The organism is Mesorhizobium sp. M0800 (assembly GCF_040320095.1).
Taxonomy (GTDB): domain Bacteria; phylum Pseudomonadota; class Alphaproteobacteria; order Rhizobiales; family Rhizobiaceae; genus Mesorhizobium.
This window is the reverse complement of sequence record NZ_JAMYOZ010000022.1, coordinates 1-57,671: the sequence shown is the minus strand read 5'-3', so window position 1 is coordinate 57,671 and position 57,671 is coordinate 1. Positions and strand designations below refer to the sequence as shown.

49 protein-coding genes (1 of these 49 running past the window's edge) are annotated in these 57,671 nt (G+C 60.2%); 21 read left to right on the top strand and 28 right to left on the bottom strand.

Annotation, left to right across the window (positions count from 1 at the left end):
- Positions 1–171: the 3' portion of a hypothetical protein gene (locus tag NKI18_RS22875; protein ID WP_023678407.1), read on the top strand. The gene continues 96 nt to the left of window position 1, outside the view; 171 of the gene's 267 nt are visible here — the last part of the coding sequence; its start codon lies beyond the left edge, outside the window; the stop codon is at positions 169–171.
- Complete coding sequence (locus NKI18_RS22870) at positions 168–413, top strand: hypothetical protein (protein ID WP_023678408.1); 246 nt, start codon at positions 168–170, stop codon at positions 411–413. The genes NKI18_RS22875 and NKI18_RS22870 overlap by 4 nt, the downstream gene beginning before the upstream one ends.
- 138 nt (positions 414–551) lie before the next feature.
- Here the strand turns inward: NKI18_RS22870 and NKI18_RS22865 are convergent, their stop codons facing one another.
- On the bottom strand, positions 552–953 hold the full coding sequence (locus NKI18_RS22865) for a Kazal-type serine protease inhibitor family protein (protein ID WP_023678409.1): 402 nt from the start codon (positions 951–953) through the stop codon (positions 552–554).
- Positions 954–1,443: 490 nt separating this feature from the next.
- On the opposite strand from NKI18_RS22865, the gene NKI18_RS22860 reads away from it, so the two are divergent.
- The 3 genes from NKI18_RS22860 to NKI18_RS22850 all read left to right on the top strand — a co-directional run bounded on the left by NKI18_RS22860 (position 1,444) and on the right by NKI18_RS22850 (position 2,699).
- Positions 1,444–1,656 (top strand): cold-shock protein, encoded by a 213-nt coding sequence (locus tag NKI18_RS22860; RefSeq protein WP_006202520.1) that lies wholly within the window; start codon positions 1,444–1,446, stop codon positions 1,654–1,656.
- A gap of 227 nt (positions 1,657–1,883) precedes the next feature.
- Complete coding sequence (locus NKI18_RS22855) at positions 1,884–2,096, top strand: cold-shock protein (protein WP_006202521.1); 213 nt, start codon at positions 1,884–1,886, stop codon at positions 2,094–2,096.
- Positions 2,097–2,288: 192 nt separating this feature from the next.
- Complete coding sequence (locus tag NKI18_RS22850; protein ID WP_023678410.1) at positions 2,289–2,699, top strand: BA14K family protein; 411 nt, start codon at positions 2,289–2,291, stop codon at positions 2,697–2,699.
- A gap of 69 nt (positions 2,700–2,768) precedes the next feature.
- Here NKI18_RS22850 and NKI18_RS22845 read toward each other — a convergent pair whose 3' ends face one another.
- From NKI18_RS22845 to NKI18_RS22835, 3 genes are all read right to left on the bottom strand, one after another.
- Positions 2,769–3,410, bottom strand: coding sequence for an MBL fold metallo-hydrolase (locus tag NKI18_RS22845; protein WP_023678411.1), 642 nt, complete (start codon positions 3,408–3,410; stop codon positions 2,769–2,771).
- Between the two features lie 194 nt (positions 3,411–3,604).
- On the bottom strand, positions 3,605–3,916 hold the full coding sequence (locus NKI18_RS22840) for a hypothetical protein (RefSeq protein ID WP_352615707.1): 312 nt from the start codon (positions 3,914–3,916) through the stop codon (positions 3,605–3,607).
- Positions 3,917–4,061: 145 nt separating this feature from the next.
- A complete protein-coding gene (locus tag NKI18_RS22835; RefSeq protein ID WP_352615574.1) occupies positions 4,062–4,955 on the bottom strand; it encodes a branched-chain amino acid aminotransferase in 894 nt (297 codons plus the stop codon).
- A gap of 250 nt (positions 4,956–5,205) precedes the next feature.
- On the opposite strand from NKI18_RS22835, the gene NKI18_RS22830 reads away from it, so the two are divergent.
- Positions 5,206–5,733: a MarR family winged helix-turn-helix transcriptional regulator gene (locus NKI18_RS22830; protein WP_352615571.1), complete on the top strand. Its 528-nt coding sequence runs from the start codon at positions 5,206–5,208 to the stop codon at positions 5,731–5,733.
- Positions 5,720–6,439 (top strand): response regulator, encoded by a 720-nt coding sequence (locus NKI18_RS22825; RefSeq protein ID WP_352615569.1) that lies wholly within the window; start codon positions 5,720–5,722, stop codon positions 6,437–6,439. The genes NKI18_RS22830 and NKI18_RS22825 overlap by 14 nt, the downstream gene beginning before the upstream one ends.
- Positions 6,440–6,483: 44 nt before the next feature.
- Here the strand turns inward: NKI18_RS22825 and NKI18_RS22820 are convergent, their stop codons facing one another.
- Both NKI18_RS22820 and NKI18_RS22815 read right to left on the bottom strand, forming a co-directional pair.
- Positions 6,484–7,578, bottom strand: coding sequence for a tyrosine-type recombinase/integrase (locus tag NKI18_RS22820; protein ID WP_353020603.1), 1,095 nt, complete (start codon positions 7,576–7,578; stop codon positions 6,484–6,486).
- A complete protein-coding gene (locus tag NKI18_RS22815; RefSeq protein ID WP_353020600.1) occupies positions 7,575–7,838 on the bottom strand; it encodes an XRE family transcriptional regulator in 264 nt (87 codons plus the stop codon). Before NKI18_RS22815 ends, NKI18_RS22820 begins: the two co-directional genes overlap by 4 nt.
- A gap of 362 nt (positions 7,839–8,200) precedes the next feature.
- Between NKI18_RS22815 and NKI18_RS22810 the strand changes: the two genes are divergently transcribed.
- On the top strand, positions 8,201–9,739 hold the full coding sequence (locus NKI18_RS22810) for a winged helix-turn-helix domain-containing tetratricopeptide repeat protein (protein WP_353020599.1): 1,539 nt from the start codon (positions 8,201–8,203) through the stop codon (positions 9,737–9,739).
- On the opposite strand, the gene NKI18_RS22805 is transcribed toward NKI18_RS22810, so the two are convergent.
- The 10 genes from NKI18_RS22805 to NKI18_RS22760 form a co-directional block, all read right to left on the bottom strand.
- Positions 9,718–10,233, bottom strand: coding sequence for a hypothetical protein (locus tag NKI18_RS22805; protein WP_353020596.1), 516 nt, complete (start codon positions 10,231–10,233; stop codon positions 9,718–9,720). The genes NKI18_RS22810 and NKI18_RS22805 overlap by 22 nt on opposite strands.
- Positions 10,234–10,321: 88 nt before the next feature.
- The gene (locus NKI18_RS22800; RefSeq protein WP_353020594.1) at positions 10,322–13,423 is read right to left on the bottom strand and encodes an efflux RND transporter permease subunit; all 3,102 of its coding nucleotides are present in this window, start codon (positions 13,421–13,423) and stop codon (positions 10,322–10,324) included.
- A 73-nt stretch (positions 13,424–13,496) separates the two neighbouring features.
- Entirely contained in the window at positions 13,497–15,068 is a 1,572-nt protein-coding gene (locus NKI18_RS22795; protein WP_353020593.1) for an FAD-dependent monooxygenase, read from the bottom strand.
- Positions 15,065–16,207, bottom strand: a complete 1,143-nt coding sequence (locus tag NKI18_RS22790; RefSeq protein WP_353020590.1) for an efflux RND transporter periplasmic adaptor subunit — start codon at positions 16,205–16,207, stop codon at positions 15,065–15,067. Before NKI18_RS22790 ends, NKI18_RS22795 begins: the two co-directional genes overlap by 4 nt.
- 515 nt (positions 16,208–16,722) lie before the next feature.
- The gene (locus NKI18_RS22785; RefSeq protein ID WP_353020587.1) at positions 16,723–18,393 is read right to left on the bottom strand and encodes an ABC transporter ATP-binding protein; all 1,671 of its coding nucleotides are present in this window, start codon (positions 18,391–18,393) and stop codon (positions 16,723–16,725) included.
- Entirely contained in the window at positions 18,390–19,217 is an 828-nt protein-coding gene (locus NKI18_RS22780; RefSeq protein WP_353020585.1) for an ABC transporter permease, read from the bottom strand. Before NKI18_RS22780 ends, NKI18_RS22785 begins: the two co-directional genes overlap by 4 nt.
- Before the next feature lie 8 nt (positions 19,218–19,225).
- Positions 19,226–20,182 (bottom strand): ABC transporter permease, encoded by a 957-nt coding sequence (locus NKI18_RS22775; protein ID WP_353020582.1) that lies wholly within the window; start codon positions 20,180–20,182, stop codon positions 19,226–19,228.
- 9 nt (positions 20,183–20,191) lie between these two features.
- Positions 20,192–21,322, bottom strand: coding sequence for a sialidase family protein (locus NKI18_RS22770; RefSeq protein WP_353020579.1), 1,131 nt, complete (start codon positions 21,320–21,322; stop codon positions 20,192–20,194).
- A 136-nt stretch (positions 21,323–21,458) separates the two neighbouring features.
- Entirely contained in the window at positions 21,459–23,057 is a 1,599-nt protein-coding gene (locus NKI18_RS22765) for an ABC transporter substrate-binding protein (protein WP_353020576.1), read from the bottom strand.
- A gap of 46 nt (positions 23,058–23,103) precedes the next feature.
- Positions 23,104–24,066: a dihydrodipicolinate synthase family protein gene (locus NKI18_RS22760; protein ID WP_353020573.1), complete on the bottom strand. Its 963-nt coding sequence runs from the start codon at positions 24,064–24,066 to the stop codon at positions 23,104–23,106.
- Between the two features lie 171 nt (positions 24,067–24,237).
- Here NKI18_RS22760 and NKI18_RS22755 point away from each other — a divergent pair, with 171 nt between their 5' ends.
- The 4 genes from NKI18_RS22755 (at position 24,238) to NKI18_RS22740 (ending at position 28,637) form a co-directional block, all read left to right on the top strand.
- Positions 24,238–25,296 (top strand): GlxA family transcriptional regulator, encoded by a 1,059-nt coding sequence (locus NKI18_RS22755; protein WP_353020571.1) that lies wholly within the window; start codon positions 24,238–24,240, stop codon positions 25,294–25,296.
- Positions 25,297–25,564: 268 nt separating this feature from the next.
- Positions 25,565–25,702: a hypothetical protein gene (locus NKI18_RS22750; protein ID WP_353020568.1), complete on the top strand. Its 138-nt coding sequence runs from the start codon at positions 25,565–25,567 to the stop codon at positions 25,700–25,702.
- A 66-nt stretch (positions 25,703–25,768) separates the two neighbouring features.
- A complete protein-coding gene (locus NKI18_RS22745) occupies positions 25,769–27,157 on the top strand; it encodes a cytochrome P450 (protein ID WP_353020565.1) in 1,389 nt (462 codons plus the stop codon).
- Between the two features lie 877 nt (positions 27,158–28,034).
- Complete coding sequence (locus NKI18_RS22740; RefSeq protein ID WP_353020562.1) at positions 28,035–28,637, top strand: 2-hydroxychromene-2-carboxylate isomerase; 603 nt, start codon at positions 28,035–28,037, stop codon at positions 28,635–28,637.
- 416 nt (positions 28,638–29,053) lie between these two features.
- Here NKI18_RS22740 and NKI18_RS22735 read toward each other — a convergent pair whose 3' ends face one another.
- Complete coding sequence (locus NKI18_RS22735; RefSeq protein ID WP_353020559.1) at positions 29,054–29,341, bottom strand: hypothetical protein; 288 nt, start codon at positions 29,339–29,341, stop codon at positions 29,054–29,056.
- A gap of 117 nt (positions 29,342–29,458) precedes the next feature.
- Here NKI18_RS22735 and NKI18_RS22730 point away from each other — a divergent pair, with 117 nt between their 5' ends.
- The gene (locus NKI18_RS22730) at positions 29,459–29,959 is read left to right on the top strand and encodes a hypothetical protein (protein ID WP_353020556.1); all 501 of its coding nucleotides are present in this window, start codon (positions 29,459–29,461) and stop codon (positions 29,957–29,959) included.
- Positions 29,960–30,154: 195 nt separating this feature from the next.
- Here the strand turns inward: NKI18_RS22730 and NKI18_RS22725 are convergent, their stop codons facing one another.
- Positions 30,155–30,727: a hypothetical protein gene (locus tag NKI18_RS22725; protein WP_353020553.1), complete on the bottom strand. Its 573-nt coding sequence runs from the start codon at positions 30,725–30,727 to the stop codon at positions 30,155–30,157.
- A gap of 31 nt (positions 30,728–30,758) precedes the next feature.
- Positions 30,759–31,763 carry a YihY/virulence factor BrkB family protein gene (locus NKI18_RS22720; RefSeq protein ID WP_353020550.1) on the bottom strand — a complete coding sequence of 335 codons (1,005 nt, stop codon included), beginning with the start codon at positions 31,761–31,763 and terminating at the stop codon, positions 30,759–30,761.
- 277 nt (positions 31,764–32,040) lie between these two features.
- On the opposite strand from NKI18_RS22720, the gene NKI18_RS22715 reads away from it, so the two are divergent.
- The 7 genes from NKI18_RS22715 to NKI18_RS22685 all read left to right on the top strand — a co-directional run bounded on the left by NKI18_RS22715 (position 32,041) and on the right by NKI18_RS22685 (position 50,587).
- The gene (locus tag NKI18_RS22715; protein ID WP_502900735.1) at positions 32,041–33,297 is read left to right on the top strand and encodes a PAN domain-containing protein; all 1,257 of its coding nucleotides are present in this window, start codon (positions 32,041–32,043) and stop codon (positions 33,295–33,297) included.
- A 249-nt stretch (positions 33,298–33,546) separates the two neighbouring features.
- Positions 33,547–37,035 (top strand): STY4851/ECs_5259 family protein, encoded by a 3,489-nt coding sequence (locus NKI18_RS22710; protein ID WP_353020545.1) that lies wholly within the window; start codon positions 33,547–33,549, stop codon positions 37,033–37,035.
- A 143-nt stretch (positions 37,036–37,178) separates the two neighbouring features.
- Positions 37,179–43,202 carry a DEAD/DEAH box helicase gene (locus NKI18_RS22705; protein WP_353020542.1) on the top strand — a complete coding sequence of 2,008 codons (6,024 nt, stop codon included), beginning with the start codon at positions 37,179–37,181 and terminating at the stop codon, positions 43,200–43,202.
- 174 nt (positions 43,203–43,376) lie between these two features.
- On the top strand, positions 43,377–45,161 hold the full coding sequence (locus NKI18_RS22700) for a class I SAM-dependent DNA methyltransferase (RefSeq protein ID WP_353020539.1): 1,785 nt from the start codon (positions 43,377–43,379) through the stop codon (positions 45,159–45,161).
- Positions 45,161–46,570, top strand: a complete 1,410-nt coding sequence (locus tag NKI18_RS22695; protein ID WP_353020536.1) for a restriction endonuclease subunit S — start codon at positions 45,161–45,163, stop codon at positions 46,568–46,570. The genes NKI18_RS22700 and NKI18_RS22695 overlap by 1 nt, the downstream gene beginning before the upstream one ends.
- A 121-nt stretch (positions 46,571–46,691) precedes the next feature.
- The gene (locus tag NKI18_RS22690) at positions 46,692–47,447 is read left to right on the top strand and encodes an abortive infection family protein (RefSeq protein ID WP_353020533.1); all 756 of its coding nucleotides are present in this window, start codon (positions 46,692–46,694) and stop codon (positions 47,445–47,447) included.
- Complete coding sequence (locus NKI18_RS22685; RefSeq protein WP_353020530.1) at positions 47,447–50,587, top strand: type I restriction endonuclease subunit R; 3,141 nt, start codon at positions 47,447–47,449, stop codon at positions 50,585–50,587. The genes NKI18_RS22690 and NKI18_RS22685 overlap by 1 nt, the downstream gene beginning before the upstream one ends.
- A 72-nt stretch (positions 50,588–50,659) precedes the next feature.
- Here the strand turns inward: NKI18_RS22685 and NKI18_RS22680 are convergent, their stop codons facing one another.
- The 5 genes from NKI18_RS22680 to NKI18_RS22660 form a co-directional block, all read right to left on the bottom strand.
- Positions 50,660–51,634, bottom strand: coding sequence for a hypothetical protein (locus tag NKI18_RS22680; RefSeq protein WP_353020527.1), 975 nt, complete (start codon positions 51,632–51,634; stop codon positions 50,660–50,662).
- 176 nt (positions 51,635–51,810) lie between these two features.
- Entirely contained in the window at positions 51,811–52,131 is a 321-nt protein-coding gene (locus tag NKI18_RS22675) for a hypothetical protein (protein WP_353020524.1), read from the bottom strand.
- Positions 52,128–52,718 (bottom strand): DUF3102 domain-containing protein, encoded by a 591-nt coding sequence (locus tag NKI18_RS22670; RefSeq protein WP_353020522.1) that lies wholly within the window; start codon positions 52,716–52,718, stop codon positions 52,128–52,130. Before NKI18_RS22670 ends, NKI18_RS22675 begins: the two co-directional genes overlap by 4 nt.
- Position 52,719: 1 nt before the next feature.
- Positions 52,720–53,211: a hypothetical protein gene (locus NKI18_RS22665; protein ID WP_353020520.1), complete on the bottom strand. Its 492-nt coding sequence runs from the start codon at positions 53,209–53,211 to the stop codon at positions 52,720–52,722.
- Positions 53,212–53,489: 278 nt separating this feature from the next.
- A complete protein-coding gene (locus tag NKI18_RS22660; RefSeq protein ID WP_353020518.1) occupies positions 53,490–54,419 on the bottom strand; it encodes a hypothetical protein in 930 nt (309 codons plus the stop codon).
- 295 nt (positions 54,420–54,714) lie between these two features.
- Between NKI18_RS22660 and NKI18_RS22655 the strand changes: the two genes are divergently transcribed.
- Positions 54,715–54,903, top strand: coding sequence for a hypothetical protein (locus NKI18_RS22655; RefSeq protein ID WP_353020516.1), 189 nt, complete (start codon positions 54,715–54,717; stop codon positions 54,901–54,903).
- Between the two features lie 55 nt (positions 54,904–54,958).
- On the opposite strand, the gene NKI18_RS22650 is transcribed toward NKI18_RS22655, so the two are convergent.
- The 4 genes from NKI18_RS22650 to NKI18_RS22635 form a co-directional block, all read right to left on the bottom strand.
- Positions 54,959–55,198: a hypothetical protein gene (locus NKI18_RS22650; protein WP_353020514.1), complete on the bottom strand. Its 240-nt coding sequence runs from the start codon at positions 55,196–55,198 to the stop codon at positions 54,959–54,961.
- Positions 55,199–56,221: 1,023 nt separating this feature from the next.
- On the bottom strand, positions 56,222–56,491 hold the full coding sequence (locus NKI18_RS22645) for a hypothetical protein (RefSeq protein WP_353020511.1): 270 nt from the start codon (positions 56,489–56,491) through the stop codon (positions 56,222–56,224).
- A gap of 374 nt (positions 56,492–56,865) precedes the next feature.
- Positions 56,866–57,120, bottom strand: coding sequence for a hypothetical protein (locus NKI18_RS22640; protein WP_353020508.1), 255 nt, complete (start codon positions 57,118–57,120; stop codon positions 56,866–56,868).
- Positions 57,117–57,356, bottom strand: a complete 240-nt coding sequence (locus NKI18_RS22635; RefSeq protein WP_353020507.1) for a hypothetical protein — start codon at positions 57,354–57,356, stop codon at positions 57,117–57,119. The genes NKI18_RS22640 and NKI18_RS22635 overlap by 4 nt, the downstream gene beginning before the upstream one ends.
- Positions 57,357–57,671 lie beyond the last annotated feature (315 nt).

Sequence of the window (57,671 nt, the reverse complement as noted above, 5' to 3'; positions counted from 1 at the left end):
GACCACGACGAAGAACTGATCGACGGCATGTCCTGGCCTGCCTGGCGCCGCGTCGCCACTTTCATCCATCTGCCGGCAAGGACAGTGAAAAGCGCGACCAGCCAGCTTGTCGCCATTGACCATGCCGAGCTCGACGCAGCGCTTCGGCACGACCAGGAGAATGTCACATGATCCGCTTCCAGCAGAATGCGCGGCGCACGGACACGCCGGCGCATATCTTCACCGTCGGCCAGACCGTCCGCATGAAGAGCCGCACCGGCCTTGCCCAAAAGACCGCGGAGCTGTTCCAGATCAAGAGCCGGCTGCCGGTCAAGGACGGCTCGCCGCAATATCGCATCCGCAGCGATCAGGAGACCTATGAGCGGGTCACCACGGAAGACAATCTCGAACCGGTCGACAACCCGGCCAACTGAGCCGACGCGCCGCAACGCTGCTTCACACGCTGATGATGCCGCAGATCCGCGTCGCCTGCGCATCTCCAACGGGAACGGCGCTGAGCTCTACGCCGGCCCCCAGATGGTGCCTATCCGGCCAGGCTGTAGGTCGGTGCGCTAGCAGGGCCCGTCATCGACGACGCGATAATCCGCCGCGCGGGCTTCGCATTCGTTGGGGAATGTGCGCAGTTCGCCATGGCGACGGGCACAGACTGGGCGGTATTCGCGGGTGCAGAATGTCTGCTCCTCACCGCCACCACCACCGCCGCGGCACTCGCCCTCGCGAATGATGCGGTATCCGGCCCGTTCGGCAAGGCAGGCATTGGCGAAGGTCTGGCGGTCGCCGCCGCGCCGGGCACAGACCGGGTCATATTGCCTAGTGCAGAATTGCGGCCCCGGCCGTGGCGGGCGCGGCCCCGGCCCCTCATCATCCACCACGACGGTGCAGGCTGCGAGAATTGCCGACAGGAACAGGATGGAAAAAACCTGCCGCGGAAAGATTGCCGCAAGAAACCGCATGAATGTTCCCTCCCTCGAAACTCCTGCCTGCACAAATGGTGCCTGGGTCAGGCCGATCCTCGTCATTCCGCTGCCAGATGCAACCCCTGTTTGCAACTGGCGAGCCAGGGCGGTATGCCGGCGCAACCCAAGACAGCACCTGCCCCGCTTGCTGGACCATGCCTGGGTGAAGTCTGGCCGATGACCGCGCAGAGAACCGGGACTATCGGTGCGATGCGTCGGGATGCGCCTGTTGGGGCCGCCCGCGGCTGTGTCTTGCAAGCATCACGTTTCCGTGCGATAAATTTTGTGTTCGGGCATTTGCGACCCGGAGAGCGGAACGTTTTGGACGACCTTTCCCCGATACTGTGAATCTCTGACAGCCCCGTTTTCGGCGGGGGGTTTTACCATGCGCCAATGCATGACTGCCGAAGCAACCACCGGGACTTGCCCACGGCGCCAGGCGGCGGGCGGAACCACCAAGACTGACACGGGTGAAGGAGTTTCCCCAATGGCCCAGACCGGCACCGTTAAATTCTTCAACGCTACCAAAGGCTTCGGCTTCATCACGCCCGATGGCGGCGCCAAGGATGTGTTCGTCCACATCTCGGCGATCGAGGCTTCCGGGCTGCGCACGCTCGTCGACGGTCAGAAGGTCACCTTCGATGTCGAGCCCGACCGTATGGGCAAGGGTCCGAAAGCGGTCAATCTCCGCGCTGCCTGAAACCACAGCGTGCCGCGCGTCCTTTCGGGGTGAGGATGCTGCAAGGCTTTTGGAGTGAACTTGAATTCTGTAAAGGCGCGGCGGTTTTCGTCGCGCCTTTTGTGTTCCGGGATGCTTGCCCGCACCCGCAAAACTTTCTCTTGCCGATGGCACTAAAATAAAGGACAAATTTCCGTCCGGGCATTTGCCGGCCCGAGACTGGACTTGTGGGATCAAAGGAGCTTCCCATGCCGCAGACCGGCACCGTCAAATTCTTCAATCACGCCAAGGGCTTCGGCTTCATCACGCCGGACGACGGGGCAAAGGATGTCTTCGTCCATATTTCGGCCGTGCAGGCGTCGGGTCTTCCCGGTCTTGAGGATGGGCAGAAAGTGACATTCGACACCGAGCCGGACAAGCGCGGCAAGGGTCCGAAAGCCGTCAACCTGTCGATCGGCTGAACCACCCCCGGACAGAATGGACGTGGGCCGGTCTGGCCTGCGGTGTTTGCCGCACGCTTGAACCGCCCAGTTAGATGAACCGCCTGGTCAAATTTCGTTCAGCCCCCGTTCAGCCACGGTCGCATATTAATCTTCGTTAAAGCCGAACCGCATCCCCCGAAAACGACCCGGGCCGGCACGAAGGAGACCGACATGAACCGAATTTTCAAGACTGCCATCCTGTCCGCCGCGGTCGTTGCGACCACGCTTGCGACCTTGCCCGCGGCCAATGCCGACGAATGGCGCCATCACCGCCGCCACCACGGCCACGGCGACGCCGTTGCGGCCGGCGTGCTCGGCCTTGCGGCCGGTGCCCTGATCGGCGGTGCGCTCGCCAGCCCGCAGCCCCGCTATTACGACCCGGCCTATGATGATGAATACTACAGGCCTGCCCCGGTGCGCCGTTATTACGTGCAGCCGCGAGTGGCCTATGCCGAAAGCTATGCGGAGCCGTGGACCCGCGGCTGGTACGAATACTGCTCGGACCGCTACCGGAGCTTCAACGCCCGTACCGGCACGTTCACCGGCTATGACGGCGAACAGCATTTCTGCACCGCCAATTAGCGGAGGCAGTTTCCCGTCGGAAAAAAGCGCGGTTGCACAGGCCGAGCTTTTTGTTTCCGGCAAGCGGTTTCAGACCAGAAAAGGATTGCTCCGCCGCTCCTCACCAAAACGGCCGCCGGGACCATGGCCGCAGATAAAGCCGATGTCGTCGCCCAACGGCAAAAGCTTCTCCTTGATCGAGGCGATCAGCGCGGCGTGGTTGCCGCCCGGCAGATCGGTGCGGCCGACCGAACCGCGGAACAGCACGTCGCCGACATGGGCGAACTTCGCAGCCCGGCTATAGTAGACGACGTGGCCGGGTGCATGGCCCGGACAATGGAGCACCTCGAACTCGTGTGAGCCGAACGAAACGGTCTCGCCTTCGGCAAGGAACCGGTCGGGGACACAGTTGCGCACGGGATCGGTGATGCCGTAGCGCTTTGCCTGGTTCTCGAGATTGGCGAGCAGCGGCCGGTCGGCGGCATGCGGACCGATGATCTCGATACCGAGCGCCTCCTTCAGTTCCATGGCCCCGCCGGCATGGTCGATATGGCCATGCGTAATCCAGATCGCGCCGGCAGTGATCGCATTGTCCTCGAGCGCCGCCAGCACCTTGTCGATGTCACCGCCCGGATCGACGACAACGCCTTGTCTGTCGTCCATGTCGAAGAGGATGGTGCAGTTCTGCTGGAACGGCGTGACCGGCACGATGCCGGCGTTGAGCTGACCCATATTCGTCCTTTCACGCTGTCGGAGCGCTGCGCGCCCCCTCGAACGCGTCAGGAAGCCCTAACCTTCAACCATACCTGATGTAGAGACACACGCGAACGGCGTCCACCGCTCCACAAACGGCAAACGGCAAACGGCAAACGGCAAACGAAATGGGCGGCCGAAGCCGCCCATTTGAAAACCTGAAACGTCGAAGCTTATTTTTTCATCGCGTTCATGACCGCACCGATGATGCCGGTCAGGATGGCGCCGCCGCCGGCACCGCCAACGATATTTGAAATGTTCAACGCGCTGCCGGCCCCTGCCGCCGTGGCGGCTGCTGCCGGATCGACCGCGCCACCCAGCAGACTGTTGAGGATGGCCGCACCGCCGACGCCGCCGACAGCGCCTCCCAGGATTTTGGTAAGCTGCCCCATCGCCGCAGTCTTGATAGCCGCACCCACCGCCTGGCCACCGATGATGCCCGTAATCACCTGAATAATGATCGGAAGAAGCGTGTTCATATCCATATTTCCAGTCCCTCCATAGCTGCCAGCCTCCCAGGCCGACGCCATCATGAGACGCCGAATTGAATGAAAGTCAAATGCGCAAACGCTTAAATAAAAGGGGCGGCCCGAAAACCGCCCCTACTTGATAAAAAACCTGTGACTTTCGTTATTCTGCAGCAATCGCGTGGTTGGGTTGAACCGCCGCAGAATAGTCGTTCATCAATGTCTTGGCGATATCGCCGACCTCGAATCGGTACGGACCGATCTCCGAAACCGGCGTCACCTCGGCTGCCGTCCCGGTGAGGAAGCACTGGTGGAAGCCTTCAAGCTCCTCTGGCATGATGGCGCGTTCGATCACCTCCAAACCGCGGTCCTTGGCAAGGTCGATGACCGTGCGGCGGGTGATGCCGTCGAGGAAGCAATCAGGCATGGGCGTATGGATCTTGCCGTCCTTGACGAAGAAGATGTTGGCGCCTGTCGCTTCCGCCACCTGGCCACGCCAGTCGAGCATCATGGCATCGGCATAGCCCTTGGCCTCGGCGGCATGCTTGGACATGGTGCAGATCATGTAGAGGCCGGCCGCCTTCGATTTCGACGGTGCGGTGCGCGGGTCGGGGCGGCGCCATTCGGCCATGTCGAGCCGGATGCCCTTGAGCTTCTGCGCCGGGTCGAAATAGCTCGGCCACTGCCAGATGGCGATGGCGCAGTTGATCCGGCTGTTCTGTGCGGAAACGCCCATCTGTTCGCTGCCGCGCCACGCGATCGGCCGGACATAGGCGTCCTGGAAACCTTGCTTCTTCAACAGCGTGCGGCAGGCGTCGTCAATCTCGGCGACCGAGTAGGGTATCTTGAAGCCAAGCAGGCGCGCCGATTCATGCAGGCGTTCGGTGTGGTCGGTCAGCTTGAAAATTTCGCCGCCATAAGCGCGCTCGCCCTCGAATACCGCGCTGGCGTAGTGCAGCCCGTGGGTCAAGACGTGGATCTTGGCGTCGGCCCATTTGACGAATTCGCCGTTCATCCAGATAAAGCCGTCCAGTTGGTCGAAGGGAACGGATGCCATGGTAACCTCCCGCGGGCGGCAGCCCGCACATCATTGTGTCGTTGCGTGTTTCGCTTCGGCCGCTGCGGGCGGCCATTGTCTCAAAGCGTAGGCGGATATTTAAGGTCTGGCAAACTCAGGAAGTTCCGGAAAAAAACGGCTTCGCTTGCCTTTTCGTTCGCAATCCGCCGAAAAGCTTGCCAAAAATTACCATCGCGCGGAAAATACGTCAATAGTGCTGACATAATTTCCTGCTTCACACGGAGAAAAGATGACGAGCCACGCAGCCGCAGAACCGATCAGGACGGCGATCACCGACGAGGACGGCATCGATTTCGCCATCATCGAGTTGTTCTTCTTCGCCTATCGCGACTTTACCTCCGATCCGGACCAGATCCTGGCCGATTACGGTTTTGGCCGTGCCCATCACCGGGTGTTGCATTTCGTCAATCGCCGGCCCGGGCTGACGGTCGCCGAACTCCTCGACGTGCTCAAGATCACCAAGCAGAGCCTGGCGCGCGTGCTCAAGCAACTGATCGACACCGACCATATCGTGCAATTGCAGGGCCCTCGCGACCGCCGCCAGCGCGAACTCTACCCGACGGCCAAGGGCCGTGCCCTGGCGCTGGCGCTGGCGCGGCCACAGTCGCGCCGCATCCATGCTGCATTGGAAGATTTCGGAGCCACCGAACGCGCCGTTATCGAACGGTTCCTTGAAGCGATGGTAAATCCGGAACTAAGGGCGCAGATCGACATTGTGCCCGCAAAGATGTCAGGGAAAAACCATGGAGACCATTGAGAGGGTTGATCATCCGACAGCACCGGAAGACGACGCGCCGCATCTGCTGGTGATCGACGACGACACCCGTATCCGCAATCTTCTGAAACAGTATCTGACCGAAAACGGCTTTCGCGTCACCGTCGCCGGAAATTCCGGCGAGGCGCGGCGCAAGCTCGCCGGCCTCGACTTCGATCTGATCGTGCTCGACGTCATGATGCCGGGTGAAAGTGGCGTCGACCTCACCAAGGCGCTGCGGGCGGAGAAAAACGTGCCGATCCTGATGCTCACCGCACTGTCCGAAACCGACAGCCGGATCACCGGGCTCGAGGCCGGCGCCGACGACTATCTGCCTAAACCGTTCGACCCGCGCGAGCTGATCCTGCGTATCAACAATATCCTGCGCCGCGGCGGCCCCGCGACAACGCCCAAGGTCGAACAGCTGGTCTTTGGCCCCTATACGTTCCAGATCGCCAGGCGTGAGCTGAAGCGCGGCGGCGAGGCGCTCAAGCTGACTGACCGCGAGCAGGAAATCCTGGCGATCTTCGCTGCCCGTGCCGGCGAGACGATACCGCGGCATGAGCTTGTCGGCGATGAATCCGAGGTCGGCGAGCGCACGATCGACGTCCAGATCAACCGGCTGCGCCGCAAGATCGAACGCGATCCGTCCAATCCGGTCTGGCTGCAGACCGTGCGCGGTATTGGGTATCGGCTCAGTGTAGAATAGCCGTTTCTCAACCAAGCGCTTTCAATGACTTACGGGTAAAACTGTCAAACCGACCTGTTTGGTTTGACAGTTTTCGTTCCCGCTCCGTGCTCGACAATAGCGTTCATCGCCTGGTGCGCCAGGCGCATCTGATCGACCGCCTCGGTGTAGCGAACGATCTCATCAAGCTTTTTGTGGCCGGTGATCGCCCTGATCTGATGAGGTGTGCAGCCTGCTTGGGCGAGGCGTCGGCTGCATGCCTTACGCAGACCGTGCGGAGAAAGCCCCATGGCGCCGCTTGCCAGATCCTCGCGCAGACCCGCTTCGCGGACGCAGACCCTGAACCAGTTCGTGAACGATTCCGGCTGGAACGGTTTTTCGTATTGCGTCAGGAGGTAGGTGAGGTTGTCATGAGGTCGGGCATCGAGGATGCCTTTGAGATATGGATGAAGCGGTATCGAGACAGCCGTGCCTGTCTTTTGCTGCCGAATTGACAGGACGTCGTTCCTGACGTGCTGCCGACCCATGCCGATCACATCCGAGCGTCGCTGGCCCGTGAACAGCAAAAGGTCGAGAGCTAGTCGGGCACGAGTGCCTTCTTCATGCGCCTCATAGAACGCGATGATGTCCTCCTCCTCCCAGGTGATGAATCCACCCGACTTGATTTTCATGCGCCGTATCCGCAGCGTCGGATCGTCCTTTCGCATCCCCATATCGATGGCGCGCCCCATCAGTAGCTTCGTCATCTTCAGCAGCTCGTTGGCGGCGCCCGGGTGCTCAGCCTTCTTGTCCATCATCTTGAGGACGTGCTTGCGCTCGAGCTTGACGACCGAGCCAGTGCCATAGTCAACACGGAGGCGCTCGAGTGCGTTGCGATATGTCTTCTGGCTCGCCTTTGCTAGATTTCTGAAATCTGCGCTGCCGTAGTAGGAGAGGATCAATGCCGCAATTGTGCCCGGCTGTATCCGATTGGCACCGATCATGGTCGTTGGCGCCGCCCTTCCCGCTTCCCACGCCTTCAATGCCGCGCTGTAAACGTCCATGAACTCTGTCGAGTATGGAAGACCTGGCAACGTGATGTTCGTGTGTCTGAAGTAGTGCCGCGGCCGGCCGGTTCGATCAATGAAGGCTTTGACGTGCTTCGGCAGCTTACGCTTCATTGGACGAGCCGATCCCACTCGTTGTCGGAATCTTGAGAGTCGGAAATCCCGCTCAAGCCGTCAAGCGCCCTGTCAAGCGCGCGGACATCCCAACGCTTGACGCCAGGAAGTGGCAGCGGCTGCGGCATGATGCCGGCACGCACCAGCTTGTCGAAATAACCGACGCTAGCCCCCACGAAGCTGGCGGCTTCGGAACGACTAAAGACGCGGCGGTCCGATGGCGGCAGGGCGTGTATAAGCTCGCAGGTGATCATCGTCATGACAGATTGCTCCTTCTGCTGACGTTATAGCGCTTTCGTCTCCGGTAACTGAATTTTGAAAAAAAAAGCTCGACCCGCAGAAGGCGGCGCCGCGGAAATGGTCGTCAGAGGCCTTAGCCCTAGTGGCGCAGAATCGCAGAAGTCACGGGACCCGCCCGCGAATTCATTCACGGGGCCGGCCTGTTCTCGCCGTCAGCGCCAGAACCCGGGCCGTCCCCTACTCGCCGAGATTATTGTTAGCACCGTGGCGCTAACCCAAGGACACTGAGCCCGAGGTTGGACATTGACTTTAACCAAGCTGTGCGCGGCGGAAAGATGTAGTATTCTTCAAGCGGCCAGGAGGCTTTTTTTCGAGCGCACCGATGTCAGTCGTGCTTGACGAGCAGGTCTTTAAATTCGGCGGCTGCACGTTGGACCTCCGAAAGGGCACGCTGCGCCATGCGAACGGGCCAGCTTACCTCAGGCCGAAAGCCTACGCACTGTTGACCCATCTCGCCCAGCACATGGGCCGCGTCGTGCCAAAATCGGAAATCATGGATGCGGTGTGGCCCGACGTCTTTGTCACCGAGGATTCGCTGACGCAGTCGATCCGCGAGATCCGCAAGCTGCTGGGCAACGATCTTGTGCGGACGGTATCGAAGCGCGGATATATGCTGGCGGCGGAGGTCGAGGCCGCCCCCGAAATCGGTTCGCAGCCAATCGTGGCGGTGCTGCGCTTTCGCAACGAAAGCGGCGACCCGACTGACGACCCAATCGTCGACGGCTTTGCCGAAGATATCATCAACGGCCTGGCACGCTTCGGCACGGTGACGGTGCTGGCCCGCAATTCCAGCTTCTTCTTCGCCTCCTATGCACGATCGGAGTGGCAGCTGATCCGCTCGCGTATCGGGGCGGACTATCTCGTTGAGGGCTCGGTGCGCCGCCACGAAGACCGCATAACGGCCGCCGTCAACCTTGTCGACGCGGCCAATGCCAGCCAGCTCTGGGGCGATCGATACCAAGCCGCCGGCAGCGGTTTCTCTGCCATCCAGCAAGACATTGTCGAGGAGATTGTCGGGCGGTTGGCAAGGCGGGTTACCAATGCCGGCCTGCAGCAGGCGACGCGCAAACCGATCACCAGCCTTGCCGCTTACGAGCTGGTGCTGCGCGGCGTCGCCTTAGTGCGCGACCCCGCCCAGACTGACATCGAAGGCGCGAAGGCGTTTTTCGAGGCGGCCGTGGCCAAGGACCCGGCCTACGGGCTGGCCCATATCTATCTCGGCCTGTCCTGCGCCCTCAAGGGCGAATTCGAACAGGCCAGTCATGCGGTTCTGGTCCAGGCGCGTGACCTCGTCGCTAACGGCCTGGCGCTGTCGCCCGACCAGGCGACCGGACATCGCATCCAGTCGCTGGTGCGTCTCTACATGCGCGAGCATGAGGCGGCCGAACACCACCTCAGGACTGCGCTGGACCTCAATCCCTACGATGCCGATTGCATCGAGCAGATGGGCCTGTTGCTGACCATGCGCGGGCGGCCGTTCGAGGCGCTGGGCTGGCTGGCGCGCGCCATCCGCATCGATCCGATGATCCCGCACTGGTATCAGTTCGACCGCTCGCTGGCGCTCTACATGATGGGCGACTACCGGCCGGCGGCCGAGGCGCTGGAACTTGCGACGCGGCCGACGCCCTGGATCAGGACGCGGCTTGCTGCCTGCTACGCCCAGCTTGGCGAAATGGACCAAGCGCGCCGGCAGGCCGCCCTCATCAATGAGGGCGACCCCGATTTCTCGCCGATCGACTATGCCACCAAGGCGATGCCGTTCGAGAGCCCGGGCGACGCCGCGCATCTGGCGGACGGGATCCGGCTGGCACTTGGCGCGCGGTCTGCGTCTGGGGCGGGTCAATCGACGACGACGATATAGCGCCCCTGATAGGCCCGATAGTAGGTGCCGCCACAACGCCCGACGGCGAAGCCGTTGACGGTGGTGCGGACGCAGCCAGCTGGCAAGGCGGGGACCCAGGCCGTGGTGTGCCTGAGCACGCGCCATGTGGTTCGCCGCGTAACCCCGGCGGCGCTGCGGGGCGTCCAAGGTTGGCCGACACGGGCCTGCGCCTGGCCGACCAGCGACAGCGTTGGCACAGTGCTGCCGATGATTTCGACGGCCGCGAGGCTGATTGCGACCGCGGTGGCGATCGCTCCGATTTTCTTCATGGATTTCGTGGCCATGTTTCTTTCTCCTGATGTTGATGCAAGTCTTGTGGGACGATTGCCCGTGCCGGGTGCATTGCCGAGCAGTGCGGCTTCGGCGCCGCGCCCAAAAACCGAACCGGCGATATCGGTGATCAGGCCGCCTGCCGACGCAAGTATCAGAAAGCCGGCGTCGAAGCGGATGAGAACGTGTCCGAAGGGGATCATGTTCAATTCCTTTCAGATATTGAATGGTTGCAGATCGGTTGCCAGGGCGGCCTCTCCGCCATGGCTCCTGTTGGGATGCTGGTGCCGCTCAGGCCGCCATTGGTTCTGGTTCAGCGATTGGCTCGATCGGCTCCAACGCGGGGACGGTTTCTGCCGGCGCCTTGATGCGGAACCAGGTGACATAGAGCGTCGGCAGGAAGACCAGCGTCAGCACCGTCGCCACCACCAGCCCGCCCATCACCGCATAGGCCATCGGGCCCCAGAACACGGTCGGCGCGATCGGGATCATGCCGAGGATGGCGGCGGCCGCGGTGAGCAGGATCGGCCGCAGCCGATGCTCGGTGGCGCTGATCACCGCGGCCCACGGCTCCTCGCCACCAGCGATGTGTTGGTCGATCTGCGAGATCAGGATGACCGAGTTGCGGATGACCATGCCGATCAGCGACATCACCCCGAGGATGGCGACGAAGCCCATCGGCGAGCCCGAGATCAGCAAGGCACCGGCCACACCGATCAGGGCCAGCGGCGCCGTCAGCAGCACCAGGACGAGGCGCTGGATGCTCATCAGCTGCACCATCAGCACCGTCATCATGATGAACAGCATCAGCGGAAACACGACGAAGATGCTGGCCCGCGCCTTGGCGCTGTCCTCGATGACACCGCCAAGAGCGACATTGTATCCGGCAGGCAGGCTGGCCTGGAAGCGGGCGAGCGGCCCGTCGAGCTGCCGCACCACCGCCGTGGCATCGCTCCCAGGCGTCACATCGGCCTGGACGGTGACGGTCGGCAGGCGGCCGCGGCGCCAGATCAGCGGCGGCTCGGTCTGGTAGGTTAGCGACGCCACCTGCTCGAGCGGCACCCGGCGACCGCCGGAGGCGCTGATCGTCAACGTGCGCAGCGAGTCGATATTGGCACGCTCATCAGGGACAGCCCGCGCCACGACGTCGACCAACCAGGTCCGATCGCGCATTTGCGTGATCTTGGAGCCTGACAGGATCGAGTTGATGGTATCAGCAAGCTGCTGCGAGGAGATGCCAAGCGCACGCGCCCTGTCCTGGTCGACCTCGACCTTGATAACCTTGGCCGGCTCGTTCCAGTCGTAGTTGATATTGCGGATGCTGGCGTTGCCGCCGAGCACCTGGGCAAAGCGCTGCGCGATGGCGCGGGTCTGCTCCGCGTCGGGTCCGCTGACGCGGAACTTCAGCGGCCAACCGACCGGCGGTCCGAGCTCGAGCGGGGTGACGCGGCTCATGACATCGTCGAAACCGGTCGACAGCGCCTTGTCCAGCCGGTCGATGACCGCCTGCCTGACCGCATGGCCCTTGGTGACGACCACCGCCTGGGCAAAGTAATCATTGGCGAGCTGGGCATCGAGCGGCAGGTAGAAGCGCACGGCGCCCTGCCCGACATAGAAGCTCCAGTGGTCGATGCCGGGATCGGCCTTGAGCAGCTTCTCAACACGCTCGACGGTTGCCTGCGTCGCTTGCAGCGAGGCGGCGCGCGGCAGCGTCAGATCGACCATCACTTCTGGCCGGTCGGACTTGGGGAAGAACTCCTGCGGCACCAGGCCCATGGCGACGACGGACAGCGCGAACAGCCCCGCCGTCCCGCCCAGCACCAACCACTTCATGCGCATCCCGAGGTCGAGCACGGCGCGGAAGCCCCGCGAGAAGCGCGAACTGCCGTGGCCGCCGTGGCGCTTGAGGCGCTCTGGCAGGATCGCCACGCCGGTGAGCGGCGTGAACAGCACGGCGACGACCCACGAGACGACCAGCGCGATGCCGACCACCGCAAACAGCGAGAAACAATATTCGCCGGCGCCACTCTTGGCGAAGCCGACCGGCACGAAGCCGGCGATGGTGACCAGCGTTCCGGTCAGCATCGGAAAGGCTGTCGAGGTGTAGGCATATGTGGCGGCGCTGATCTTGTCATGCCCCTCTTCCATCTTCGAGATCATTATCTCGACGGCGATCATGGCGTCGTCGACCACAAGGCCGAGCGCGATGATCAGCGCGCCAAGCGAGATGCGCTGCAGGGAAATGCCGAAATACTGCATCGCCACGAAGGTGATGGCGAGCACCAGCGGGATGGCGATAGCCACCACGATGCCGGGCCGCCAGCCGAGCGCCAGGAAGGAGACGGCGAGCATGATAGCGATCGCTTCGCCGAGGCTCTTGGTGAATTCGCCGACGGATTCCTCCACCACATGCGACTGGTCTGCGACCAGGCGCAGGTCCACACCGGCCGGCAACGCGCGCACCATCTCGGCGACCTTGTCCTTGACGTGCTCACCAAGCGCCAGCGCGTCGCCACCTGCGGTCATCGATATGGCGATGCCGATCGCCGGCTCGTCGTTGAAGCGGAACTGCGGCTGCGCCGGGTCGGAATAGGTGCGCTTGACCTCGGCGACATCGCCCAGGCGGAAGTAATGGCCATTGGCATAGAGGTTGATCGCCTTCAGGCCGTCCTCGGAGGTGAATTCGCCACTGACGCGGATGGCGATGCGCTCCGGACCGGCATCGACCGTGCCGCTCGGCGTGAGCGCGTTCTGCGCCTCCAGCGCCTGCGACAGCGAGCCGACGTCGAGGCCGAGCGCGGCAACCTTCTGCGTCGAGAATTCCAGATAAATCTTCTCGTCCTGCTGGCCGACCAGATCGACCTTGGCGACATCGGACACGCGCAGGAAATCGGCGCGCAGCCCGCTCGCCAGATCCTTCAACTGGCGATGGCTCAAACCGTCCGAGGTGAGCGCAAAGATCAGCGAATAGGTGTCGCCGAACTCGTCATTGTATAACGGGCCCTGGACGCCCGAGGGCATGGTCGACTTGATGTCGTCCATCTTCTTACGCACCTGATACCAGAGCGGCTGCACGTCGGCGGCGCCGACCGTGTCCTTCAGATTGACAAACACCACCGACTCGCCCGGCTTGGTGTAGCTCTTGACGTAGTCAAGGTTGGGAAGCTCCTCGAGCTTCTTCTCGATGCGGTCGGTCACCTGCTCGACGGTGTCGTTGGTGTCGGCGCCCGGCCACATTGTCTTGATGACCATGGTCTTGATGGTGAAGGGCGGATCTTCCTCCCGCCCCAGCGAGGAGTAGGCCCAAAGCCCGGCAATCGCCGCCGCCACCATCAGGTAGACGACGAAGCTGCGGTGCCGGATTGCCCAGTCGGAAAGGTTGAAAGAGGTCATGGCTCTGCTCCCTCAGCCGCAGCGCCTCCGCGCTATTGGCTGTCCAAAATGGTTGCTCGATGAGATCTCGGCCCTAGGCGGCCGATAGCATTTTCTGGTTTTCCGCCCGGCTGACGGCCGGGCGCCGCGGCTTGATCGCCAGGGCGTCGATATAGCTTTCGAAGGCGTGCGGGTCCTGCTCCGCGGTCGCCAGCGCGACATGGCCGTCCGGTCTGACGAGGTAGGCGCCGTTTAAGACCAGCCCCGCCTTTTCAGCTTGCCCGGTCCACGAAAACTCATAAACCGGGATGCCGGTGCGCTCGATCGCCCAGACGAATGCCGGGCTTGCCTCGCCATAGACATGGACCTGCCAGTCCAAAGCCGTGAGCGGCGCAAAATTGTCGCCCAACGCATCTTCAACATAGGGAAGCCGGTCGCCGCCGCTGAGCTTGCCGGCCGATCCGGTGCTAATCGCGCTGCCGCGATAGTTGATTGCCGTCTGCGAGATCAGGCCGAAGAATGCACGCGAGCCGACATTAGTGCCAAGCAACCGTGCCATGAGGCGCGGCATCAAGTATTGACGGAACATCCCAACCAGGCGCGACCGGCTGGTCGCGAAGCGGAACACTTTGTCTGTGCTGTCGATCAGCTTCCTGGCGAACGCAATGCGCTCCGGCTCGTAGCTGTCGAGCAGGCGGGCATCGGCCCTGCCCTGCAGCACGGCCGCCAGCTTCCATGACAGATTGATCGCATCGCCCATTCCCGTGTTCATGCCTTGGCCGCCGGCAGGGCTATGGATATGCCCGGCATCGCCGGCCAGAAACACGCGGCCGACCCGGAAGCGTTCGGCGACGCGGTGATGGACGCGGTAGGTCGAGAACCAGTTGACCGTGTCGACCTTGATGCAGGTGTCGCGTTCTACGGCGGCGCGAATGGCCTCGAAGGTGATCGCCTCGTCGGCCTCATGCGCCTTCGGCACGACGCCGATCAGCCTGAGCGAACCGGACTGCCTGACCGGCATGACGATGGCGAAGCCGTAGGTGCTGACCGTGACGTCCATTCCGTTGCGGGTCGCCGCGCCAGTGCCCTCGACGTCGGCGACATAGAACAACTGTTCGTATGTGCCGCCGGGAAAGCCAATGTCGAGGCCATGGCGGACAGCGCTGCGGGCGCCGTCGGCGCCGCAGAGATAGGCAGCCCGCACCGTCTCGGAAACACCGTTGCGGTGGAGCGTGGCGGTGACGCCGCCGGCATCCTGCCGAAAGCCGGCCAGTTCAGTGCGCCGTTCGACGGTCACGCCGGCTCTCTCGAGATGCTCGATCAGAATGCGCTCGTGAATGTCTTGCGGCAGCGCGAAAGCGAACGAATACGGGCTGACGCCGCGGCCGAAGTCGCTGAGGCGGAGCTTGGCGGCGATGCCGGCGGGCGTGCGCACCGTGAGCTGCTCGACCCGCACGCCGGCGGCAAGCACGTCGTCGACGATGCCGATCTGGCGGTGAAATTCCAGCGTGCGCGCCTGCACGGCCAGCGCCCGTGAGGTTTCCCCCGGCTCGGAATCCTTGTCGATGATGCGGACATCGACACCTAGGCGCTTCAGCCACAGCGCTAGTGTCAACCCGGTCGGCCCTGCGCCGACGATCATAACCTGGGTGTTTGAGGCCGTCATTTCATGTCTCCTTTCTCGACGCGGACCTTCTGGTTTTCACGCAGGCGGTTGACGCCGGCGGTGACGACGATGTCGCCCTTGGCCAGGCCGCCCCCCACGATGACGCGGTCGGTCTCATAGCGGGCGACGATTATGGACTTGAGCGCCAGCTGCGACTGCCGGTCGACGACCCAGACCGCAGGCTGGCCATCCTTGTCGAACAGCGCGCTGCCCGGCAGGACGACGACGGGGGCGCTGGTGCTGTCCAGCCTGCCGGCGACGCTGGCGCCGAAGCGCATCTCGGCCGGCGCGTCCTCGAGCGAAACCTTGACCTGGTAGGTGCGCGTTGCGGTATCGGCCATTGGTGCGATCTCGCGGACCACGCCGACCGCGGTGACAGCTGGATTGCTGAGCAGCGAGACGACGATTCTTGGTTTCTTGCCGGCGTTGCTGGCCTTGCCGAACGCGGCTTCCGCGATCGAGAAGACGGCATCCCTGGCGCCGGGTCCGGCCAGCCGCACGACCATCTGGCCGACATTGACGATCTGGCCATTCTCGGCTGCGGTCGCCGTGACAATCCCATCGAAATCGGCACGCAACTCGGTGTAGTCGAGCTGGTCGCTCGCCATGTCGAGAGAGGCATTGGCGGATTCGAGCTTGGCTTGCGCTGAGCGCAGGTGCTTCAGCGTCGCGTCGTAGTTGGCGTGCGTCGTGTAGCCCTTTTCAAGCAGGCGACGAATGCGCTCCTCAGCGCCTTTCGCCTCGACCAGCACCGCCTCGGCGGCGACCTGGTCGGCCTTGGCGCTGCGCAGCCGGTTGCGGTAGTCCTCGTCCTCGATGCGGGCAAGCACCTGTCCCTTTGTCACAGCTTCGCCGACATCCACCGCCCTTGAGATGAGCTTGCCGGAGACGCGGAAGCCAAGATCGCTTTCGCGACGCGGGCGGATCTCGCCGACGGCGCGGCGGTCGTCTTCTATCGAGCGCGGTTTGACCGTCGTCGCCTGGACGCGCCTGACTTCGGGCGCGGCCGGGGCTGCGGCATTACGCACACCAGCGCCGGCGTTCAGCGCCGCAAAGCCGAGGCAGGCGGCGATCAGAGCCAGCGAGGAGACACCGACGAGCGCGCGCCTGTGCTTCAAATTCCTGAAAGATATGACCATATGTTCCTCCTGCGCGGCCCGGGACCGAAGGCCTCCGACTGCTCGACCAATTCTTGGCCGGTTTCATCTTGAATGGGGTAAGCGCCTCGGGCGCCGTCGACCACCACGGCCGACAAGCATCTTTTGCGCGATACGAGAGGACAAATCCCGATCGGTTTCTGAGAAAAATCTGAAAATCGTGGCGCAAACGGGAGCCGAGGGTTCTCGACTGTGCTTGGCGACGTGGGGTGGCGATGCTTTCCGACGCGGCAAGGGCAGCTACGGGTCAGGGAGCGTCGCTTTGCGAGCCGATGCGGTGGCCGTTATGGCCTAGACAGCTTGGCCGCACCCGCGACGTCCTGAAGTTGCCCATAAGGACGGCGCGGAGCTTCGGTGGATATAGCGCCTGAGCCCAAGACGGCCGATTCTGATGGCAAGTTCGGTCGCCTCGAATTGGTCGGGAAGCAGGGGCTTTGCAACATGCGGACGAGGAAGGACACAATCGGTAAATCAGGTCTCGAAATCGGCGCACACCGTTAGTTCGACAATCGGCCCGTTCCCATCGAAGAAGAAGTTCTCCGGTCGATGACTGTCGTTAACCAATCCGGATCCATCTCTGGAACGGACGAGAGCAGCGATTCAGTGTAGGAATCGTAGGGAGGCCGCAAGACCTGCTCTTTCTCGCCTTGCCTGACTACTTCACCACGATGCATGACGACGACGTCATCCGCGATCGCGCGAACCGTCGCCAGGTCGTGGGTGATGAACATGTAGGAGAGGCCGAACTCATGTTGCAGTTGGATCAGCAGCCTCAGAATGCCTTCCGCGACAATCTGGTCGAGCGCAGAAGTCACCTCGTCACAAATGATGAAATCGGGTTCGGCGGCAAGAGCCCGCGCGATACAGATACGTTGCTTTTGCCCGCCCGAGAGCTCGCTGGGCAGGCGGTTGATGAATTCGTCCGGATCAAGCTCGATTTTGTTCAGAAGCGCACGGATGCGCACTTCTCTCTCTGCACCGCGCAGGCCGAGATAGAATTCGAGCGGTCTACCGAGGACATCGCGCACCTTCTGGCGCGGATTGAGGGCCGTGTCGGGCATCTGCGAGATCAGCTGCACACGCCGCAACTGGTCACGACTGCGGTCACGAAAGTCGCGCGGCAAGACGGCCCCGTTGAACGCGCTTGAGCCTGCCAGTGGAGGCAACAGGCCGGTTATCACCCGCGCGAGCGTCGACTTGCCGGATCCGGACTCGCCGACGATGGCCACGGTGCGCCTGACGTGAATGTCGAACGAGACATTCTTCAGCACGATCGCGCTGCCATAGGCTGCAGTGATGTTGTCGATCCGGATGATCGGTGTCTCTGAGAATGCCGCAGGCGGCTTCGGCTCGGTCCTGAAGCTACGCACCGCCCAAAGCGCTCTGGTGTAAGCCTGCTTCGGCTCGGACATCATTGTGCGGGTGTCTGCCTCCTCCACAACATCGCCGTAGCGCAGCACCATGATGCGGTCGGCCATTTGCGCAACGACGGCGAGATCGTGGCTGATATAGATCGCTGCGGTGCCGAACTGCCTGACCGCATTGCGCATCGCGGCAAGAACCTCGATCTGCGTGGTGACGTCCAGCGCGGTCGTCGGTTCATCGAAGATGATGAGGTCTGGCCGGCAGGCCATCGCCATGGCGGTCATCGCGCGTTGAAGCTGGCCGCCCGAGACCTGGTGGGGGTAGCGGAACCCGATCTCCTCCGGGTTGGGAAGCTGCAGCCGGCGATAGATTTCCACCGCGTCTTTTTGAGCTTCAGCACGGCGCTTCACGCCGTGCACGACGGGGACTTCGCAGTATTGATCGATCAATCGGTGCGCGGGATTGAAACTTGCCGCCGCTGACTGCGCCACATACGCAATGCGCGAGCCGCGTAGTCGGCGGTTATCCTCTTCGGACGCGCTGACGAGATCCTGCCCCAAGAATTCGACTGTGCCGCCGGAGATGCGGCACCCGTCTCGCGCGTAGCCCATTGCCGCCAGCCCGATCGTCGATTTTCCGGCGCCCGACTCCCCGATCAACCCCAGCACCTCGCCGCGCCGCAGCTCGAAGCCGATCCCATGGACGATTTCCTTCCAGGCCTCGTCGGCCTTGGCTTCGATGCGCAGGCCGCGGACCTTCAGAAGAGGCATGTTCGCAACCCTGCTCTCGCGTTCGGAGATCATTCTTTCAATCCGCTGGTGACATGCAGCATCCAGTCAACGACAAAATTGACGCCCACTGTCAAAAGGGCGATCGCGGCCGCCGCAAACAAGGGCGTGACGTCGCCGAACGAGATCAGCGTCGCGTTCTCCCGCACCATGGAGCCCCAATCGGCTGTCGGCGGCTGGATGCCGAGTCCGAGGAAGGACAGCGCCGATATGAACAGGAACACGAAGCAGAACCGCAGGCCAAGCTCGGCCAGCAGCGGCGCGGTGGCGTTTGGCACGATCTCACGGGTGATCAGCCACCACATGCCTTCGCCCCTCAAACGGGCGGTCATCACGTAATCCATGACAACGATGTTCATGGCAACTGCACGCGCCACCCGGAAGATGCGCGTTGAGTCCAGTATCGCGATCACGGCCACGAGGGCCGGGATCGACGTGCCGACGATGGTGAGAATGAGCAGCGCGAAGATGAGTGAGGGAATGGCCATCAGGATATCGACAAACCGGCTCAGCAGCTGGTCGGCCCAGCCGCCGAGCGTGGCCGATAGGAAACCGACCGTCGCCCCGAGAAGAAACGCCAGAGCGGTAGCCAGGGCGGCGATGCCGATCGTGTTGCGCGCGCCGAAGACGAGACGGCTGAACATGTCCCGTCCCAGGCTGTCGGTTCCTAACAGATAGACCCAGCTCCACGGTTCATATTCCCCTCCCACCACCTCCGTCTCGCCAAACGGGGCAATGGCCGGCGCCGCGATGGCGACGAAGATGTAAATTGCAATCACGGCCATTCCGAACCAGGCGGTCGGGGGGGCGGATTTCAGCAGTCTCCATGTGGCAGCCATCGGACTCGTTACCTCGCATGCATCAGTCGCGGGCTGGTCAGGATCGACAAAATGTCAGCCATGAGATTGAGAACAATGTAGATGGACGCGAAGGTGAGGCTTGCCGCCTGGACGACTGGAATGTCGCGCTTGGAGACGGAGTCGACCAGCAGTTGCCCAAGCCCGGGATAGACGAATACCACCTCCACGACCACGACGCCGACAACCAGATAGGCGAGGTTGAGAGCGACCACGTTGATGATCGGCGCGAGTGCGTTCGGCAGCGCGTGACGGGCGATAATGCGCGAGCGCGGCATTCCCTTCAGCCGCGCCATCTCAATGTAAGGGCTTGCCAGCAAGTTGACGATCGAGGCTCGCGTCATGCGCATCATGTGCGCGACGACCACGAACGTCAGCGTCAGCGCGGGGAGAAGCATCTTGTCGAGCCTCTCATAGAACCCTGCGCCAGGCGCGATGTTGGACAGTGAAGGAAATATCCCTGCATTGACCGCGAATATCAACAGCAGAATGTAGGCGACTAGGAACTCCGGCACCGAGATCGAAGACAGGGCGACGACGTTGACGATCCGGTCGAATGGGGAATTCCGATAGATCGCTGCTGTCACACCAAGGAATATCGCGAGCGGAACAGCAATGACCGCAGCGAATGCGGCGAGCAGAAGTGTATTGCCCAGCCGGACGCCCATAAGCTCCGAGATTTCGCGCCCGCTGGCGAGTGACTTTCCGAAATCGCCGGTTGCGATACCGCCGATCCAGGTGAAATACCGCTTGAAAGGCGGCTGATCGAGACCAAGTTCCTTGCGGAACGCCGCAACCGTCTCGGGCGTCGCCGACTGACCCAAAACCTGCTGCGCAACATCTCCCGGCAGCAGTTCGACGGCCGAGAAAACGATCACCGAAACCACAAACAGGGTGATGACGCCAAAGCCGATTCGCTGAAGGATGATCCTTGTGATTTTTCCCATCGCGTCTTCCTATACCGGCGACCAGCTCGTCGCCTCGATCCCGGTGATGCCGCGCTCGTCCTGGCAATAATACACGGTGAAGAAGTCTCCGGGTCCGGTGATGATCGTGCCGGGATAGCCGAGATCCTTGTTGGGCAGCCCGCCGCGAATGCAGACGGCGTTCTCGACGTCCCAGCTGCGGCCACCATCATCCGAAAACACGCCGCGAATGCTGTAGTCGGGTTTGCGATGTCCGTAAGTGCACAGAACCCGTCCGTCGGAAGTCTTGATGAGGTGGGGCGGGTAGCCCGCAATCGGAGTTTGGACCGCCGCGCTCCAACTGAGGCCGCCGTCCTCGGATATCGCCGAGAACAAATGTCCGGTCCGGTCGTCCCGAAAGACAAGCAGCAGTCTGCCATTATCGGTCTCGATGAGGTCCGGCTCGGTGAACAGATGATCGGCCGACCAGGCCGCAAAAATCGGTTTGCCCCAACTCCGCCCGCGGTCGTCGGAGATGACGACGAAAATCCGCTGGTAGTCCGGGATATCGTTCAAGGGCATGATGAGTCGGCCGTTCTTCAGTTCGACCGCGCCGCGCAGACCATAGCCCCCCGAATAAGGTGCCGTTTCGATCTGGCGGGTTTGTCCCCAACTCGCGCCGCAATCTTCGGAGAAATGCACGACCGTCCGGCCTTTTCCGCGTGCCCAAGGCGCGAACTTCCTTGCACGGCCAGCTATTTTCGGCCCCGTTTCGAGCTCGCCCGAATCCGTCATCTCAGATGCGAATGCCTCCGGCAGGTCGTATGTGTTCTGGTTCTGCGCGCTGAGCGCTCGGCCGAGCGGAATCCACTCGAATTGCCACTGATTCAGCATGATTTCGCCGGAGGAAAGCACGGTAAGGCCGGCGCACTCCACGCCGGACCATTCATAGCCTGGCACCACCTCGGCCGGTTCCCAGGTAGCGCCCCGATCGAATGATCGCGTCAGCATGTTGCGATACCGTGGATCGTGCGGTGGATGCAGTGTGTGCTCACCTCGCACGGTGTTGTTGAAGACGACCAACCAGGTTCCGTCGGGCGCGATCACGATGTGCGGGTGCGCCTGATAGGCGAACTCGTTTCTCGCCACGATGCTGTTGCGGCTCTTGCGTGGAGCTATCATGTCCCTTGCCATTTCCGGTATCTTTCGCAGAACAGCCAACTGAGCCGTCATTGCAAGCAGCTTGCAGAGCCTGTCCTATGGAACGAGGTGGAAGCGACGCCGACATTCGGCGTCGCTTGCTTCCACGTTCCGGTCCCTATGCGAAGGACCACCTTTCGGCGCATTTGCCGCCATCAAACTCCAGATTGTTGCCGATGACCTCCGGGAGCTGGATCTTGTCGCTCACGGCCTGGACATAGGACCCGAAGAGCGGGATCACTGTGCTGCCCTCATCGTGCAGGATACGCTGCATCTCGACATACATGTCCCGCCGTTTGGTCTCGTCGAGTTCCGAGCGTGCACTGACCAGCAGCTTGTTGAAACGCTCATTGTCCCACATCGACTCGTTCCACGACGCGCCAGCGGAATAGACCTGTGTGAACATCCAGTCCTCGGTTGGACGTCCGGCCCAGAAGCTGGCGCACCAGGGCTTCTTGAGCCAGACGTTGGACCAATAGCCATCCTCGGGTTCGCGGACGACTTCGATATTGATTCCGGCAGCCCTGGCCTCTTCCTGGTATAGCTGGGCACCGTCGGTCGCTCCGGCGAACGCCGTTTCGGCGACGTGAAGCTGGACCTCGAGACTGTTGTGGCCCGCTTTCTTGAGGTGGAATTTCGCCTTCTCGAGATCATAGGTGCGCTGCGGAATCTCGTCGGCCGTCGCGTAGTATCTGTTGGCCGGCCCGATCGGAAAGTCGTTGGCTATCTTGCCGTAGCCCTTCATGATCGCGCTCAGCCATTTCTCACGGTCGATCGCATACTTCAACGCCAGGCGCACATCATTGTTGTCGAACGGCGCCGTATTCGCATGCATCGGCAACGACACGTGCTGACTGCTTTCGCCGGCAAAAACGACCACGCCAGGCGCACGTTTGAGCAGGCCGACGGTTTTGAGATCGACCTTGTTCATGGCGTCGATTTCACCGGACCTCAGCGCATTGGTCCTAGCCACCACGTCGGCAATGAATAGCGTCTCGACTTCGTCGAAGTGCGCCCGTCCCTCCTTCCAGTAATTCGGGTTGCGTTTGGTGACCGTGCGCAAACCGGGGTCGAAGGATTCCAGAACGTATCCGCCGGTGCCTATGCCGGATTTCCAGTCGATGCCTCCTTCGGGTGTCGCTGGGCAGATCCCGAGGCGCGCGTCGCTCAGCAGATAGGCGAAGTCGGCATTGCCCTCCGCAAGGGTCACTACAACCACGCCGTCGCCATCGGCCTTCATGTCGACGATCGGCTTGACGATATCCTTCGCCGCCGATTTCGTATCCTTGCCGCGATGATGATTCAACGATGCGATCACATCTTGGGCGGTCAAAGATTTGCCATTGTGGAATTCGACCCCCTTCCTCAGTTTCAACGTCCAGACCTTGGCGTCGGGCGAGGGCTCCCAACTTTCGGCGAGTTCGGCGCTGAGGCTCCCGTCCGCCGCGATTTCGGTGAGGCAATTCCTCAATTGTCCAAAGCTGACCTGGTTCATGTAGATGTCGAGGATGAGCGCGGGATCAAGCGTGTCGCTCGTAGCGCCGCCCGTGCAGCCCAAACGAAGGCGGCCGCCCTTCTTCGCGGTCGCGGCCATGGCCCGCCCCGAGAGTGACAGCGCCGGAGCCGCGAGGCCCATCGCTGTTGCGCCCATCAGGAAATGACGCCGGCTGATCCCGGCCCCCAGCTGGTTGGACAGATGTTCCGTTTTCTGTTGCATCGCATAATCTCCCTATCTGCACATTTTTTCTGTTGACCGGTCACCCTTACAAAGGTGCGACACCGGGCGTGCCGCTGTTGATGAGCATTGTCCGCGCCTTTTCCCGATACTCTTTGCGAATGTCTCTGGTTGGCGGGCGGCAGCGGCTCGATGGCATCCCCACGAGTTCCATGCAGAGCTTGTCCAGATAGCCATCGCCGCTGGTGAAATCGCTCTCAATCTCCCTCCACAGCTGATAGAATGGCAGCACATTGAAGACGAGCGAGCGTTGAACCTGCTCATATTTTCCGGCGTTCAGATCATCGACAAGCCGAGTGCCCCATTCGGGCCAGTAGTTGCATGTATGCACCTCATAGGCTCTCGCGCCGAGCATGTGGCTGATGACGAATTTCAGCTGATTGTCGATGATGCAGAATCTGTTTGAGAACTTGGCGACGACCTCTTCGAACTCCATGCTGTCGGTGCGCGCCGTCGCCCATTTCAGTCCGACAACGCTTGGAATCTCGGACACTTTTTCGATCAGCTCGTTGGACAGATTGCTGCTTGTCCAGAATGTGTTGTAAATGATCAGCCCGAGATCGGAGGCGTCCGCGACGGCGGCGACATGCTCGAAGAAATCCCGCTCGGTATGGCCGAAATAGAACGGGCAGGAAATTTGGAGGAAGTCGGCGCCTGCTTTGCTCGCCGCCTTGGCGAGAGCTACCACTTCACGCGTTGACGTGCTCTGACCGCCAACGGCGACGGGCATGGCGCCATGGGCCTCCTCGAGAACGGCGTCGATCAGGCGCAATCTTTCATCGAAAGTAACGGTGGAGAAATCTCCGGCCGCGCCGCCAACCAGCAACGTTCCGTGCTTGCCATCCATGCCGCGGTCAAGCATGGAGCGAACAATTTTGCGAGTTGATCTCAGATCGATGTCAAGATCTGGATCAGAAAACATGGTAGGAATAGTTATGTAGCAGCCTTCGAGGCGACTTTTGAGCTCGGCATATCTGGATGAATTCAGCATTTTGCTTTCCACAGGGGGGTATCTGCGTAGATCCTACACCAAAGCGTTTGCCGGGAATGTGCATTTTTTGCGCAATTGTTGACATATTTTGCGGACAGGCTGATTGTCGCGCAGACATTCGTTTTCCCGCCCGAGTCCCCCAACAGGGCGCAACGTGCGAAGGACCGCGAATTGAGTGAGAGATTTGGTTTCCTGATTGTTCCCGACTTCCCCTTCTACGGGCTATTTCCGGCAATCGAGGCGCTGCGTGTAGCCAACCACAATAGTGGGCAGCGCCTCTATGAATGGCACCTGGTATCCGTCGATGGCGGCCCGATCACTGCGACCAATGGAATGACGCTCGCCGTCGACCACAGCATTGCCGATTGCCCAAAGCTGTCGGTCTGCTTTGCCGTAGCGGGGAACCACCCACTCGACCATTGCTCGCCGGGTATTTTGAACTGGCTGCGCCAGATTGACCGGCATGGCACAAAGCTCGGGGCGTTTGATTCAGGCATTTTCCTGCTGGCGGCGGCAGGCCTGCTCGACGGCCAGGATGCCGCTGTCCACTGGGAGATCGCACCGACACTACGCGAGCACTATCCGGCGGTGAGCCTCACCGATCGGATCTATCAGATCGACGACCGGCGCCTGACATGCGCTGGCGGTAGTTCTACCCTGGACCTTATGCTGACGCTGATCTCAACCGCACATGGCCGGGCGCTGATGGAAAAGGTGGCGAATGGATTAGTGCATTATCCCCACCGCAGTGGCGCCGAGCGGCAGTTGCCGGACGAGCCAAGCGCTGTCACAAAAGATTCGCTGCTGCTGAAGAGAATATGCGTCTTCATGAGCGAAAATATCGATGACCCTCAAAGGATAGAAAATATCTCGGTGCGATTCGGGATGAATCAAAGAAAACTTGAAAGCTTATTCAAGAAAAACCTCAACGTATTGCCTTCTGACTACTATATCAGTTTGCGAATGGATCACGCTCGCGAATATCTATTTTATAGCAGTATGAGCGTTAAGGAAATCGCTCTTGCGTGCGGGTTTTCCTCGCCCTCGGTATTTTGCAGGGCCTTCAAAAAGATCTATCGAATTTCTCCGCGTGAATACCGCCGCAGCGTTTCGGCCGAAAGTCTCAGGCGGTTCAGCACAAGCTACGATCCCGGGGGCCGCCCTAAGATTTCTCACGCATTAGACGCTGTTTCCGCTGACGCCCGCATGGCACAAAGCAAAGCAATCTGACACGCTGCTTTGGAATGTGCGAGTGAGTTGCACAAGTCCGCAGCCGCCGCACCATCTTGGTCGATGAAATTCCGGGCCGCAGGGCCATTGCGTTCCTGCAGCGCAATCACAAGCTTGCGGCGAGGGTTGCTCTGCGGAACACAAATCCTCCCCTGCAACTTGCACTTTTGGACAAGTCGGACGTGACTGCAGACCTAGGCTGGAGAGTCGCATGAGCTCATCGAAAGAGCGCGTTGCCAAGCTGCGAGACCCACGCAAGGAACAGAGCATGAAACGATCCTCGTTTTGGCTGTCGCCAGAGGACGAGAACGCAATCGCCGCCATTCTACAGCGTGGGCAGCCTTTTCGGGTGGCACTGCCGGGCCTGATCGGCGGGCTTTTGGGCACATGGGCCCTGTTGATTTGACTTTCAGGGCCGTTGGCCCATGCTTCCGGAAGGGCTTTCGACTATCAAAAAGTTAGGGGGGATCGCATGGTCCTTTCCAGCCTGCTCCAAAGCCGCATTGGGTCTTCCAGTTCGCATCGACCACCTGGGCCGAAAGGCTTGCCTTTCCTCGGAAATCTGGTCGCTTTCGGCAGAGACGAGCTCGGTTTCATCACTGAAACCGCACGTCGATATGGCGATCTCGTTTGGCTCAATCTTGCCGGATGGCCCGCTCTTCTGGTCAGCGATGTGGAAGCTATCGAGACCATCCTCGTCAAAGATCATGACAATTATATCAAACATCGGCTCGCGTTGCGTCATGTAAAGGCGCTGTTTGGGAATGGCCTGCTGACCAACGAAGGTGAATCATGGCGACGCCAGCGCCGGTTGGCGGCCCCGGCTTTTGCCGGCCAACAGCTCCTTGCCTATGACACGGCGATAGTGTCGCTGACTCACCAGATGCTCGATCGCTGGACCAACGATCAGGTCCTGAACATTCATCCCGAGATGATGGAGTTAACGTTGCGGATCGCCGCGAAAACGCTGTTCGATTCCGAGGCTGAGTGGGACATTGCCGACATTGATCATGCGGCAAACGATCTCGTCACGGAAATGGAATCGCGCTTCAAACGTCCGATCCTTATTCCTGACGGAGTTCCGTTGCCTGGTCACCTCAGGTATCGGCGAGCAATCCGAACGCTCGAGAGGGTCGTTTCATCAATCATAGCCGAACGTCGTGCGAGCGGTTTGGAAGGACGATACGACGTTCTGTCCCGTCTTATGGAAGCGCGTGACGAGATGGGGAAACCGATGTCAGATGCCCTGCTTCGAGACGAGGCGATTACGCTCCTTCTTGCAGGGCACGACACCACGGCGCTCGCACTTTCATGGACCTGGTTATTGCTCGGCCAGCGGCCGGAGATTCAAGCTCGAATGGCGGCTGAAATCGCTGACGTGCTCGGCGACCGACTGGCGACGACCCACGACATCCCACGCCTGAAATACACGGAAAGCGTCGCGTTGGAATCGATGCGGATCTACCCGCCTGCCTGGATCATAGGCCGCGAATCGATCGGGACCTTCAAACTTGGTGGCTACGCCTTCCCCGCCGGAGTAACCATCTTCATCAGCCCTTGGATATTGCATCGCGACCCCCGCTATTTCGCGGAGCCAGAAACGTTCCGGCCAGAGCGTTGGATGGGCAATCTCGCACACGAGTTGCCGCGCTTCGCCTATATGCCTTTCGGCGGCGGACCGCGTATCTGCATTGGGCAGCGTTTCGCTATGATGGAAGCAGTTCTGATCTTGACGACGATGGCGCAACGCTTCTCGGCTGAGTGGCAGTCGGGTCACAAGATGACGCCGTTCCCGTCGATCAATTTACGCCCAATGGGCGGTGTCTGGCTCAAAGTCAAAGATCGTCAGACCCGGCACTGAGTTCACGGATTCATTTCGATCGTGGCCCGCCTGATCGTGGAGGCTAAACGGAATCAGGAAATGGCCGATGAGAGCCACTGATGAGGGCCACAGCAGTGTGCCGGGGCGCAAGCAAGAACGGCTCCCTAGGAGGACGCGCGCGCGGAGCCTTTTGTTTAGCTATGGCTAATAGAAATATGTATGATAGCCCACAATATGAGCCCCGCCCGACAATGGGGAATAGGAATGGCGCTGCGCCGAGCCACTGCCGCAGCCGTCTTTGCGGTCCTAGGCTTTTCGGTTCCCTCGAGCGCACACGATGCCCCGTCCGGATGGAGCTATCCGCTGGCCTGCTGTCACGGCGACGTGCAACATGGCGAATGTCAGCGAATCCCAGACCGGGCGGTTCATGTTCGTCCCGGTGGCTGGGTTGTGATCCTGAGGCCTGGGGATCATCGAAAGATCAGGCGGCAACAGCGATACTTCATTCCATATGGTGACGAGATTCCGTCGCCGGATGGCGACTATCATATTTGCCTCCATCCGACCGAAGAGCATGAGAATTGTTTTTTTGTCCCGCCCGACTCGATCTGATCCCGAGCCGAAATTGCGAGATGCGGGAACGGCTCTGAAGCGGGTCGAAGCATGCCGGGCCGGCACCGAAGGACTGCAAAAACGGACGGCAACGCAATGGGTCAAGCCCGGGCTGATCGGCCGCGTGAAGCATCTTTGAGGCGAGGAATACCTACGGCAAGCCTCGCTGCAGGACTTCCGGGATGAGAATTGATCACCACGTCCGAATGTAGAAATGGTTTTCCCAAGACTCAGCGTCTGTTGGAGGCGCATGGTAATGTCATCTGGCTGAGTTGGAACGTTATCTGATTGGGAGATGCATCCCATGATCGAGTTCTGGTTTTGCATTGGCAGCACCTACAGCTACTTATCAGTAATGCGCTTAGCCCATGTGGAGGCGGCAACCGGAGTGCGCTTCAGCTGGCGGCCCTTCAACCTCCGCACCATCATGATCGAGATGGACAACATTCCCTTCCGCACGAAGCCTGTGAAGGAGGCCTACATGTGGCGAGATGTTGAACGGCGTGGAGCGCTTTACGGTCTACTGCCGAAGCTTCCTGCACCATACCCGCTCGCCGAACTCGAACGTGCTAACTGCGTCGCTATCATCGGGGCCGCCGAGGGCTGGTGCTCGGCCTATGCGCGGGAGAGCTACCGACGGTGGTTCGAAGCCGGGGAGCCCGCGGGCAGCGAGCCCAACCTTTCCGCCAGCATTAGTGCTGCCGGCCAAGATGTCAAACGCGTGCTGCGACTCGCCGATTCCGACAAAGGGAAAGCCGATCTTGTCCACGCCGCTGAAGAGGCCAAGGCCCTCGGCATCTTCGGCTCGCCGAGTTTCATTGTCGACGGCGAGTTGTTCTGGGGGGACGATCGCCTCGACGACGCGGTTCGCTGGCTGCGACAGATGGAAAGAGGCCCGCCAGACTGATGGCTGCTGCCGCTCGCTTTTTTCGGCGGCAACTGAACTTTAGAGGTCGCAACACATGTCGCCCCTCGATGTCTGCTGAAGACCGGCTGGAAACGCGGATCGGCCCGCGGCCCGCCGGTGCCGCCGGCGCCGAGCGGATTCGGCGTGCCCGAGGCATCGGTCACGGCGCTGGCGTCGCGCCGTCACGCTGAGGTGCCAAGTGATTTTTGCGCGCTCGGCGTCACTTGCGGGCACTCTCATCAGTGGGTGGAGTTAGTGTTTCGACCGTTTCGATGATGGCTTTGGCAAGAGTCTCGCCCTCATGGTCGGGCTCCGGGCCGCAGAGAAACAAACAGCTTCCTCGCTCGCCAAGACGCCCGCGGGGCTTTCAATAGCTTCATTCGAGCCAGGTCTGAGGGCGGCCCAGACATTTTGGATCATATGTTGGGCTTCCATGCTAGTCTACCTTGTCGCGCAGACGCGTTCTGCGCTGCTGTGAACGCCGACAATGCCAACGAGATCCTTGCATCATCGATGGTGTCATCATCGCCAGCTCGCCGAAGCATGACGGCGTCTGGTGGAACCAAGTCGATTCCGCCCGAGTAAGGACTTTCATGGCCGGGCTGAAGCGATAACCGGCGCACGCCGCCCTCTTCCTCGCAGCCGCGGATGATGTAGCTATGACCCGCATCGTCCTCGCGGCGGATTTCGTTGATCACTGCCAAGTCTGCTTCCGTTCAAGTTTGCACGCAGGCGCGGCCGATCGAAGGACAGCGGCAAACGCACGCGTTCCGCTTACGCAACATAATGCCGATTGGGCGCGTTCTACTGATGGAGGAGCTATGGCCGATTTAACGGACAGCCTCCATGCGGCGACAAGATCGGAGGCAACCAGGATGCCTAGGTTCAAAGAAGCCCTTGAGCGCGGAAAGGAAGCTCGCCGTCGGCAGGAGGAGCACACCCGCGATGAGAAGGGAGACCAAGGTGCCCCTATGGCTGACTTCGGCGCGCAAGCCAGGGCCTGGCTAAACGACGTCGTGGTTGCGTCGTTGGAAGCGGCCAAGGCTGACGTGGCAGGCGAGGTGACTGTCGACATAGACACCGCCCCACGCCGCCACGTCAAAGCTTCAACGCCGTCTATTCGGTTCCAAATCTACACGAAGCGAGGATTGGAGAAGAAGGTCAGAAGGACGTTCACCGTCAGCGTTCAGTTGAGTGGGGGGTGTCAAGTGTCGGCGCCAGGGATCGTGGCGAAAGATGTGGGAAACATAGGCGATCGGTCGGACGAGCGGTTCCGTAACTTGGTAGCCGAACTGATCGAGGACGCCGCTAAGGGCACTTAGCCAGCCTGTAGGCGAGGCATGTAGATGATCTTTTATGGCGAGATCAGCTTTGCGCCGGCAGTGTCGACCGTATGATCATTCGCGAAGATCCACTACTGCCTTCCGCCGCCTCATGACGGTCTATGGCGGCGGCTGCACCGATATGTGCGCGAATTCACTGAGCTCTTCGCCGCGTCTGATGCGGCGGGAGAAATTCTACGAGCTCGACGGGCGAACTTTCTTCAAATCCGACACCCGCACCAGCCCATCCTGGCTGGTAAAGGTCAGTGTCGATCCCGAGCTTTGCGCTTGGCTAATACCTGAGATGTCGTGCTCGCCCGTGTCGTAGACCGAATACTTGCCGTGGTCATCGATCACCAGGCGCCGGGCATCGGAAAAGATCGCGTAGCGGAGATCATTCTGAGCGCCGGTCGAGTTCGGTTGGCCGAATTCAGGCGGCCACCATGCGTCACTCGCGGGACGCAGAGGAGAGCGGTAGCTGACTTCATCGCTTCTGACCAAGGCTTCGGGGTTGTCTCTAAGGTGCGCCACCAGTTCGGTGGCAACGGCATTAAGCTTGGTCTTAAGTGAATCATTGAACATGTCCCCCACCATCGTCATGCCAGATGACCACTGCGCCATGCCCCCAAACTCCCTATGGCTGAACTGGGCCATCCTTCCGCCGCCCCGCTTAAGGGCCTGCAGAACGGCTCTGACAGCGTCGGTCGAAATCGCGTGCCGGGCCGCAATTCGATCGATCAACGCTTCCTCACTGTGGTCGACGGTCATGAGACTTCTCCCGCTTCGACGAAAAAATGCCTTATGGGCGGCGAGGACCCAGCGTGACGATGGTCATCGTTGCACTCGCGCACGCCACCGCTATCAGCGCGACGACGCCAGCAGAGGTGGCCTTTTTCTCTGCGCGAAATGGGGCGACGTGTTTTGTGGGCAAATCATTGTCGACCACCGCCTGCAGATCGGACCTACTGCCGTGTCGAACGGAATAGGCGCGAGTGAACTCCGCGCCGAGAAGAAAAATTTCCGATGAGTAGTAAACCCAGAGTAGTATGACGAGCAGCCCACCGGCGGCTCCATATGAGGACGCGATCGCGCTGGAGCCGATATACCAACCGATAAGCGATTTTCCGAACGTGAACAGGGCCGCAGTCACAACAGCACCAATCCCGACATCGCGCCATTCCAGGGTCCGATCAGGCAAAACTTTGTAGATAGCGGCGAACGTCACTGAGATCAGGGCAAACGACACGACCGTGTTGATCACGCCGAGGACTGCTGTGCCGAACGGTAGGTTTGCGTTGATGAAGTTACCAAGCGCCGAAATCGCCGCAGTCGCTATGAGAGATACGAGCAACATGAAGCCGAGTGCAGCGACCAAACCCAGGCTAGCTGCGCGTGCGCGCACCAGACGCGACAACGAACTGCCCCGCGGGTCGACCTTCCATATTGTGTTCAACGACTGCTGCATTTCACCAAAGACGCCAGAAGCGGTCACGAACAAGGTGACGATGCCAATGACCGCCGCCCAGGTCCCGGATGATTTGCCGGATGCACTCTCAAGCGCGGTCTGAAGGAGACTTGCGCTTTCTGGACCCATCAGGCCCGAGATTTGGGCCGACAAAGCCAGTTGGGCGGCTTCATGACTGAAAGCGAGACCTGCGATCGCGACAACGATGAGTAGAATTGGCGCCAACGATGTGGTGGCGTAAAAAGCCATTGCCGCGCCATGACTAAGAGCATTGTCGTTGACAAAGCCAACGACGCTTTCCCGCACTAAGCCCCATGCATCTGTAATCACCGGTCGCATTTTTGAACCGTAGGCAGCGAGCCGCGATGGTATCCACTAGCAATGCGCCAGAACTTCCGATGTTCCGGTTGCTGGCATTGGACAAGCGCGCCTTGCGGGCACTCGATCGTGTTTTTGCTGTCTAGGAGCCGGGCAGCATCCTCACGGGCGGGGCATGCGGTTAACCGGTTGATTGAAAGATCCTCAGTTGACACTTGCTAGTTGGGCCTGCTGGGTGCTTTCATATCCAAAATTCGCCGCTGGGGGGCGAAGGGTGCTGAGTTCGTTTTCGTATTGCGTGAGCCGGTTGCTGCCGGTCATTTGGATGTTGGCGGTTCAGTTGTGTTCCGCCCACGCTGCTGTGAAGTCGTTTGGCCCCTTTACGGTCGATGACGCCCATTCGGACATTATCTCTCTCAATGGTGAGATTGATGCAGGGGCGGCGCTCAACTTCCGCCGCGCGGCCGAGGCTGCACCCAATGCCAAGCTGGTCGTTCTGAATAGCGCTGGGGGTGTGGTTCAGATCGCCCTTTTGATCGCAGACGACGTGCACGAGCGGAAGCTCGCGACCTACATCCCGAAAAATGCAGGTTGCTATTCCGCTTGCGCGTATATCTTCCTTGCGGGTGTCGAACGCCAGGTCGATGGCGAGCTGGGCGTCCATCAGATCTCGTCTGAGTCCACCGATCTGGTCAGCGCCCAGCTTTCCATCTCGGACATCATTGAACTTCTCAATCGCTTTGATACGCCGGTCGAGGTGTTGACGGTGATGTTTAAAACCCCTCCCGACGACATGCATGTCTTCACGCCTGATGAGGTCGCGCGCTATGGGATCGATCGCAGACAGGGCAATCACCCAACTACGGCCTCCAATGCTGGAAACCAGCCAGGCGCATCGTCCGAAACCTCGTCGACACCTTCCCCTCCGCCGGCAACCGTCGTGACGAAAGATACGCCTGCTTTAGACGGCTCATCGCTCTCCAAACTCTCTTCAATCGAGGAATACACGCGTCGCCCAACACGAATGGCTGTCTTTGCGGGGCTCGATCTCTTTGGCGACGACATCACTTCTCAGCGAACGCACGATGCTGCAAATTGCGCGCGAGCCTGTCTCTCCATGGGCGGTGAATGCAAGGCATTCACATTCAATATGAACCCGCACGTCGCGAGAGGTCCAAACTGCTTCCTGAAAGCCAGCCCAGGTCAAGCTGATGGCAACTCGGCTGCTATCTCGGGCCAGTTTCTGAGCAGCGCTGATCCAGATCCTAATACATTCTCGATGGGCGTGATCGACCCGAAGACAGCCGTGTTCAAAAACGTCGACCTGCCGGGCGGAGATCTGTCGAAGAGACCTTTTGGGAGGAACGTCACCGCGCAGCAGTGCAGGCTAGCCTGCGTCACAGACAATCGCTGCATCGGCTTCACTTACATGAAGCGCAAGAGCCAATGCTGGCTCAAAGGCACAATCGGCACCCCGCGCTATGCCGAGGGCATGCTCAGTGGCCTCAAAAAGATGATGAGCTTTGCGCCTGCGTCCATCATCAGTCTCGAATGACGATGCGATCGAGGACAGAAAACGCTAAGTCCTCCCGGAACGACCAACTTACCAGTGCTCTTTGTCTGTTATAAACATGTGGCAGCTTGGCTTTGGATTACCCTGAATCGGCCAGAGCCGCAAAGCAGCGTTTACGAGTGCGGGCTTCAAAGGTTAAATTTTGTTTGAGCTGTTTTATACGAAATTAAAACGTTCCATCGAAAGTATCCTGAAAGGCCAGTAGTAGCGGGTTTCTTTTGCTCGGGAATCGTGCATTCTTGGCCTGGGACACAAGGGGCGAGGAAATTGGGCTGCGGGGGGGATGTCGATCTGTCGCGTCTAGACGACGGGCAGCTCGGCGAAATTTTCAGGCAAAGACGCCATGACTCGCAATTCGTGGACGCGCTCAACCGGGAGCTGAACCAGCGAGAAAGCGATGAGGCCCTCGAACTACAGTTCGAAGTGGTCAAAGCACGCCGCTCCTTCGCACGCGTCACCAAGCCCGAACCGAGCGAACACAAGCCTCGGCAGTCAGGCCCGGTCCGGGATTGGCTCCGCGCATTTCTAGCCGGAAGGAGCATTGCGCGGCCAGACCGGCGGGCGCTTTATCGTTATCGCATGGCCGACAGCGAGTATGATGAGGCAAAGAAGATCCTGCGTCACCTGGCGCGCGAGGGGCGATTAGCTCAACCGGATGATCGTGCCGGCGCTATATTCGTCGCTTATTGTGCGGAGTGGTTTCGTCGCGAGTCGGACTCGACCTTCCTAAAATGGGACGACCCTGAGCCAGACCTGTTTCCGACCTTCCCAGATTCCGCCAAGCGCGAACTGACTCGCCGTGGCTTGAGCTACTGGCAACGTGAGCTGCGCATGAGCGGCTCAAACCGTGAATTCTTGCTCACGGTAGCACTCGAAGGCGGCTTCCCGGTCCGTATTCTTACAAGTGGCGCACGAGCATGGCTACGAGACTATCTGCGCTCAATCATGCGCCGCGCAATCACATCCAGAGTGGACACACTTCAGGAGATCCTCGAGATCGCTGAAGAAGAACGCGGCCGAATGCGAAAGAGCTACCAGCATGACGATTTTGTCGCTCTCTGCTCCGAACTAGTCGAAAGACTTCTTGATCTACGGCGAACCGCGGAGGCTGAGGGAGCTGGCAGCATCCGCAATTCTGCGCTGCTCGACATTAGGCGCCCGGGTTGGAGGGAAGACCTGCCGATTTATGTCCCGGCCCAAGATGAAGCGCTCGTAACCGAGCTGCTTACCGGACTGCTCGATGAAAAGATGACCGGGCTATCCACCGAAGGCGTGGAGGCGCGGCGATACTTGGTCAAATCCAACGGTCAATGGGTTCCGGCCATACAGTTGCTGGCCGATGGAGAGATACCAGCCTCGAAACTGCCGAACTTGCCGACACAGGGCCGAGTTCGCGCGGTTCCGACTGGCGAGCTCGGCAATCACCTCTCCGGAGAGCTGGCGTTATTTGAGGCGCCGATAGGGGAACAACGTCGCTGGCGCGTGCTTCCATACACGCGAACCGCCAAGCTCTTGAGAAATTTTCCCTTCACGTCGCCGGTCACCGCGACGCTGACTTCTCCAAACGTAGCTCCCTGCCCCTGGACTTGGCCGCGTGGAGAGCCGCTCCGCTCGGATTTGCTGGTTTTTCGCGACGACGAAGGATCGACGGCAGCCGAGCCCCTTCTTCGTTTCTTCCGGTCGGGGTCTGTAAGTTCTCCGGTCAAGACCCTCTATGTCTTGTTTCCAGAAGACTGGACGATTGAGCCGGCGTCAGAAGGCGCGGTCGTTGAAGTCGAAAGCTTGCCACACCTTAACCGAAAAATCGCCCGCCTGGTTGGAACGGCATATTTCCGGAGCGGTGAAAGCGATTCGATCCGCTTTAGGGTCGAACCAGACACAGAGGGTCGCGAACACGAGCTTGAATTTCCGTCTGGCTCGACGACCGGATTCGACCTCGCAGACGAGCAGTGCGAACTAGTGGTCTCGCCAGCTGACCCGCTCATCCGTGACGGAGGAAAGCAGCCAAGGCCACCACGCACCGGCGAATTGTTCTCTCGGCGCTCACGAGAGAAATGGGCGCTATTGTCCGGGCATATCGAAGGCGCCGGCCTGACAGAATTCTCGTTGCGCGACCCAGAGGCTGGCGTTCAAATTGAGAGGCGGTTGGTAGCACTATTTCCGATAGGCGCCCGAATAAGTGGGACCATGAAGGATGCGCGCAGTGGTCAAATCCGGCTGGAAGGGCTACCGGGCTGGACCGCTTCGGCTGCAGATGGGTCCTGTGTGGTCGACCAGATTGATAAAGAGACGCTGTCGTTCAAATTTCTAGGACGCCCCCTGTATCGCCTTCCAATGACGATTCGTCCTCCGGTGGGGGAGCCATGCGAGATCGTTGTCCCCCTAGTCGGCCGCGACGCGGCTATCGCCCTGGCCGATGGTTCGATTCTCGGACCCGGAGCCCAGGTTGATCTTGGGACGCTCAGGGGCGCTGTCGCCATATCACCCCGCAGAACCGTCCTGCATGTGGCGGCCAAGGGGACCAAGTCGGGCGGGCTGAGCGCAGCGGTCGACGGCCAGCTGCCCTTGGGCGTGCTGAGAAGCGCGATTGACGAAATCCTTGCAACTCTGCCTCTCCAGGACGACTTGGCAGAGCTCGAATTCATGGGCGACACCCGACTGCCTATCCGCATCAGCCGCTACCGTAGCAAGCAGCTCACGCACGATGTTGGCATGGTGCGCTGGTCAGAGACATCCAGCGCAACCGAAGTGCTGCCTGTGGCGAAAATGGTTCTCGATCCTCGGCATGAACATGCACTGGAACAAGAAACTTCTGCGCTTTGGCGAATCCCGGAGCGCTGCAAGGGACTCTGCCTTGTCTATCTTCGGCAGGGAGTGGATGTCGTTTCGAGACCCCTCCCCGTTCCGCGACTGGGATCTCCTGATGCTCATACTGGCCATCTGGTGTCCGCCCTCACAATAGCCGACTATGAAACCCGGCAAGCCGAGATCGGGAACGCACTTCGCAGCATAGGCCGAGAAGTCGGCGGCTTCAGCTGGTTGCTTGAAGCCGCCACTCACCTGAATGGCCTTCCGGCGAGCGCTTTTGACGCGCTGAAACAGCTATCGTCGTGTCCGGATGCGTTGATTGGCCTCCTGTTCAACGCACGCGACGCTGGAGAACGCGGCACCGTTTGGTCCCTTCAAAATGAGCTGCCTTTCCTTTGGTTGGAACTGCCATTGTCCGCTTGGCGTGCTGCGCTGCAGGCCGACTACGCCGCTGTTTCCATTGCGCTCGAACCTATCTTCGGCGTCGAAAAGGCTGCTACGGAGGCGCTGGGCCGGTTGGTCACTCTGCGTGCCGAACTGACAGCGCTGGAACCGGCGCTGGCCTCGATCTTCAGCCTGATGGGAATTGCGGGGGCACCCTCTGGTATCCCGTCGCTCAAGGAACTCACCGGCGGCTATATCGCGAGTCAGATTCACCGGGATAGTGAGGGACGGAACGATCTTGCCTCTCGGCTTGCGCAGTCCGGCCTAAGGCTCCCATCGGAAATTCTGACAAAGTCGCACGAGGATTTCGGCGGCCTGTTCGCGCCGATCTTGCTGGCTGCAAGCGCCCAGGGAAAACTAACTATCGAACGCGATCTCGCACTGCTCGCACGTCGCACGCTCCGTGAGGACCCGGCCTATGTGTCCGGCGCTTATGCTCATCTTCTGAAATTCTATGGTTCCGAATGAAAATGACCCCGTTCGACGTGTTGGATGAAGTAAAACGACGCGCGGCCGAGGCCGTCATCGCACAATCGGGCCTAGCGCATGAGGGACTGCGACGACATCTGCGCGAGCTACTGGGCGGGAATAACCCCGCCGCTGGGGCATTGTTGCAAGAGGCCGTGCTCGAAGGGGCTCACCCTTTCATTACAGCCGACAAGAGCATGCATGAGCTGTCGGAATCGTTGCTCCATCCAGACTTGATCTCGGCGCTCGACGAACTGCCGTTCGACCACGACTATCGTTTCCCAAAGGATCGGAAACCCTTCCTGCATCAGACCGAAGCCTGGCGGCTACTTGCGGACAAAGACCCGCAATCCGTCTTGGTGACCTCCGGAACCGGCTCGGGCAAGACAGAATGCTTCCTATTCCCGATCCTGAGCGATCTCGCCGCACAGGCACATGGGCAGCGTGAGTCACTCAAGGGGGTGCAAGCCATCATGCTTTACCCGCTTAACGCATTGATTGAGAGCCAGCGCGAGCGCCTTTCGGCCTGGACGAAGCCATTCAATGGAAAAGTTCGCTATTGTCTCTACAACGGCGATCTGCCGAGGGATGCTCGGGAATCGGATCGCCGTCGCTCGCCAGAGCAAGTAATCGATCGGGTGCAGCTGCGCGCAGATCCCCCGCCGGTGCTCGTCACTAACATCACCATGCTTGAATACATGCTGGCGCGCGCCGAGGACCAGCCGATTATTGACGCCTCGACAGGCAAGCTGCGGTGGATCGTCCTTGACGAGGCCCATTCTCTGGTCGGTGCTGCGGCCGCCGAGATAGCGCTGCTGCTTCGGCGGGTGCTGCTCGCCTTCGCTGTAAAGCCCGACCAGGTTCGCTTCGTAGCCACTTCGGCGACTATCGGTTCGGGCGAAAACGTGCGCGAGCAGCTCCAGCGCTTCCTAGCCGACGTCGCCGGCATCCCAGACAGCCGGGTTCACGTAGTCGAGGGCCGTCGTCGGATGCCAGACCGTCCGACCGGCCAGCACACGCGCAGCTCGCAAGACATTCGCAGCGCCGACCCAGCTCAGCTTTATGACATATTCGGCCGCGATCCGCAGACATGGAGTCTCGTTGAGAGATTGTTCCAGGGAAGTGTGTCGCTTGCCGATTTCGATTTGCCCGCGCGCGCATATGAAGCCGGCGCGGCCGATCTCGTTTTCGCCATGTCGCGCGCTGCACGCAAAACTGCTGACCGCGAAGAGGAACGCCTTGCGCCGGTGCGCCTTCACGCATTCGCGCGCGCCGTTCCTGGTTTATGGAGCTGTATCAATTCGGAATGCCTCGACAGGCCTTCGAACTGGCCATTTGGGCGTGTCTTGTCCGAGCGCGCGGACTATTGCCCGTCCTGCCGGGCGCCGGTGCTGGAGATCATAAGCTGCACCGAATGCGGCGAAGCCTACTTAGAAGGAACGGAAAGGGGCTCACGGCTGTTTGCACCGTTGCGCAACCCGCCGCGTGACGAGTTCGCCTTCGAGAGCGCCCGCGAGAACGAAATCGGGTCTGAGATCGCCGACGATGTCGAGGAAGAGGGGTCCCACGATGAACGTGCGGCCTTCGAGCGCGACCGTCTGTTCGCCGCCAATCCCACTCCCGCCGCTCGCGGCTTCTGGCTCGATAGGAAAGCCGGGTGGCGGGTCGCCGACGCGCCTGTGGAGGGCGGCCAGTCCCTTTTGTGCGAGGAATACGACGGCCCCCGCGCATGCCCGCATTGCAGTCCGGAAGGCCGCAAGACCTCCGAAATAATGCGGCCGCTGCGGTTCGGGGCGCCCTTTATCCTCGGCAATGCAGCGCCAATTCTGCTCGAAGGAGTAGAGCCGGCCAAAACGGCCGAGGGAGAGAGGCTCCCCTCAGCCGGTCGCCGGCTGCTTTCTTTCACCGACAGCCGCCAAGGCACAGCGCGGATGGCTGCCAAGCTGCAGATGGAATCAGAGCGAAACTTCGTCCGGTCTTTCATTTATCACCAAGTCCAGACCTCCATGAGGCCGAAAGCGGGCGCGGCGGAGCAGATCAAACGGATAGAGGCGGACATCGGCCAGTTGGAACCTTTGCTCCTGGTCAACAAGTCCCCGGCGCTAGAAGCGGTGGTCGCCGGAAAAAAGCAAGAATTGGCCGAACTTGAGTCTGGGAGTCCTGACGGAATTACGTTCCCCGATTTGGTGAACCGTTTGGCCGAACGGATTGAGGTGGCCAAGTGGATAAGAGATGTCTGGCGAGCGCGCGACGAGGCACTCTTCACTGATGCTGGGAAGATTGCCGAATTCTTATTGCTTCGAGAATTCGCGCGGCGGCCGCGGCGCGCCAATTCGGTGGAAACCTTGGGTATGGCGCGGCTGCGCAATCCTACGATCGGACGGCTTACTGATATCCCTGACGCGTTCCGACGCAGGGGAAAGGCTATAGACGACTGGCGAGCCTACCTCGACGCCGTGCTTACTTTCTTCGTGCGTGCCAACGGCGCGGTTTCCATCTCGCGACAGGTGCAGCACTGGGTATCATCCAAGGCGAAGCTGAAATCGCTGATAGGCCCGGAGGAACAAACCAACGGCGATAAGAGGTTGCAGGCTTGGCCAAACGGCTATTTTCGCGCCCACCCGCGGTCGCGGCCAGTAGCCCTTCTTCTTCATGGCCTGGGGCTCGATTTGAGTGACGCAGCCGACAGGGCGGACCTTGACGAATGTCTATCCGCAGCCTGGCGACAGGTCCAGTCGACGTTCTCGGCCGACCCGGAGCGACGCGTCTTCGACTTCAGCAAAACCTTCGTTGCGCCGGTCCTAAGCGCGTTCTATTGCCCGGTCACGCGCCGCATCATCGACCGAGCGCCTTTCGGCCTGACGCCCTACGGGTTGGAGGACAAGCGAGACGAACGCCGACGGGCTATTCCGGTCGAGATGCCGCGACATCCTGAGCCCTTGCTTGGGCTAGATGACATGAGCCGCGCACGGCAAACCGTTCACAAGTGGATCGATTCCGATCCATCCATAGCCGGTCTGCGGGACCGCGGCGCATGGACGAATATTTCTGATCGTATCGCTCTCTTCGGCGACTATGCGCGTTCCGCCGAGCATTCGGCCCAGCAGGATAGCGGACGGCTCCGCCGCTACGAACGGGATTTCAAGCTTGGTAAGATCAACATTCTCAATTGTTCCACCACAATGGAAATGGGCGTCGATATCGGCTCGGTCTCGTCGGTGATGATGACCAATGTGCCACCGTCCATTGCCAATTACCGGCAGCGCGTCGGTCGCGCCGGCCGACGTGGCCAAGCTGTCGCGATGGCCTTCACGTTCTGCAAAGATCGGCCGCTCGACCGTGAGGCGTTCCGCGATCCATATGGCTTCCTCCGCCGGACCCTTTCGGCACCAACCGTGACGCTGAGCAGCAGGCCGATCGTCCAGCGTCACGTCAACGCTTTCCTCCTCGGCGCCTTCATGCGTGAGCGTGCTGGCGACTCGCTGAAGATGCAAATCGGCGCCTTCCTTGGCTGCCCTACGGAGCTAACGGAAGCCCGCCTGCTAAAAGCAGACCGGCCGGTCGAGATTTTCATCGAATGGCTCGAACGTCCCGCTGTAGCCGCAGCGCACGAGGCCAGCCTCGCGACGCTGACGAGGCGGTCGATCCTCGAAGGTGACCAGACGGTCATCGAAGATGCCAGGAATCTTATCGTCGACCTCACGAAAGGTTTCGTTGGCGAATGGGAGGGTTTGGTGGCTCTCGCGAAGGACGAGGGGCTGAAAGAGGCGGGCAAATCCCGCATGGGCATCGAGCTCAAGCGAATGTGCGGAGAATTCCTGCTGAGCAGCCTAGCTGACCGAGGGTTCTTGCCCGGTCACGGCTTCCCTACTGACGTGGTTTCATTCATCCCTGGAAAGGAATTCAAATCGCCCGAAGACGCTCCTCTGGACGGGTCGCGCCAGTTCCGGACTGTAGGCCCTCAGCGCTCGCTCGACCTCGCGATCCGAGACTATGCCCCGGGGTCGGAAGTCGTGTTGGACGGTCTCGTCCACAAGTCTGCAGGCGTGACGCTGAACTGGAAACGGCCCGCGAGTGAAGAGAACCTGGCTGAGATCCAGAGTCTGCGCCATCACTGGCGCTGTAGGGAATGCGGGGCGAGCGACACGAAACGCGGCGGAGGTCCGGAGCGTTGTCAGGCTTGTGGCGCCGAACGCCCATACAGTGTCGAGTTCCTGCGACCAGCCGGGTTCTCCGTCGATCCAAGAGAGCGGGCGCATGCCGATACGGACACACTTTCTTATGTCCCGCCCGAAGATCCAGCCGTGTCCACTCGCAACAGCCCTTGGCGGACTCTGCCGGTTCCAGAGCTGGGTCGTTACCGCTGCAGCCGGGAAGGTCTCGTTTATTACTCCAACAGGGGCGGACCAAAGGGATCCGGCTATGCGGTGTGCTTGAATTGCGGCCGGGCGGAAGCGGATAGCAGTAATGACGGCTCGGGGATCCTCCCGCCAGCGCTCGTGGATCACAAACCATTGCGCTACCGAAAGGACAAGGACATATGTCCTGGCAATGAAAAGCCATTTAGCATCAAGCGAAACATCTCGCTCGGACACGAAATAACCACCGACGTTTTCGAGCTGCAGCCGCGCCATCCTCTGCGCCGCGCGGCGGCAAATGCGCTTGTCATTGCCCTACGCGAAGCTCTTGGTCAGGAACTTGGCGTCGAGGCGGACGAGATGGGCTTTGCAGTAGCGGAAAGTCGCAATGTTCTCGGTGCATCCACCGCATCGCTGTTCATTTTCGACCGGGCTACTGGTGGGGCAGGCTTCGCGGTGTCGTTCGAGCATCTGATGAGGCCAATCCTTCGCCGCGCGGAGCAAATCTTGGATTGCAAAACGCCGGGTTGTGAAAAAGCCTGCGCCGCCTGCGTGCTCACCTCGGATGCGCCCGATGGCAAGGATGACCTCGACCGCAAAGCGGCGCTCGATTTCGTTCGCGGTCACCTGACGTTCCCCAAAGAGCTCGCTCCAGTTGATTGCTTTGTCGAGGGGGCAGAGCTGTCCCTCTCTCCGCTGGACGAGATTGACTGGGAACTCCGCAGGTCGGCCCGCTCAATTTTGACCGTCTTTCTGCCCGAGCGCAGCGTCTCGGCGGCTATGCAGGATTGGGCGCTGGCCGGGCAGTTCCTACGCTGGACGATGTTGGGTCATCGGGTGAGATTGGCCATCGCCCCTGTGTGCCTGGAGAAGCTGAGTCCCGCCGAGAAACTGGCAGTTCGGGATTTCGCTCTGCAGCACAATGTCGAGCTGGTTTCGGCAGAGGCGCCGGTCTTCGCAAACGGTGCATTGGCGCTGTCAATCGTCGGTGAAGGCGAGTTGAGCTATGTTTGGGCGTCCCGCGAGGAGGAGCCACGCCTTCCAGGATTGCGATGGGGAAGCCCGAACACCCTTCCCGTCGTTAGGGGAAGAGCACCGGTTAGCCTGAGATTTGCGACTGTCGACCCCAATACGCTTCTCCCGGCTCCGGGTGCGCAATTCGTCCAGATCGGTTCGGAACTCGACTGCGATTTCGCATCTTTCGGCGATCGTGCGTCCAAGATCATAGTCGACCTTCTCTCAAAATGTGGCGCCTGGTCAAAAGCTGGCGTCTTGGGAGCTACCTATCAGGACCCTTATGTTTCCTCTCCACTTGTCGCGCGCTTGCTTGTCGACACGATCAGTCAGGTATTCCTCGATTCCGGGGCAAACGGTGCGTTCCTGACGGTCGAAACTCGATCACCCCGTAGCAATGAACAGCGAGGTCAGCCTTGGCAGATCGGCCATGATTGGCGGGCAGCGGGCGATCAGAAGGCGGTGACCGCACTCCTGGGGCAACAGCGGGGTATAGGCGTATCAGTGGTTCACAAGGATGTGCCGCATGGACGCTACTTGGACATCGAGTTCAAAGACGGAAGCCGCGCGACGATCGTGCTTGACCAAGGGTTCGGAGCTTGGTCACCACCCCGACATATTCCAGTCCGGCATGATTTCGGTGCTGATAAGGCCGCTCAAGCGAAAAAGCTCGCAGCTATAAACGCTGTTCTCCATAGGAACGGGATCGGCAAGACCTATTTGGTTGCCACGCGGACTTTGGCAGGGAGCGAGGACCGCCGAATTAACGCGCCAGATTCGCATGGAAAATCATAACCCGCCCGCAAAAAGCAAGCCTTGAAACGTGATCCTGGTTCAGCTAGTCGAAACGACGAACCCCACCATACCTTCATTAGCAATGGGAGCCATTTCGGCCTAAATGGCGCAAGCAGATTGTTCGGGATTCGGCACGAGGGCGGAATGGCTAAACAGACTCAGAGGGACAGATTCGTGGCGGAGCTGGCCGAGCTTGGCGGTTCCGCAGGAAACGGACGTTTGCGCGAAGCGCTGGAATGGGATGAAACCACCTATACCGCGGTGAGAGATGAACTCGTCGCCGAGGGCGTCGTGGCGACCGGACGTGGTCGCGGCGGTTCGGTCTCGCTTGGCGGCGCGGTTGAAGCCGACGTCGCGGCCGGTGCGCCGGTCGCTGCGCGTGCGCACCCTGCCCGTGCCAATGGCAACGGTAAGGGTGGCGATCTCGGTTTCGAGGCCGAACTGTTCAAGGCCGCCGACAAGCTGCGCGGCAACATGGAGCCGTCGGACTACAAGCACGTCGCGCTTGGCCTGATCTTCCTGAAGCACATCTCAGACAGTTTCGAAGCCAAACGCGCTGAGCTGATGGCCGATTATCCCGATGGCGCCGAAGATCCGGACGAATACGCCGCCGAGAATGTCTTCTGGGTGCCGAAAGAGGCGCGCTGGTCGCACCTTCAGGCGAACGCGAAACAGTCTTCGATCGGCAAGATGATCGACGAGGCGATGATCGCGATCGAGAAGCGAAACGAAACCTTGAAGGGCGTGCTGCCGAAGGATTATGCCCGTCCCGCGCTCAACGCGGTGATGCTCGGCGAACTGATCGACCTAATCTCCGGCATCGCATTCGGTCAGGAAAAGGGCGAGGCGCGCGACGTGCTCGGCCGCGCCTATGAATATTTCCTCGGCCGGTTCGCCGGATCGGAAGGCAAGCGGGGCGGCGAGTTCTATACGCCGCGGTCAGTTGTGCGGGTGATGGTCGAGATGATCGAGCCATATAAGGGCCGCGTCTACGATCCCTGCTGCGGATCGGGCGGCATGTTCGTCCAGTCGGAAAAGTTCGCCTTGGAACACGAGGGGCGGATCGGTGACATCGCCATCTATGGGCAGGAGTCGAATTATACGACATGGCGGCTCTGCAAAATGAACCTGGCCGTGCGCGGGATTGATGCTGAGATCAAATGGAACAGCGAGGGCAGCTTCCACAAGGACGAACTGCGCGACCTCAAGGCTGACTACGTCCTCGCGAACCCACCCTTCAATATCTCTGACTGGGGCGGTGATCGGTTGCGGGACGACGTGCGCTGGAAATATGGCATGCCGCCAGCGAGCAACGCCAACTTCGCCTGGATTCAGCACATCGTGCACCACCTTGCTCCGAGCGGCACGGCAGGAGTGGTTCTCGCGAATGGCTCGATGTCGTCGACCCAAAGCGGAGAAGATACAATCCGCAGGGCGCTCATTGAAGGTGTGGGTGGCACACCCGGTGTCGTCGATTGCATGATCGCCCTTCCCGGCCAGCTTTTCTATTCAACGCAAATTCCCGTCTGCCTGTGGTTCCTCGCTCGGGACAAATCCAACGGCATCGCACGCAATGCGAAGCTCCGGGATCGTCGAGGCGAGATCCTGTTCATCGATGCTCGCAAGCTTGGTCACATGGTAGACCGCACACGCAAGGAATTCTCTGATGCCGACATCGTGAAGATTACACGCGCATATCACGCGTGGCGTGGCGAAGCCGATGCGGGCAACTACAAGGACATTCCGGGCTTTTGCAAAGCCGCAACCATTGAGGAAGTCCGGCAACAAGCGCACGTATTGACGCCTGGTCGATATGTTGGGAGTGCTGAAGTCAATGACGCTGAAGGCTTGTTTGCGGATCGCTTTGCAGACCTGACCGAAAAGCTTCGCGGCCATTTCGCGGACGCGGACGCACTCTCTGCGCGCATTGTTGAGACTCTTAAAAAAGTGGTGGGCTGATGGCGCGAGCCCAAACCATAACTGGCGGACGCGATGCAACTGTCGCTGTGATCCCGGGGCGATACGCGCTCTCGGTCGGATGGCCCAATCTGCCCGCGCCTGAAGGTTGGAGCTGGACGCCCTTGTCTTCGGTTGCGAGACTTGAGTCCGGGCATACACCCAGCCGACGGCGCCCCGAATACTGGGGCGGTCCGATCCCTTGGGTCGGTATTCGTGATGCTACCGGAAACCACGGCCGCGTAATCCATGAGACGCTTGAATCCACAAACGAGCTAGGGATTGAAAACTCCTCGGCCCGCGTGCTCCCAAAAAACACTGTTTGCCTATCGAGAACAGCTTCCGTTGGCTACGTCGTCGTCATGGGTCGCCCGATGTCGACCAGCCAAGACTTTGTGAATTGGATTTGCTCGGAGGAGTTAAACCCGCACTTTCTCAAGTATGTCCTGCTTGCTGAGCGCGAAGCTCTTTTGATGTTCGCGGTCGGGAGCGTCCACCAAACGATCTACTTTCCTGAGGCCAAGGCTTTTCACATCTGCATGCCTGATCGCATCACGCAGGATTCGGTCGTCGAAGTCCTCGGGGCGCTCGACGACAAGATCGAGTTGAACCGGCGGATGAGCGAGACGCTGGAAGCGACCGCGCGCGCGATTTTCAGTGACTGGTTCGTGGATTTCGGTCCGACTCGCGCCAAGATGGCCATGCGGGGCGAAGACCAGCACAGAAACAATATCGATCGCTCGCCCTATCTCGCCGCCGACATCTGGTCTCTCTTCCCGGACACACTTGATGAGGACGGCAAGCCGGAGGGCTGGAGTGCGGGAGCTTTGTCGGATGTCGCAAGCCTGAACCCAGAAAGCTGGTCCCGCGCGATGTATCCCGAAGCGGTCGACTATGTCGATCTATCCAACACCAAATGGGGATCTATAGAGGCAACCACTCCATATGCGCGGGAGGCGGCACCGAGCCGCGCTCAGCGTATTCTGCGGCCGGGTGATACTATTGTTGGCACCGTCCGGCCTGGCAACGGATCGTATGCCTATGTTTCCGCTCAGGGCTTGACCGGAAGCACGGGCTTCGCCGTGCTTCGGCCAAAGGATCAGATTTTCCGTGAGGTTGTTTACTTTGCAGTCACTGCAAAAGAGAACATCGACCGCCTCGCACGCCTCGCCGATGGCGGAGCTTATCCGGCCGTGCGTCCAGAGCTAGTGACAGCAACTGAACTCGTTGTCGCGCCGGGGAGCCTATTCGCTGCATTCAGTTCCACAACCAGAGCACTTCTTGACCGGGCGGAGGCAAACAAGCGTGAAACAAATACTCTAGCTGCCACCCGCGACTTCCTGCTCCCGAAACTAATGTCGGGCGAGGTTCGCATAAGGGACGCCGAGAAGCTCGTCGGGGAGGTCACGTGATGTGCGGAGCTGTCCGCCGCGAACTGCAGCGTTGGGCGCGGGACGGTGCCGATTTTGACGTTGAGGAATTGGTCGGCCCATTTCCCAAGATCGTGGTTCTCGGGCCAGCGCCGAGAGCGGCATGAGCGCGGACTGGTATCCAGGTATCAAGGCATTCAGCGCGCATTGGCGGCATGCGCCGATGCTTCAGCAAACCTTCGAGACTCTCGAACGCGAATTCGCCGACGAGAACGACGCCTGCATCGACGCGGCCAAGGGCTTTGTGGAATGCGCGTGCCGGTTGTTGATCCAGGAATTGGATGATCCGTTAAACCCGATTGAAAAATGGCCGGACAGTCCAATTCGAAATGCCCATCCGAGTTTCAGCAATTGGGTGTCTGCCGCGTTTCGCTTGATGGCAATCGTCGAGCGTCGCGACGACCCGTTCAGCAAGATAATATCTCAACATTACAACCTGACGGAGGCGCTCGGAAAATTCCGCGACATTGCTGGAACCGTCAGTCACGGGAAGGACGGCTTGAGCAAAAAGCTTTCCGCGCATCACCGCCGCTCCGCGTTGCTGGCGGCGGACGCGATCGTGACGTTCCTTCACGAAATCTATTTGGAGCGGGAACCTGATCCCGTTCGCACTTTCGAGCCCTACGAGCGGTTTGAAGGGTCGAATGCGATCATTGATGAGTTCGCCACGTTGAGGGCCGAACTTGACGAGGAAGGCTTCATCCGTGCCGTCGTGATCCTCCCCGACGGCGAAGAGGTGCCTCTCGCCATCGAAACGTCTCGCCTCCTCTTCGGTGTGGATCGCGAAGCCTACAAACTCGTGCTTAATGCATGTCGTGAAGCCAAAGCCGCTGCGCCTCAAAACGCGGAGGTCGCCTGATGGCTTATCTTTCCGAAGCCGCAGTAGAACAGGTGGTGCTCGATCAACTCGCGGGGCTTGGCTACGCGATTTCAACCGATGCCGAGATCGGGCCGGACGGAAAGGCGCCCGAAAGGGAAGCCTATGCCGATATCGTGCTCGTCAAGCGTTTGATTGCGGCGATCGAAAAGCTGAACCCGGCGATCCCGGCCGAAGCGCGTGGCGACGCGTTGCGGAAGGTATTGGCAACCGAGAAGCCGTCGCTTATCGAAGAGAACCGCCGTCTGCACAGACTGATGGTCGAGGGCGTCGATGTTGAATTCTACAGTGAAGACGGCACGATCCGGGGCGACAAGGTTCGCCTGATCGATTCCGAGGATGTCGCCGCGAACGACTGGCTTGCAACCGGCCAATTTTCGGTGATTGAGGGCAGCATCAATCGGCGGCCTGATATCGTGGTCTTCATCAACGGCCTGCCGCTCGGTGTAATCGAACTCAAGGCCCCTGGTGGCGAAAACGCCACGCTTTCCGGCGCGCACAGTCAGCTTCAGACTTACAAGACACAGATTCCGTCGCTTTTCCGAACCAACGCGGTCCTTGTCACCTCTGACGGCATAACGGCGCGCGTCGGCTCGTTGACCGCCGATCAAGAGCGGTTCATGCCCTGGCGCACGACCGATGGAAGGGTCATCGCCGCGAAGGGGCAGCCGGAACTCAATATCCTGATCGAAGGCGTCTTCGACCGACGCCGCCTACTCGATCTGCTGCGCGAATTCACCGTGTTCGGCGAAACGGGCGCCGGGCTCGCGAAGATCATCGCTGGCTATCACCAGTTCCATGCGGTGCGGCACGCGGTCGAGAAAACCGTTGAGGCGTCAGCACCGCAGGGCGATCGAAAGGTCGGCGTGATCTGGCACACGCAGGGTTCGGGCAAGAGCCTTTTGATGGCATTCTATGCCGGACAGCTAGTGCGGCGGCCCGAGCTTGAAAACCCGACAATCGTCGTTATCACCGACCGCAACGATCTGGACGATCAGCTTTTCGGCACGTTTTCCATGTGTCGCGACCTGATCCGTCAGACGCCGATCCAGGCCGACAGCCGCGACGATCTGCAATCGGCGCTCAGCCGCGCGTCGGGCGGCGTAATCTTCACCACCATTCAGAAATTCTCGCCAGCGACCGGCGAGGCTACCTATCCGACTCTGACTGACCGCCGCAATATCGTGGTGATCGCCGACGAAGCGCACCGCAGTCAATATGGCTTTCGGGCACGGATCGAGCAGAAGAGCGGCGGAATCGCCTACGGCTTCGCTAAATATCTCCGCGACGCCTTGCCAAACGCATCCTTCATCGGGTTCACCGGAACGCCGATCGAAAAGGACGATGTGAATACGCCAGCCGTGTTCGGCGAATACATAGACGTTTACGACATCAGCCGCGCGGTTGAGGATGGCGCTACGGTCCCGATCTATTACGAAAGCCGCCTCGCGCGCATCGAGCTTCCCGACCAGGAAAAGCCTAGGATCGACGCGGAGATCGCGGAACTGACTGAAGACGAGGCCACAACAGAACAGGAGCGTATCAAGCGTAAATGGGCGACCGTTGAGGCGCTTGTCGGGTCCGAGAAGCGGGTTGCGATGGTAGCCGCCGATCTGGTGCGGCACTTCGAGGATCGCGTCGCCGCCATGGATGGCAAGGCGATGGCGGTCTGCATGAGCCGCCGCATCTGCGTTGCTCTATATAATCAGATTGTGGCTCTACGGCCCGATTGGCATAGCGACGAGGACGCGGCGGGCACGATCAAAATAGTGATGACGGGGTCCGCCGTAGATCCTCAAGGCTGGCAACCCCATATCGGCACCAAAGCGCGCCGCGATCTTCTGGCGAAGCGGGCGAAAGACCCGAAGGACGCGCTGAAGCTCGTGATCGTGCGAGATATGTGGTTGACCGGGTTCGACGCCCCGTCAATGCACACGATGTATATTGACAAGCCGATGAAAGGCCACGGGCTGATGCAGGCCATCGCCCGTGTGAACCGGGTGTTCCGCGACAAGCCGGCCGGGCTCGTTGTTGACTATATTGGGATCGCTCAGAACCTCAAGAACGCACTCGGCCAATATTCCGGTTCAGATCAGCGCCAGGCGGGGATCGATGAAGCTGAAGCGGTTGCAGTGCTGCTTGAGAAGTATGAAGTCGTGAAGGCGATGTATCACGGTTTCGACTACGCGCGCGGACTGGCGAGCGCTCCACATGAACGCCTGGTTGTGCTGGCCGAGGCTATCGAATGGATACTGGATCGACAGCATGAGGCCGCCGCCAGGGAGACCAACGAAGACGGAAAACGCCGCGAAAACCGCCGCTATCAGGATGCCATGCTCGCCTTGTCCAAGGCGTTTGCTCTGGCGTCGGCAAGCGATGAAGCGCGCAATATCAGGGACGAAGTGGGCTTCTTTCAGACGGTTCGCGCAGCCCTAGTGAAGTCGGTCGACGGCGCCGAACGGAGCGCCGCCGATCGAGAGTTTGCCATCCAGCAGATTCTGGATCGGGCGGTCGTTTCAACCGAGATCGTCGATATCCTCGCGGCTGCCGGGATTACAACGCCCGATATCTCGATCCTTTCGGATGAGTTCCTCGCCGAGGTTCAGCAGCTCGAAAAGAAGAACCTGGCCCTTGAGGCACTACGCAAGCTCCTGAACGATGAAATCCGCTCCCGAAGCAAAACGAACGTGGTTGAGACCAAACGCTTCTCCGAACGCCTGGAAGCGGCCATCACCCGCTACCACACGAACGCGATCAGCACGGTTGAGGTATTGCAGGAACTTATCGAGCTCGCCAAAGAGGTTCGGGCCGCTCGAAGGCGCGGTGAAGATGAGGGGTTATCACAGGACGAGGTCGCCTTCTACGACGCACTGGCAGAAAGCGAGAGCGCCGTGGAATTGATGGGCAACGATTCGCTCAAGGTGATCGCGCACGAACTCCTCGTCAGCCTCAAGGGCAGTGTGTCTGTGGATTGGTCACACCGCGAAAGCGCCCGGGCACGCATGCGAGTGCTAGTGAAGCGAATTCTGCGCAAGCATGGTTACCCGCCCGATCTCCAGGACGCCGCCGTGCAAACGGTGCTTCGTCAGGCCGAGGCGCTTTCTGCGACTTGGGCAGTTTGATCGAAATTCCTTCGGCAGCCATCCCTTAGAGGGCTTTACGACACCTGCGCGCCGGAAGAGGAAGTGACCTCATCAGCTTAATGACTTGCTGCCGCCGAATGAAATAGAGCTCACTCGCCAGCCCGCGAATTGGCTTTGTCGCAAAATACCAATCGCCATTGATCGGCCGCGCGATTCCTGCGAGCCGCCCATGCTGCGGTCGCGGCCGGATGAACATCCACCTCTTCGAGCTGTAGTTCGCCCAAACGCTGCTCGGTTCGTTCTTCGTGCGGGCCTGGTGCTGGCGAACCGAGTGCCACTCGCCTGCAGCCAAGCGCAACGCCTTCCGCGCCGCCTCAGCCTCTTCGGGCGCAAACTGAAGCTCGCCGTGCAAGTGCAGCCGATGATGCTCGGAACCTCCAATGCGAACCAGCAATCGACGTGACGGCCAAGCGCTGCCTCCAGACGCCGGGCGATACGTTTCGACAGCCAGCCGGCGGTTGATGACGCGGTCCTGACCTGGGCCTCAATGTCCCGAGACAGGTCAAGCGTAAAGCCGTGCACATGGCCGAGCGAGCGAAGGGCGTGGTGGAACCATTCGAGACGGGCCGGGTCGCTTAGATCGCGCCAGGCCGCCGGCAGGACGTGCTCACGCAGGCCAGGCAGTATGACGGCATAGTCGCGCCAGCAACGGGCTTGTCGAAGCTCTTCGGCGTCGGTCAGAGTCTCGGGCTTGTAGGACGATGAGACGTTCGGGAGTGTAGGAGAGTTGGTTAGGTGGATGACAGGGTAGAGAGGGTGGGAGGGCGTCACGTAGGTAACTGAAGTCCCCCCGTTCGCCCGCAGGTCGTCCAATACCGCAACCGCTTGGAACAGCGGGCGAAATAAAGCGTCACGATAGACTGATTTGACCCTCGTCCGTTTTACTTTGTTGTCAACGCGGGCTTCTGCGTCGAGGGCTTCGAGCGCCTTTAGATTGTTGTCGTTGAGGGCATCGAAATCGATGTCATCACGGCGCTGTATTTGCGGGTCAGCCTGACAAGCAGGCGCGAAACTGCTGTAATTCACGTTATCACCATTGTTAAAATCGGTCGCCTTCGCATAGCGCGACCGGATAAGGCAATTCGCGATCGATCCTTGGTGGCGACCGGGCGTTGCGATTCCAGCTCGCTTCGATAGGGCGCAACAGAAGAGTTCGCCGAGTCAGCGGCGGGCCTGGTCGTCAGCCCTTCTTGCTGCCTGGCTTATGCCGCCAGCTTTTCCGGTGCAGACTGATTCCCTGCCTGTTTCAACGCTTCGGCCATCGCCTTCCGGAACACCTCATGGCCGGCGATGTCGTAGAGCTCGGCGAACCTCGGCAGAACCTTTACAAGCATCTTCATCAAGGTAGCCGCCGCCTTGGCCTCTTCCGGAGTCACTGGTGCCGGGGTCGTCCTCGTGGTCGCCAAAGGTGTCTGGATCGCAGCCGGTGCAGCCTTGACCGGAGTCTGAGCCGGCGTGCCGGTGGGTGGTGTCGGGAGCGCGGCGGCTGCAGCATTGGCGGGCGTGGAGCTCGTGGTCGTCATGCTGGTTGCTGCCGCCCTTGCCGGTGCCTTGACTTTGCCTTGGCCGTGGCGATCATCTCCTTGACGCGCTTTGGCTTCGGGGTCGGCTTTCCTGCTTTGATGTCAATGGCAATGGTCTTGGTGAGCTCGTCGCGCACGGAGTCTGCATTCGGTGCCGCCAGAAGCTGCAAAGCAGTGTCGGACAGATTCAGATTCAGGACGGACCCGCTCTCCTCAACCATACGGGCCACGTTCATGTAAGTTTGGGCGGTTTTCGCGGTCATTTCGAATTGAGCCTGAATCCACTTGCCGAACATGCCGTGGTCGAGCGTGTCTTTTATCGAGCGCAGTTCTTTGCCGATCTCAACCATATTGCGGCTGACGCTTTCCCTTTGGCCGTGAATACGGCCGGCCGCTTCCTCAGCCAGCTTGGCAATCTCCGGCTTTAGGGCGCCATAGATGCTCTTTCTGAGAGATGGCGGCATCGGCGTGGCAACGGCCGCTGTGTGACTGGCTGCAGGCGTGGCTGCCTCATTGTTGAGGCCTTCAAGGTTGTTGAATTCAGCAGCGCTAAGATCGAGGTCTTCCAGTTCTGCGTCGACGGTCATTTCAAATCTCTCCTGTTGTTTTCCATTGCGGAAGCGACCAGCGCACTTGCTTGTCGAGTTGGTCGCGGACTCGATTGAGGCGCACGATTTCAGCGAGCGCCTTTTTCTTAGTTGCCGGGACTGTCATGTCGGCGGATTCTAGGTCGGCAATCGCCCGGTCGATCTCTTGCCGCTTGTATCGGGCGATAGCGTCGGCAAGGCCGGAAGCGGAATCGAGAAAAGCCCCAACCATTCGCTCAGCACGGCCAATTGAGGCGCGATAAGGTTCGCCCCATTGTTCCTGCCACTGGTCGTCGCTGTCTCCATCAAAGGCCGGCGGTGCAACGCCTACGCTCTCGAGCACTTCCTCAATGACCGGCCAGTTGCCGTCACTGGTCACATATTCGTTGAAGGGCCGAGTAGAGATCTTGTCCGTGGGATCGCCAGCCCGCTTCGCTAGCTCCGCTTTCCGCTCGCGGTAGGCGCGCTGATATTCTGCTGCTGTCTTAGCCATGTGCGCTCCAACTGAGTTGATGCCTGCTGTATCTACCTCCACCTTAACATTTAACTGTTAAATGTCAAGAGAGCATGCAAGATAGAGGATGGCCGCTAGTCCAGGTCCGCGATGCCAGTGCCTCGCAAGCGCGACAAACGGCCCGGTAGCACTCAGCGAAGTCGGATCTCTAAAGTTCGTGATCGGTCGGTCAAATGCGAAATCGTTTCGTATTTGACGCTACCATGGCCCCAGGGACTTGAACTGTCCGCCTGGGTTCCAGCGCCGGGAGGTTGCCTTCATCGGGCAGCTTGAGCACGCCGAGCCCTGCGCGGCTTTGTGAAGGACAGCTTCTTTGACAGGCCGAACTCATCATAATCCTGCCGGGCGATCTGTTTGAGCTGCCGGGAAATGAAGACATGGCGGTTCGCGGGCACGGCCTTGCCCCAGCGGCGCATCTTGGTGATGTAGGAAGTCCAACCGGCCGCGCCGATGATCGGTTTGAGCTCGAGCTGCTTCTTAGCCCAACCGCGATCTTCGATCTCGCCGCCGGCACGAGTTAGCGCCTCGCGGACACGAACGGAATCGACCGTGCCCAATACCACGACACCGTGAGCGTGAAGCCGCTCGAAGCCCTGATTGTCGCGGCAAAGCTCCAGTATGAAGGAGTAAGGAAGGTCATGCCCCACCGCCCGCCGAAACTCTCTGCTGATGTTGTTCGAGAGTAGCCGCGCCGGATCGTCGCTGTTCAGGAGCGCACTCTCACGTCCGATCCCCAAGTTGAGCGACCAGGCGAGTCCTCCTTGACGGCCGGCTGCCTCGATGCCGGCTTGAAGCTTGCCGAGCTCACCAAGCTTTCGCCATTTGGGCTTGGTGCTCTCGCGCTTGCTGCTCTTGGTCTTCGGCTGGGTAGCAGGCGCTATAGGGCGTGAGGGGTTAGGAGCGGTTGGGATACAGGGTGATTGTGGGTGAGCTGTGCCGGTAACTGGCGCGTCGATATGGTGGGGCGCGGAATGCCTGGATTTCGGGGCTTCTGACGTATTGGCCGGAACCGCCGTTGTCGCAAATTTGCCGGTGTCGATCGGCTCTACGATCGGCGCTTCAACACGCGGGAAGCCGGTGGGGAGAGCGGCGATGAACTTCGCGAGATCACCGTCAAACTCGGTGTCATCAGGAGACTCCGTATGTGCGCCCGCCTGACAGCCGGGCGCGGGATTGCTATAATTCATGTAATCACCATTGTTAGACCGGTCGCCAACTGAAGATGTCGGCCGGTCTTTTTTTGATCGCAGCGAAATTTATAGCGAAAAGCGCGCCGGCTCTCGGGCGGCGTTGTCACTTTCTTCGTGTGCTGATCGGGATCATCCGGGCCAGCCCGCTCGTCGCTCACGCCTGTCCGCGCTTCTTGCTACCTGGCTGCTGAGCAAGGCACGGCGCGTAGCAGCCCACGCATCCACCTGATATCGAGCGCATGCCCGCTGCCGCTCTGGCCATTCCATTTGGCCAATGCGCCAGAGCGAATATATGCTTCACGGACAGATCGAGCCAATCGAGGGCATCAAAATGGAAAGCCTTTGGGAGCTAGTGACTGAGGACGAGGCGATCGAAGCCGCGATCGCATGGCATGGCAAAGATCCCACAACGTCGGTCGCCTGCTGCGCCTTCGAGCTGTTCGGCCATGACAAAGACGACCCGGACTACAGGTTGATTTGATCTGTTTCTGAGGCTTCTAAAGAAGGAACAGTAGGCTGGGGGGCTTAGCTCAGTCCTACGAGTCGAGGCCGTAGGGCTCGTGCCCGAGCTCGTTGTGATGGAGCGCCTCCTCCATGCACCTGATGTCGAAGGCCTGGCCGCATGCCGGGCAGACGACGAAATACTCCTCCTCCCGGAGTGGCGATGCGTCGAGGGCGTCTTGAGGGATGAGGATGTCGTTGTATTCGTCGGGCATTGGGTCCTCCGGCAACGCCGCCCGCCGTGTCGGAACGCGTGCCGGCAGGATTTGTTTCACGCTTCGCTGCTGTGAGTTGAACGGGTGACTTTGGTCGGAATATCGTGCTGTGTTTTCCGGGCACTGCTCTTGAAGCCCGAGAACCTCTGAACTGATGAGCCACCCGCAAGTGCGCGGGCCTTCTGCTTGCCTGACCTGGGGAGCCCGAGGTGCCTGCCGGAACAGTGCTTGTGAACCGTGGGCCTGGTCCAAAAACCCTGCCTCGTTTCGTATTCATATGGTGTTTTAGATAAACAGGTAAAGAAACATATATATACGAAACACGGTGAGGGCTTGAGCCTTAGTTACCAAAAGTGACTAATGGATCTTCCGGCAGGCAATGAGCTCCGGCAGGCAGAAAACCGCTCCTTTGTCCGACGCAGAAAACCGTGCCGGAAAGGCGTCGCTCCGGCCTCGATCCAGTTAACGGGACGACGCGAATCGGGGTGGCGAGCCTCGGGTTAGGCGCGCCGCCGCATTTTCAGGTGCACCGTGGTGAGCCTCAGCGCAGGCCGGCCCAACCAAACATCCAATTTTCCGATACTGCTCTATTCGTCCACTCTCTCAGGGCACCGGCTCTTCCTTAGTGTCTGCAGTGGTTGTAGTGGTGCTCTATGCGCGATGGCGGATATCTGCTTTTCATATGCGTGTGCGTGTCGGTGCTCTCCGGCGTGCTCGTAACCTGGTCGTCCGAATAGCTATTCGACCTTGGCCTGCCTGGCTTCTGGTGATGATGGCTCTGTCTGCTCTGGTCTCTGCAGGGGAGCGCTGTAGACGCTATCCGTCTCTTGGCCGCTGTCTGTGTCGTCGGAGTTTGTCGGTGCTCGCTGGTGGACTTGCCTGGCTGTTTTCTGACGCTTTTGATCTGGTTGCGGGCTGATGATTTTTATTTTGCTGGTCTGGTTCGACAACTTGGTGGAAACCTAGGGTAAACCAGTTGTCTTTGTGCGGAAGATGACTTTACAGAATGTGGTTGCCGGGGTGACAACCATGGCCTGGCCGGTAGTGGACCTGCCTGGGCCTAAGTGGACCTGTTGTTGACGTTCAGCCTCGCCTGTGTCTGATCCGGACCTGCACGCCGGGAATGATGCTGGTTCTGCCTTTTGCTCGCTTGCGGGGCTTTGGCGTTGGATCCATGGTGGCCATGAAGCGCTTGCCGGCGCCTACAGGATCCCTGGCGTCGTCGATGGCGGCGATTGATTCAGCCGTGAGGTGATAGACCTTGTCGTCGAGCCTGAGATAGACGCATTGCCTGGTCTGGGCGATGTCGACGCGGTCGTCTCTAGCGAAGTGCTGAGCCAGCAGCTTTGCCATCAACGATAGAACGTCCTGCCTGCTTGCCACGAGCGGAGCCCTTCCATCATCGCGAGCGAACGCTGCTGAGGCCAAGGGGTTCCATGGCTGCTGCCTGGTAAAAGGAAAAGGCGATTTGCAGCTCGCCTTCTCCAACAGATCACCTGGGAAGACCGAACCAGGCTCTGTCTGCGGGTGTTGTTTTTATGCCAACACGACCGCCGGCTGCGCGTTGCCCAGGTGAACTGCCTCCCCTGGGTTAGCTCGAATGTTCTGATGGTGCTTCCAGACTCGATCGTCCCGAGCCTCGATTTCGCACAGCCGGATCTGCCGCTCGAGATAGGCGATCTTCGCAGCCACGGTCCAGGTCTCGGCCCTTGGTGGAAGATGTCGGCTCATGGCTTCAGGCTCTTGTAATAGCAGGTCTTGGCGTTGACCTCCGGCGTCGCGGTCAACCCCGCTTCCGGCGGTGTCCAGGGGAATTTCTTCTCCAGCTCGATCGCCCACTGCGTCAGTTCGCCCGTGGCATCGGTGATCACCGCACCAAGACCGGCCTTTACCCTGGCCTCGATATAGGCCTCGACGATGGGCTTGATCTTCTCAGCCTCACCTTCGATGCCGACACCGTCGATCCAGATTTTCTCTGTCATGCTGCCCACTCGACGGTGCCAAGGACGTGGTCGCCCTTCTCGTTGAAGTGGTCCGGCATTTCCGCCTTGGCTGCGAAAAGATCCGCCATTATGCCCTCGTATTCACCCCTGTGCGCAGCGTAGGCGCCGTTGCAGCGCATGACGAGCGCGGAGATCCTCTCGAACACCTTGCGCGACATCGAAATGATGCCAGCGCGCGTGTGAAAACGGAACGGCTTTGAAATCTGACGTGCCATGTGAAGCTCCCTTCAATGCGTTGCTTATGCTTCACTGTCGCACATCGCATTGAGGGGATCGGCTGGTTGCTGGCGGTATCTATGACAAGCCCGCGTCTTCAAGCGTAGGCGGGAAGAAAACGCGGGCCGACCGGTGCCACCCGATCTGGCAGCAAAGCGGGGGACTGCTTGCTGCCCGCATTAAACTTCTATCGCTGCCAGCTTGTTCCATGGGTAGATGGGGTATTCGGCTTGCGCCCCTTCTTCAACGGTGATGCAGGAAGGTGCTGCGCTTCGAGCTGATGATAGAACGTGGTCTGTCCAAACAGCCACAAG

Coding starts and splice junctions, on each gene's coding strand:
- NKI18_RS22870 (WP_023678408.1), top strand. CDS start 168: ATGATCCGCTTCCAGCAGAATGCGCGGCGCACGGACACGCCGGCGCAT.
- NKI18_RS22865 (WP_023678409.1), bottom strand. CDS start 953: ATGCGGTTTCTTGCGGCAATCTTTCCGCGGCAGGTTTTTTCCATCCTG.
- NKI18_RS22860 (WP_006202520.1), top strand. CDS start 1,444: ATGGCCCAGACCGGCACCGTTAAATTCTTCAACGCTACCAAAGGCTTC.
- NKI18_RS22855 (WP_006202521.1), top strand. CDS start 1,884: ATGCCGCAGACCGGCACCGTCAAATTCTTCAATCACGCCAAGGGCTTC.
- NKI18_RS22850 (WP_023678410.1), top strand. CDS start 2,289: ATGAACCGAATTTTCAAGACTGCCATCCTGTCCGCCGCGGTCGTTGCG.
- NKI18_RS22845 (WP_023678411.1), bottom strand. CDS start 3,410: ATGGGTCAGCTCAACGCCGGCATCGTGCCGGTCACGCCGTTCCAGCAG.
- NKI18_RS22840 (WP_352615707.1), bottom strand. CDS start 3,916: ATGGATATGAACACGCTTCTTCCGATCATTATTCAGGTGATTACGGGC.
- NKI18_RS22835 (WP_352615574.1), bottom strand. CDS start 4,955: ATGGCATCCGTTCCCTTCGACCAACTGGACGGCTTTATCTGGATGAAC.
- NKI18_RS22830 (WP_352615571.1), top strand. CDS start 5,206: ATGACGAGCCACGCAGCCGCAGAACCGATCAGGACGGCGATCACCGAC.
- NKI18_RS22825 (WP_352615569.1), top strand. CDS start 5,720: ATGGAGACCATTGAGAGGGTTGATCATCCGACAGCACCGGAAGACGAC.
- NKI18_RS22820 (WP_353020603.1), bottom strand. CDS start 7,578: ATGAAGCGTAAGCTGCCGAAGCACGTCAAAGCCTTCATTGATCGAACC.
- NKI18_RS22815 (WP_353020600.1), bottom strand. CDS start 7,838: ATGACGATGATCACCTGCGAGCTTATACACGCCCTGCCGCCATCGGAC.
- NKI18_RS22810 (WP_353020599.1), top strand. CDS start 8,201: ATGTCAGTCGTGCTTGACGAGCAGGTCTTTAAATTCGGCGGCTGCACG.
- NKI18_RS22805 (WP_353020596.1), bottom strand. CDS start 10,233: ATGATCCCCTTCGGACACGTTCTCATCCGCTTCGACGCCGGCTTTCTG.
- NKI18_RS22800 (WP_353020594.1), bottom strand. CDS start 13,423: ATGACCTCTTTCAACCTTTCCGACTGGGCAATCCGGCACCGCAGCTTC.
- NKI18_RS22795 (WP_353020593.1), bottom strand. CDS start 15,068: ATGACGGCCTCAAACACCCAGGTTATGATCGTCGGCGCAGGGCCGACC.
- NKI18_RS22790 (WP_353020590.1), bottom strand. CDS start 16,207: ATGGTCATATCTTTCAGGAATTTGAAGCACAGGCGCGCGCTCGTCGGT.
- NKI18_RS22785 (WP_353020587.1), bottom strand. CDS start 18,393: ATGATCTCCGAACGCGAGAGCAGGGTTGCGAACATGCCTCTTCTGAAG.
- NKI18_RS22780 (WP_353020585.1), bottom strand. CDS start 19,217: ATGGCTGCCACATGGAGACTGCTGAAATCCGCCCCCCCGACCGCCTGG.
- NKI18_RS22775 (WP_353020582.1), bottom strand. CDS start 20,182: ATGGGAAAAATCACAAGGATCATCCTTCAGCGAATCGGCTTTGGCGTC.
- NKI18_RS22770 (WP_353020579.1), bottom strand. CDS start 21,322: ATGATAGCTCCACGCAAGAGCCGCAACAGCATCGTGGCGAGAAACGAG.
- NKI18_RS22765 (WP_353020576.1), bottom strand. CDS start 23,057: ATGCAACAGAAAACGGAACATCTGTCCAACCAGCTGGGGGCCGGGATC.
- NKI18_RS22760 (WP_353020573.1), bottom strand. CDS start 24,066: ATGCTGAATTCATCCAGATATGCCGAGCTCAAAAGTCGCCTCGAAGGC.
- NKI18_RS22750 (WP_353020568.1), top strand. CDS start 25,565: ATGAAACGATCCTCGTTTTGGCTGTCGCCAGAGGACGAGAACGCAATC.
- NKI18_RS22745 (WP_353020565.1), top strand. CDS start 25,769: ATGGTCCTTTCCAGCCTGCTCCAAAGCCGCATTGGGTCTTCCAGTTCG.
- NKI18_RS22740 (WP_353020562.1), top strand. CDS start 28,035: ATGATCGAGTTCTGGTTTTGCATTGGCAGCACCTACAGCTACTTATCA.
- NKI18_RS22730 (WP_353020556.1), top strand. CDS start 29,459: ATGGCCGATTTAACGGACAGCCTCCATGCGGCGACAAGATCGGAGGCA.
- NKI18_RS22725 (WP_353020553.1), bottom strand. CDS start 30,727: ATGACCGTCGACCACAGTGAGGAAGCGTTGATCGATCGAATTGCGGCC.
- NKI18_RS22720 (WP_353020550.1), bottom strand. CDS start 31,763: ATGCGACCGGTGATTACAGATGCATGGGGCTTAGTGCGGGAAAGCGTC.
- NKI18_RS22695 (WP_353020536.1), top strand. CDS start 45,161: ATGGCGCGAGCCCAAACCATAACTGGCGGACGCGATGCAACTGTCGCT.
- NKI18_RS22690 (WP_353020533.1), top strand. CDS start 46,692: ATGAGCGCGGACTGGTATCCAGGTATCAAGGCATTCAGCGCGCATTGG.
- NKI18_RS22685 (WP_353020530.1), top strand. CDS start 47,447: ATGGCTTATCTTTCCGAAGCCGCAGTAGAACAGGTGGTGCTCGATCAA.
- NKI18_RS22675 (WP_353020524.1), bottom strand. CDS start 52,131: ATGACGACCACGAGCTCCACGCCCGCCAATGCTGCAGCCGCCGCGCTC.
- NKI18_RS22670 (WP_353020522.1), bottom strand. CDS start 52,718: ATGACCGTCGACGCAGAACTGGAAGACCTCGATCTTAGCGCTGCTGAA.
- NKI18_RS22665 (WP_353020520.1), bottom strand. CDS start 53,211: ATGGCTAAGACAGCAGCAGAATATCAGCGCGCCTACCGCGAGCGGAAA.
- NKI18_RS22660 (WP_353020518.1), bottom strand. CDS start 54,419: ATGAATTATAGCAATCCCGCGCCCGGCTGTCAGGCGGGCGCACATACG.
- NKI18_RS22655 (WP_353020516.1), top strand. CDS start 54,715: ATGCTTCACGGACAGATCGAGCCAATCGAGGGCATCAAAATGGAAAGC.
- NKI18_RS22645 (WP_353020511.1), bottom strand. CDS start 56,491: ATGGCAAAGCTGCTGGCTCAGCACTTCGCTAGAGACGACCGCGTCGAC.
- NKI18_RS22640 (WP_353020508.1), bottom strand. CDS start 57,120: ATGACAGAGAAAATCTGGATCGACGGTGTCGGCATCGAAGGTGAGGCT.
- NKI18_RS22635 (WP_353020507.1), bottom strand. CDS start 57,356: ATGGCACGTCAGATTTCAAAGCCGTTCCGTTTTCACACGCGCGCTGGC.